This window comes from Aquimarina amphilecti (assembly GCF_900109375.1).
GTDB lineage: Bacteria > Bacteroidota > Bacteroidia > Flavobacteriales > Flavobacteriaceae > Aquimarina > Aquimarina amphilecti.
In genome coordinates this window covers 1-57,671 of record NZ_FOAB01000006.1, presented here as the reverse complement: position 1 = coordinate 57,671, position 57,671 = coordinate 1, and the positions used below count along the sequence as shown (strand labels likewise).

The window sequence follows — 57,671 nt, the reverse complement described above, 5'->3', positions numbered from 1 at the left end:
AATATACTCTTATATATATATTCTACATATTTTCTTCTTCCGAATAGATATGACCAAGCCTGATAACCGTAATATGACCATGAGATCATAGATGAAAAAGCAAATAACGTTACAGCAAAACTTAAAACATAAGGAAACCACGAAATACCGCTCTCTAAGGCGTTAGCAGTAAGTAAAACACCTTGCTCATCAGAAATTTCTGTTCCTACTTGAATTTGACCTGTAATAATTAGAACAATAGCTGTCATGGTACAAATTACTACAGTATCTATAAAAGGTTCTAATAAGGCTACTAAACCTTCGCTCGCTGCGTACTTTGTTTTAACTGCTGAATGTGCAATAGAAGCTGATCCTATTCCCGCTTCATTAGAAAAAGCAGCTCTCCTAAATCCTTGAATCATAACCCCTACCATTCCACCTGTAATGCCTTCTCGACTAAAAGCTCCATTTATAATAGCATAAATAGCTTCTGGTATCACTTTATAGTTAATAGATATAACCGTGACCACAGCTACTACATACAAAACTACCATAGATGGTACTATCTTATCAGTTACTTTAGCTATCTTCTTTATTCCCCCAATAATTACAATAGCCACTAGAATAGCCATCACCAATCCAAATAACCATCCTTTTCCGTAAATAAAACTATTCTCCGCACCAGTTACATGTTCAAATAACTTAAAAGCCTGATTAGCCTGAAACATATTTCCACCACCAAAAGACCCTCCTACACACATAATTGCAAAAATTACTGCTAAGACCTTTCCGAGATTGGTGAATCCCTTTTCTTTTAAACCTTTACTCAAATAATACATTGGCCCGCCATAAACAGTACCATTTTCATCAACTTCTCTATATGCAACCCCAAGTGTACATTCTACAAATTTGGATGCCATTCCTAAAAAACCAACTAAGATCATCCAAAATGTTGCTCCAGCTCCTCCAATAGATAATGCAATAGCAACACCTGCTACATTACCCAAACCAACCGTGGCAGATAAAGCGGCAGTTAAGGCTTGAAAATGACTTACCTCCCCTATTTCACCTTCTACCCTAATCGTATCAGGTTGATCTCCATCTTTTGTATGAACGGACTCCGAGACTTCTAATGTATCTGAGGATTCGAGATCATCATATTTGCCTCTAACAATATTTATCGAAGTCCAAAAATTTCTAAAATTAATGCCCTTAAAATAAATAGTAAAATAAGAAGCTCCTAACAACAGAACGACCAGAACCCATGGCACTCCAACTTGGGAAGTAATTGGAATTTCAGCAAAAATTGCATCCACAAACCAATCTGTGGCATTTTTAAAACCTTCATTAATGTTTTGATCAATAGTGCTCTCTAATTTTTCTTGCGCATTAGTGTATGCATATGATAAAAGAGAAATACATACTGCTATAATTTTCTTCATTTTCCGAATATTTTGATTCCGGACGAAGATTACACAAAACAGATTATCACAAAAGATTACGCAGTGATGAAATTAAAAACTTAGAATGCTTAAGCATGTACTTAATCAGTACTTTTATGCTGAATGCTAGCATATTTTAGTAGTTCATTAGTTTTGGCAAATGTTATTAATTGTTCTTTTCCATCTGCTCCACTAATTTTAAGCACTTTTTTAATCTGGTAAATATGAGTTTGGAAACCATCCAAACTTATGTTCATAGCCTCCGCAATTTCTGTATACGATTTACTACTTCCGCAAATACCAAGATTTCCCAATACTTCTTTTTGTCTATCGGATAATGCAATTCTTGTAGATTCTTCTAATGAGCTAATTTTAAGTTCATTTTCTTTCAAGCGTCTTTGTAATGTAGTTATTGTATCTAAGTGACTCTCGTTAGCTATTACCAGTTTTTGATTCTGATTTAATAGTTCTTCCTTTTTGGTTGTAAGGATTTCTAATTCTGTTTGTTTCAATTCTTTTTCTGAAAGAAATTTCCAACTATATAACAAAATAGAGAACAATAGAATAAATAAAAACTTAAATGATACTCCAGTAATTACTCCAAGTAAACTCCAAAATTCTTGATCGATATACCCTAACATTTTATCCTGTGGAATGATTCTATGGGTTACTGCGATTACTATAAGTACAAACAATAAAAAACAAGGTACTACCATAAATTTCATGGCCCGATTTGCAAAAGCTTTGCTCAATTCGTTTAACAATGCAAATGCAACGATTAGTGAAATCGGAATATCTATAAGCCATATAAAATTATTACTAATCTCTGTATTACTATAGGAAGCAACGATAAAGACAAAGGCAATCATTAGTAAGACTCCACTAAAAAGAGTTACAAACTCTTTCTCAGAAAAACGCTGCACTAATCTGACCATAATATTACGCTCTCTCTGATGCTCTATAGATGGCAAAGAAAGTAATATACTTAATGAGTTAGTTAAAGAAATAAATACTCCAAGGTAAATAACAATCTTATTAGTCTTTTCAATATCAACTAACTGAACCAGTATTATATTCATTAGAGCACCAAACCCCCACAAAAAAATCGCAAAACCAAACCATTTAATACCACTAATTGATATAGAAGTCTGGTTCTTTACTTTCTCTTTATAATAAATTCTATGAATTACAAAAGCAGTAATCAAGCAAACTATTGCCGTAACATAATATTCTAAAGTAACGTACATGATATTCTAAAGATAGTATATATTCTATTCATTCTTTCGATTCAGAATTGGGTTATTTTCGACTACATTAGATAAAATAATGTGAGTTTTTGCTTCGCCATATGTGATCAATCGATCTATAAAACCCTGAAGATGGACTTGATCCTCAAGAACTACTTCCATAATTATATTTTCATTACCCGTAATTCGATAACAATTAAGCACCTCTTTAAATTCAGATATTTTTGATAAAAACGGCTTTAAACGTCCCATAAAAGCTCTCAAAGTTATAATAGCTTTTAATTGGTAACCTGTTTTAGCATAAGATACTTTGGTTGTATAACCTTCTATTATACCATAGTCTTCCATTTTTTTTATTCGTTCTGCAACAGCAGGAGAACTCAATCCAACACTTCTTCCTATTTCTGCATTAGATAGTCTTGCATTTTCCTGTAATAATTGAAGAATTTTCCAATTTGTGATATCCATTATGATTTTAAGTAAAAAACAGAATTTACATTATTTTCTAAAGCAAATTAAGCAATATACCTTAAAGTAAAAAGCAATATCCTTATAAATACCCTTAATTTTGACTTAACCATGAATGCGAGCCCTAAAAATAAAATACTTTATAAAAAAGCTCTTGAAATACTCATATTATCTAAGAGTGTTTCTAAATATCTAGTTCATGATTTTTCTGCATTAGAAAAAAACGGAAACGAAAACCCATTTATTTATTTTACGGGAGATATCGTAAAAGATTCAGATTCTTTAGTTCCTGAAATTATTAAAGCGGAAAATCAAATTTTCCAAAATGATCGTTTAAAACATGCTTGTTTATTAGAGAATTTGACCAATAAACTTTATCGCAATTGTGAACGATTAGAACATTCCGAAAGTAATGGTAAAGATTTTGTTAAGTTACTACGCAAAGAAGTTAAAAAGTTTAAAAAGCTACAACGTAACTGGATGATGTCCTTATAACTAATCCTATTAAGGATAAATCAGCTTCCTAATTTTATCAGCAAGTTTTTTCTGTTTCTCATTAGATTCATATAAATTAGGATTGTTCATTGAATATGCAACGGCAAAAATCTGAAACCTTAACCTTTCTAACATTTTTTTAGTTTGTATATCTTCTTTTTTATCCAATTTTTCTAATTTACCTAGCTCTTGCTCCCACCAGGAAAGATCAATTTTATTAGGTTTTTTATAATCTTCAAAAAGACGTGTAGTAAACTTCTTTGTTAAAGCAACTTCTTTATCGAATGCCTTAGATACCGATTTCAATAAATTTTTATATGCTTTGCTCTTATGAATTATCTTTAATTTGTTTACTATACTATCCAAGTTATAAAACGAATTATAGGTAGTTAGAGCGCGTTCATAATTTTCTACTGCTATTATCAAATCACTTTCTTTTTCCGCTTCAAGTCCAGTGTTATAAACTTTTTTATAGCTTTTGTAAATTTCTGAAGCTTCCTTTTTCCTAACCTCTCGAAGATGCGCCTGAATTTCTAGCCAATCGAATGCTCTTAAAATTTGATCAGGAGGCGTCCAACTATGATTACCATCATACGTTATTAATGTGTTTGTAAAATTTAGTTTTTGTAAATATCCTTTTGCACGAATCATTTCTTGATAATTCATATCTCTATCGCCGCATACACCTACATATGCGAAGTTTTGAGTGCTTGGGATATGAGAAGATTCTTGTGAAAATCCAGCTCCACAGCCTACAACACCCGCTACTTGATTTGTTAATACTGCAATAGCAGAAGCTAAACGAGATCCACCAGAGAAACCAGATAAATATATCTGATCTTGCTTAATTCTAAAATTAGCAAACATAAATTCGAACAAACGATTGGTAATATCAAAATTGCGATCGTACGGTCCATTCTTAGTATGGTTAGAACACACTAGTATATATCCATAACTTTCTGAAGCCTTCACAAATTGCTGTATTCCTCTTTTACCCTCTGCTCCAGGATCAAAAACAAATACAATTGGCGACGCTACATTGGCATCAAATGCACTAGGAAGATACATTGCAAATGTCTCTTTATTTTTGTCAGAGACAAGAATAGAATCTATAATTTTTCCTGTTTCATAGGTTTGAGCAAAAGTATTTACACAAATACTTAACAATATGATATATCTTAACATCACTTATATCTTTTGACCCAATTACTTACTTTTTGTAGGCTACTTCATTCCCAATTGATTGAAAACAACGTAAATAATTTACTGGTTTGTATAGTTAGCTGAAGATAGAAAAATAAAATTTTATCCTTTAATAAAGTTTGATATTTTATTATTAATCAGTTTTATAAAAATACAACCACTAAAAAAACACAGTCAGATCAATCTTTAGATTCTAAAAACTCTCTTTCTTTTGTTGTTAATACAATAGCATTGGAATTAATCACATTAGACGGTAACATTTTGTAAATCGGTTGTTCTAAATCTACTATTCCATTATTTCCAAACCTCCTTTTTTTGGATTCTTTTAAAACAAAAAGATCGTTTTTAAATTTAGTATCATAGTTTTTGTTATCATAAGATAAAGTCACATTGCCTTCTATACTAAATTTACTTAGACTATATTTTTTATCCATTTTCTTAGTAAAATTATACGAGATAACTTGACTTTTGCTTTCATACTCATATTCTCTATTAGAAAAAGTAGAAGTCTTTTTCTTTATATCATTGCGCAATTCAACCTCTTTAACAAACTCGATAACTGCTTTTGTTTTTTTATCAAAAACAAACCTACCTTTTGTTCTATTTGCTATTTCATTAACATTCTTCCAATCAGTTGTAAAAGAAACTATAATAACATCTGATGAAGATACTTCTACTGTTTCCTCTATCATTCCCGAATATTTTAAAAAACCAACTATAGCAACATCTAAATATGTATTAAGTAATAGACTTTTAGTTACAATATGTCCGCTTGATTCTGGATTAGATTCACCTTTATCATTAATATCAAAATCCATAGGAACGTTCTTGTTTTGACTAACAGTACCTAATTTAAGCTTTATGTTTTTCTCTAGTTTTCTATTATTGAAACCTGCGTCTTTTGTCCAAATTTTAAGATCTGAAAGAATTAGACGATGTATTTTATCATCCACCAATAGGGTTTCCTTAAAAGAGCATTCTTTTTCTGTTGGATAATCTACGTATAGGTTATAGTAATTATCCAATACATATTGGAGTGCTTTTCTTAAATCAAAAGAATTAACAATTACCTCATCTAACTGCACATCATCAGGTTTTAAAGAAATAGTATTTAAGAGTGTTATTTCTTTAGGAGTTACAGTTACATCTTGGTAATTAAGATGAGAGATAGTTAATATCTCTTCTCTAACGATAATATTTGCAGCACCATCAGCATTCGTATAACTTCCTTCTTCTAAACTAGCATATAACAAATGAACTCCTTCTATGGGTTCCTTTGTAAGTTCATCAACAATAATGATTTGTTTCGTCTGAGATGATCCAAAAGAATAAACGAGAAGAGTACATAAGAGTATTACACGATATTTGTAAAAGTTCATAAGATGTTTTTTGATGCTATAGCGATGATCAAAAATCTTGCCGCAACCTATAGATTACTATATTCATTATTAATCTTATTTATACCTTTTACCATGTTTAATTACCATATCAACATCTTGCAACAAGTTTACATGTCTTAAAACATCTCCTTTTACCGCTATAATATCAGCAAATTTACCCTCTGTAATAGTTCCAACTTTATCAGAAACTCCCATCCAAACTGATGGCCAATACGTGGCTGCTTTTATTGCATACATAGGATCTATCCCAAATTCATTTACCCATACATCTAATTCATTCCAAGTAGATTGGCTATGGAATTTCATCGGAATCCCGCTATCAGTTCCAATCATCAACACTACTCCTGCCTCCATTAACTGCTTAATTTTAGTTTCTAAAGTTGGTTTTCGCAATGGTGTTAACTGAAAATATGGTAAACGATCTTTATGAGTAAAGCTGTTTTTTATGTCTGTTACTATGGTATCATGTAATCCTCTATGCCAAGAATCATTATCTAAATGCTCTCCGTTATCCCTTACATATTCATAATTATACAGACCTTCGACTGTAGGACACCAAAATAAAGGACCAAGATTCATTTGTGCCGTTCGTTCCTTGATCGCTTCCATTACATCATCTGGATATCTCGGAGCCGATGACAAACCAGTATGTTCAAAACAATCTACATTGGCGGTAAGTCCTGCTCTTATTTCCTGTGGCCGATGTCCGTGAGCAACTACTTTTAAATTGTACTTATGAGCTGTTTCTACTACAGCTTTTAATTCTGTGGCAGTCATTTGATCTTGATCAATGAGTTTTATACAATCGACACCTGCATCTGCTAATTTTTTGATTTTCTTTTTAGCATCCTCTACCCCATTAATCCCCCAACGAAATGCTTCTGTTCCCGGATATGGTTTCTTTTGGATAAATGGTCCAGAAACATACAAGGTAGCTCCTGGGATTTCTCCTTCATTAATACGATCTCTAACAGAGATACTTTCTTTAAGCGGACCTCCAAGATCTCTAGCACTGGTAACTCCTGCCATTAACAATTGTTCTGCCGAAGAAGGCATGATTACATTTTCTAATAATGGCGGATATGTTTTATCCCAATACTTATAATCTGCATGACCATTAATCATCGTATGTACATGCATATCCCAAAGCCCTGGCAATACCGACATTCCTTCTGTAGAAATCACCTGTGCATTTGTTGGCACTTCTAAAGTTTCTATCGTACCAATAGCTTTGATCTTATCATTCTCTATGATTATTACACTATTTTTTATGGGAGTAGCTCCAAATCCATCAATTAATGTTCCGCCGACTAACGCTTTCACTAATTTTTGTTGTCCAAAAGCGCTACAGTAAACAAGGGATAGTATTATGAATATTCTTTTCATGATGAGTTGTGTTTCTCTAAAGATAGAAAAACTAACAGAAAAGAAAAATCCCGCATCAGAGCGGGATTTTATAAGTTTCGACATTACTAAAATTTAAAAAATCTTCGATTACATATTTCTACGATATTGTCCACCAACTTCAAATAGTGAAGCCGTAATCTGTCCTAAAGAACATTTCTTACTAACTTCCATCAAAGCTTCAAAAATATTTTGGTTAGTAATTGCTCTTTCTTGTAAATCCTTTAGTAACTCAGAAGTTTCATCAGAATTTCCTTTTTGTAATTCATTTAACATTGTAATTTGATATTGCTTTTCTTCTTCTGTTGCACGAATTACTTCTCCTGGAGTCACAGTTGGAGATCCTTTAGAACTTAAGAAAGTATTTACCCCGATAATAGGAAACTCTCCCGTATGTTTTAATGTTTCATAATATAAACTTTCTTCTTGTATTTTACTACGTTGATACATTGTTTCCATAGCACCTAACACTCCTCCACGTTCCGTAATTCTATCAAACTCCGTAAGAACTGCTTCTTCAACTAAATCAGTTAACTCTTCAATAATAAAAGATCCTTGAATCGGATTCTCATTTTTAGCTAATCCCAATTCTTTATTGATTATCAATTGAATTGCCATTGCTCTTCTAACAGATTCTTCTGTAGGTGTAGTAATAGCTTCATCATACGCATTGGTATGTAATGAATTACAATTATCATAGATAGCATATAATGCTTGAAGCGTTGTACGAATATCATTAAAATCTATTTCCTGCGCATGTAATGAACGTCCAGAAGTTTGTATATGATACTTAAGCATCTGCGCTCTAGCGTTAGCTCCGTACTTATCTTTTAAAGCTTTTGCCCAAATTTTACGAGCTACTCTACCAATTACAGCGTATTCTGGATCAATACCATTGGAGAAAAAGAAAGATAAATTTGGTCCAAATTTATTTATATCCATCCCTCTACTTAAGTAATATTCTACATACGTGAATCCATTAGCTAAGGTGAGTGCTAATTGGGTTATTGGATTTGCTCCAGCTTCTGCAATATGATACCCTGAAATAGAAACAGAATAAAAGTTACGCACTTGTTTTTCTATAAAATACTCTTGTACATCTCCCATTAATCGCAATGCAAATTCTGTAGAAAAGATACAAGTATTCTGTGCTTGATCTTCTTTAAGAATATCTGCTTGCACCGTTCCTCTTACTGTATTCAGAGTTGTTGCTTTAATCTCTGCATATATATCTGCTGGTAATACTTGATCTCCCGTTACACCAAGCAACATTAATCCTAATCCATCATTTCCTTCTGGAAGATCTCCTTGATAAGAAGGACGTTCGACTCCCTTATCTTTATAAATCTTCTTTATTTTGGCATCAACCTCTGATTCTAGATTATTTTCTTTGATATACTTCTCGCAGTTTTGATCGATCGCGGCATTCATAAAAAAGCCCAATAACATTGGTGCAGGACCATTAATAGTCATACTAACAGATGTCATTGCATGAGTAAGATCAAAACCAGAGTATAGTTTTTTAGCATCATCTAAGCAGCAAATAGAAACTCCAGCGTTACCAATTTTACCATAAATATCAGGTCTATGATCTGGATCATTTCCATAAAGTGTTACTGAATCAAAAGCCGTAGACAAACGTTTTGCTGGCATCCCTAAACTTACATAATGAAAACGCCTATTAGTTCTTTCTGGACCACCTTCTCCAGCAAACATTCTCGTAGGATCTTCTCCAGTTCTCTTAAAAGGATACAAACCAGAAGCAAAAGGAAACTCTCCAGGCACATTCTCCTGTAAACACCATTTTAAGATATCTCCCCAAGCTTGATACTTAGGCAAAGCTACTTTTGGAATCTGACTATGAGATAAGGATTCTGTATGCGTCTCTATTTTTATTTCTTTGTCTCGAACCTTAAAAGAGTAAATTGGATCTTTATACTTCTGAACTTTTGCCGCCCAACCGGTTATCGTTTCCCAATTATGAGGATCTAGATTTAATTTCACTCGGTCAAATTCTGCTAATAAAAGTTTTAAGAAATCTTCATTTTCATCATTCTTTACTTTTCTAAGTTGTTCTTCCTCAACACCATTTTTAGATAAACCTAAAAAATCTAGATTAGCTACACTGCATATCGTTTTATAGATTCCATATAATTTCTGAGCTACTTCTACCTGGGTACTAGCCGTTTTATCATATGCCCTATTATTTTCAGAGATCTCAGATAAATATCTCGTTCTACTTGGAGGAATTACGAATATCTTTTCAGACATTTCCTTAGAAATATGAAAATCTGATTTTAAATCTGCACCTGTTTTCTCCACCACCTTATCCATAATCGCTTTATAAAGCGTATTCATTCCTGGATCATTAAACTGCGAAGCTATAGTTCCGTATACTGGTAAATCATCTTGAGGAATATCCCACAATTGATGATTACGCATATACTGTTTTTTTACATCTCTTAAAGCATCTAGAGAACCTCTTTTATCAAATTTATTAATAGCAACTAAATCCGCAAAATCTAGCATATCTATTTTCTCCAACTGAGTAGCTGCTCCAAACTCTGGAGTCATAACGTATAATGAAGTATCACTATGCTCTAGAATTTCTGTATCTGATTGTCCAATCCCTGAAGTCTCTAAGATGATAAGATCAAATTCTGCAGCTTTTAAAACTTCGATAGCCTCTGCCACATATTTGGATAATGCTAAATTAGATTGTCTTGTAGCTAATGAACGCATATATACTCTAGGCGAATTTATTGCATTCATCCGAATACGATCTCCTAATAAAGCTCCACCAGTTTTACGTTTAGATGGATCTACAGAAATTAATCCAATTGTTTTATTAGGAAAATCAATTAAGAAACGTCGAACTAATTCATCTACAAGAGAGGATTTTCCAGCTCCTCCAGTTCCTGTAATACCCAGAACAGGTGTTTTTGATGTTTTATTTTTTTCGTGTATTTGATCTAAGGTGTCCTTTGCAACTTCAGGAAAATTTTCTGCCGAAGAAATCACACGAGCAATCGCACCAATTTCTTTATCTGCTAAATGCGCTCCTTCTCCATTTAAATTATCTCCAATAGGATAATCAGATTGTTGCACTAGATCATTAATCATTCCTTGCAATCCTAGTTCTCTTCCATCATCAGGAGAATAAATCCTAGTAATTCCATACTCCATTAACTCACTAATCTCCTCGGGTAAGATTACTCCACCTCCACCTCCAAATATTTTAATGTGTGAAGCTCCTTTTTCTTTAAGTAAATCATACATATACTTAAAGTATTCATTATGTCCTCCTTGATAAGAGGTCATTGCAATAGCATTGGCATCTTCTTGAATTGCACAATTCACTACTTCCTCAACACTTCTATCATGTCCTAAATGTATGACTTCGACTCCGGTTGACTGAATAATACGACGCATAATATTTATCGCCGCGTCATGACCATCAAATAATGATGCTGCAGTTACAATTCTAACTTTATTCTTGGGCTTATAGGGTGCAATTTGTTCCATTGACAATAAAAAGTGTTTTAATAGGTGCTAATTTACGAAATACGCATCAAAAACCGATATTTTTTTAGAATTATATAATTTCAATAACTCTAACTATCGTTTTATTATTTATAGTTCAAATTTACGTTTATTATTTTTCAATTCCTGTAACAAAAGGACATTCCATTGGTCAATATAGAACTTAAGAAAGTGTTAACACTATTGTTAAAGATTTTCTAACTATATCTGGAAAATTATATCTTCCAAAATTATTGAAAACAAATACATTTTAAAATGAAAATTACATCATCAAAAAACAAATTATTACTCTTATCATTTGCATTTGTTTTGGGACTAGGGATCCAAAGCATGGAAGCACAACGTAAGAAAAAGAAAAAATCAAAAAAAGGGAAAACGGAGCAAGTAGATACTGCTAAGAAAGATTCCAAAGAAAAATCGATTGAAGAGCTCACCAAGAAAAGTGAAAAAATAGAAGGATTGTTTACCATCTATAGAGATACTATTGATGGAACTACCAAAATGGTGATTAAAAAAGACCAGATTGGCAAAGAATTTATTTATTTCAGTCAAATTTCTGATGGAGTACTAGAAGCTGGTGCTTTTAGAGGTTCATACATGGATAATAAAGTTTTTAAAATCGAAAAACATTATAATAAAATTGAGTTTATCACTCAAAATGCTTCTTATTATTTTGACGAAAACAGTGCTTTATCAAAATCCGCTAATGCCAATATTAGCGAAGGAATTATGGCAAGTTTAAAAATCGAAGCTTTGGACGAAGAAAAAGGATTGTATCTAATAAAATCAGATGATCTATTCCTTAAAGAGACTTTTGAACAAATAAAAATGCCGAATTTCCCTGGGCAATCACCTTTTGCTTTTAAGCTAGGTTCTCTTAGTAAAGAGAAAACTAAAATTAAGATGATCAAAAATTATCCAGAAAATCTGAACGTAAACAGTCATTATGTATATTCTAAATCAAACATACTTAATGGAGGCTCTAGAGCCGTTACGGATGGTAGAAATGTGACAATTAAGGTAGAGCACAGTCTTATTGCAATGCCAGAAAATGATTATAAGCCAAGATTTGATGATCCTAGAATTGGTTATTTCTTAACTCAGGTGACTGATATGACTTCTGCAAGTCCAACACCTTATAGAGATTTAGTACATCGTTGGAATTTAGTTAAAAAAGATCCAAGTTTAGCAATTTCCGAACCAGTACAGCCAATTGTTTGGTGGATGGAAAACTCTACACCAGTAGAATTTAGAGAAACCATTAAAGAAGCTGTTTTAGAATGGAACAAAGCTTTTGAAAAGGCAGGTTTTAAAAATGCAATGGTTGTAAAATTACAACCTGATGATGCAACATGGGATGCTGGAGATATTAGATATAATGTACTGAGATGGACATCTTCGCCGAGACCTCCTTTTGGTGGGTATGGTCCAAGTTTTGTAAACCCAAGAACAGGAGAGATTCTGGGAGCTGACATTATGTTAGAATATGTATATCATACGAATAGAGTAATGTATGACAAATTATTTAACCTTACTGCTAATAATGAGAACAAGGAAAATGATTTTCCGGTAATTATTAAAGACAAACACTTATACTGTTCATATGGCCATTTAATGCAAGAAAATTCTTTATTCGGGCAAGCAGCTCTTATCGCATATGGCGCAAATGATAATGAAATGAAAGGTATGAAGATGGAGGCTATGAAGGAACTAATTATGCATGAAGTTGGTCATACTTTAGGGTTAAATCATAACATGAAAGCAAGTCAGTTATTCTCTCCAGAAGAATTAAATAATCCAGAATTTATTAAAGACAAATGCCTTACGGGATCAGTTATGGATTATACTGCAATTAATGTCACAAATGATAAATCAAATCAAGGACAATATTTTTCTACGACAGTTGGACCTTATGATAAATGGGCTATACAATATGGATACACTCCAGTAAGCTCGGATAAAGAGCTGGAAAAAATCGCTAGTCAATCTACTAAACCTGAACTGATTTTCGGAAATGATGCTGATGATATGCGCTCTCCAGGAAAGGCTATAGATCCAAGAGTAATGATTGGTGATATGTCTAATGATCAAATAAAGTATTCTATCAACAGAATGGAATTAGTGAATAATATGATGGGCGAAATCAAACTGAAGTTTAGTAAAAAAGGAGAGTCTTATCAAGAGCTGAGACAAGCTTATTACATCCTGAGCGGTCAGTATGCTCAAGCAGGAAATGTTATTTCAAGATTCATTGGTGGCGTATATGTAGATAGAAGTATGGTAGGACAAGACACAAATGCCAAACCTTTTACACCCGTTAGTTATGAAGATCAAAAAAGAGCAATGAATGCTTTAAAAAAGTATGTGTTTGCACCAGATGCATATAAGACTCCAAATGATCTTTATAATTATATTGCTATGCAACGAAGAGGGTACAACTTCTTCGGAGGTCCAGAAGATCCTAAAATTCATGATCTTACACTTGGGTTTCAAAAAAGAGTACTAGATCATATTTTGCACCCTAATACTTTACAAAGAATTACCGATTCTGAATTATATGGTAATGAATATAAATTATCAGAATTTATGACAGATCTAAATAATGCTATTTTTCAGGCAGATGTTGCAGGCTCTATAAATACTTTTAGACAAAACTTACAATTAGAATATACTAAAAGACTAATCAATGTAGCTAAAAACTCCGGAGCTAAAGGACCGAAATACACCTATGCTTCTAAATCAATGGCTCTATACAATCTAAAAAGAATAAGATCTATGGTATCTAATGGTACCGGAAACAAATTATCAAAGGCCCATAAAGATCATTTAAGAACATTGATTAATAATACAATCGAAGACATTAAGTAATTCTGATCTAACTACAAATTCTAAAAGGCTGATTATTATTAAAATCAGCCTTTATTTTTTATATATAATTCAGAAAAAACAAGCATCTACTTTCAATTATTTAAAAACGATTCACATCCTTCATCTTTGTAAGAAATTGTTATACTCTTTACCTTCTTAAATAGTAAGTTTATATCTGGAAAGGAAAGAAACTGATCTATTGATACATGAAAAAAACAACCTTACTCATTAACTGTCCGGATAAAAAGGGAATCATAGCTACGGTAACAAATTTTATTTTAGCAAAAAAAGGAAACACAGTCTATATTGAACAACATATTGATAGGGAATTAGGCGAATTCTTTATGAGATTAGAATGTGAATTTGATCAAGATGAAGAAAAGCTAGCTTTATTTAAAGAGGCTTTTAATAAAGAAGTAGCCTATAATTACAATATGCACTGGGAAATGTATAATGCCGAGAAAAAACCTAAAATGGCACTTTTTGTTTCTAAGTATGATCATTGTTTATACGATATTCTAGGAAGGCACGCTTCTGGTGAGCTTCAGGTAAAAATTCCAATCATCATAAGTAATCATTTAGATCTAAAACCGATAGCGGATAATTTTAATATTTCTTTTAAGCACATACCTGTCAGCAAATCCAATAAAAAAGAAGCAGAAGAACAACAACTAGAATTACTAAAGGAACTAAAAGTTGATTTTATTGTTTTAGCCAGATACATGCAGATTTTATCTAAAAAATTTGTAAAACAATTTCCAAATAAAATCATCAATATTCATCATTCTTTTTTACCAGCTTTTCCTGGAGCAAAACCTTATCATTCTGCTTATGAACGTGGTGTGAAAATTATTGGAGCCACAAGCCATTACGTTACTTCTGATTTGGATGAAGGACCAATTATTGAACAAGAAGTGGTCCGAGTATCGCATATCCATAACGTGCAAGATTTTATTTTGAAAGGACGTGATTTAGAAAAGATAGTCTTATCTAGGGCTATAAAGCACCATATAGAAAGAAAAGTATTGGTTTATAACAACAAAACTGTTGTTTTTTCATAATTCAAACACATCCTTGGTATTTGCGAACCTGTACCCTTCTTCTTCTAATTGAATTCTTTCTTTGTTACTAGGATTGATTAGAGGATTTGAATGATTGAAATGAATAAATATAATTTTTGATTTAACCTCTTTAGATTCATTTTTAAATAAATTAATACTCTCCTGAATAAAAGGATGCGGAACCTCAGCCATAGGCCTAGGTATTTCTCCTTCTTTAAAAAAAGTAGCATCTATAAATGCATAATCCACTTTTTTCACCTCATCTACAATACTATTTTTCCATACAGACCATTTATTAATATCTGGAATAAATAATGCTGACTTAGAACTCCCATCTATCTTATACCCGACTGTTTCAGAAAATTCATCTCGATGCGGTACAAGAAATGGTGTGATTTTAATTTTTTCTGTTAAAGCAACTGAAGTTTCATTTTTTAATGGTTGAAGAACAATATTTTGTAAATCCACTAATTGTGACCAAGGCCCATTATTTTCTAAAAAAGATTTCATTTTAGGCATGGCAAACACATTAATCTTTTTAGATCCCATTGCCTCTCTACCAAAATACATGAGACCTGTATAATGACCAATATGCGCATGAGTTAAAAATACTCCATCTATAATAGGGCTCTTATTTAGATGTTTAGCATCCAACATAGACAATTGTTCAGGTAAATCTGGAGTAGCTTCGATTAAAAACTTTTTGTCCTCCTCTTTATCAATTATCCCCAAAGAAACTACAAGTTCTTTTGTAACCTTACCTTCAGCTACATCTATAAATTCACTAGTATTATTAATATGAGGGTACCCTCCATCTTGAGCAATTCCTAAAATAGTTATATATTGTTTTGGATCATTAACCCCAAAAGACCTTCCTTTCATCGAATCTTCACTATTTTTGCAAGAAAGAATTGAAATAGATAGTATGAAAAAAATTAACTTTGAATTCATATAAATCATTATAATCTCAAATCTAATAAGAAATTATGAAAAGAATTTTTTTACTGTTAGTTATATTTCAACTTTCAAGTTGTGCAGAACTACAACAAGTAATAGAAAGCCTCCCTCAAGAAACTACAGGAGCGATTGGACTTAGTAATATAGATATAGGAAACGGTTTAAGAGAAGCGTTAGACAAAGGAATCGATAAACAAGTAACTAAACTTACCCAAAAAGATGGTTTTTTCAGAAATGAATTGGTGAAAATCGTATTGCCTGAAGAATTAAAAAAAGTAGATAAAACCTTAAGAGATATTGGACTTGATAATCTTGCAGATGAAGGTCTAAAAGTTCTTAATCGAGCTGCAGAAGATGCTGTACAAGAAGCAACACCAATTTTTGTAAACGCAGTAAAACAGATAACATTTAACGATGCTAAGCAAATATTATTAGGTAATCAAGATGCTGCTACTCAATATCTAAAAGGTACAACTAAATCTGCATTGTACTCTAAATTCAATCCTGTTATTAAAAATTCTTTAGCCAAAGTAGGTGCTGATCAAGTTTGGTCAAATATTATTAATAAATATAATACGATTCCATTTACCAGCAATGTGAACCCAGACCTTACCGATTATGTTACGAGTGAGGCTTTAGAAGGAGTATATACTATGATTGCTGTTGAAGAAGGTGAAATCAGAAATAAACTTAGTTCTAGGACTACCGATTTATTACGTAAGGTATTTGCCCTACAAGACAGAAAATAACAAAGTACAGAAAGAATAGACTTACAACCTGTACACTTTATCTAATCTACTGTTGGTTTTAACGATTTTTTAATTTTTTACAAAAAATCAATTTTTTGTGCTTTTTTCGAGCATAATACCAAACAATATTTCTTTTCACTAAGAATAATAAAATTTCCCTCTTATTATAGATTAGATATTCTCAAAAAAAAACAGCTATTTTCATTAGTTCACATCATTGTAGGGGTGTTTTTATTACGGGATTAGCGTAATTTTGGGCCCGATTTTAAAAACGCCCTCAATGAAAAACTTAATCAAACTTAGCATAGCTATGGCTATGCTGATATGCTCTGGACTTATCCAAGCCCAAGAGAAAACAATAACTGGAACTGTTACAGATCCATCTGGAATCCCACTTCCAGGAACAAATATTCTGGTAAAGAATACCAATAACGGAGTTCAAACTGATTTTGATGGAAATTATGCTATAGAAGCCAATACCGGTGATATACTTATATTTTCCTATGTAGGTTTCGAAACTCAAGAAGTTACGGTTACGGGATCAGTAATCAACCTTATACTAAAAGACAATGTAGAGGGGTTAGACCAAGTGGTACTAATCGGATATGGTAGTTCCTCTAAAAAGGAAATTACAACAAGTGTCTCTAGTATTAGAGCCGGCGAAATTGCAGATATAAATACTCCAAGTGTTCAATCCTTAATGACTAGTAAAGTTACTGGAGTTCAAATAACTCAACTTTCTGGAAGAGTAGAATCTGGAATTAAAGTTAGAATCAGAGGTATCTCTACCGTTGGTGCATCTCAAGAGCCTTTGTATGTTTTGGATGGCGTACCCCTTATTAATGATGATGAATCTATAAATAATTCTCCGATTAACCCATTAATTGGACTTAACCCTAATGACATAGATTCGATCGATTTCCTAAAAGATGCATCTGCAGCTGCTATATATGGTGCTAGAGGGACGAATGGTGTTATTATTATTACCACAAAAAAAGGCAAAACAGAAAAAACCAAAGTTACCTTAAACACCGCATCAGGATGGAGTTTTGCTACGAATAAAAGAGAATATTTAGATGCAGAACAATATGTAGATTTCTATACTGAAGCTGCTCTTAACAGTGGACTTTCTTTAGGCGAAATTGAAAATCAATTTGATCAATTATCTTTAGGTCGAGATTGGAGAAACAATGAAGTCGATACAGATTGGCAAGATCTTGCTTTAGTAGAAGGTATTACTCAAGATATAGATCTATCAGCTTCTGGCGGAAGCGAGAAAATTACATATTTTGTTTCTACCTCTTACAATAAAACAGAGGGTATTATATTAGGAAACGAATTAGATCGATATACCCTAAGAGGTAAAGTAGATGCTGATATAACTGAGAAATCTAAAGTTGGAGTAAACATAAACATCTCTAAAGTTACCATTGATAGATTATCTAATGATAACGCCTTCATATCTCCACTACAATCTATAGGACAGTCTCCACTGACACCTGCATTACTAGAAGACGGAACAGCTAATGTAGATGGTAACTCTACTTTGTTTCAAAATTTTTTAGGACAAGAACAAACGGGAAGGTTTGTAACAGATATATGGAGAACAACTGCTAATATATACGGTGATTTTTATATCAATGATTACTTAAGACTTAAATCTGAAATTGGTTATGACTCTAATAATCAGAATGCAGAAAGATTCTCTGGAAGTTTAACTGAGTTTGCTTCTGCAGGAGGAGTTGGAACCGTTAGTAATGCAATTACAGAAAGGTATATATTAACAAATTACCTAACCTATAAACGTACCCTAGGTGATACAGTAGATTTTTCTGCAACATTAGGTGGAAGTTTTGAAGAAACTAATCGTAAAAGTCAATTTACTATAGGACAAGGATTTCCTTCAGATGACCTACAAACTTTAGACAATGCGGTATTAATTACAAATGGAGGATCCAACAAAACTAAATACAACTTCTTATCTTATTTCGCTAGATCTCGTTTTTCTATTGCCGAAAAATATCTTTTTAATCTAAGTATTCGTCGAGATGGTTCTTCTAGGTTTGGTCAGGATTCTCAATTTGGATGGTTCCCTGCCGCTTCTGCCGCTTGGATAGTTAGCAACGAAAGATTTTTAAATAACTCTTATTTTTTAAGCAATTTAAAATTAAGGGGAAGTTGGGGTATTACTGGAAATGCAGAAATTGGAGATTTTGCAAGTAAAGACCTTTATGGAGTTACTACTTATAATGAAAGATTAGGTGTATCACCAATCCAATTGGGAGATAATGAATTACGTTGGGAAAAGACTACTCAATATGACTTAGGAGCAAATTTCGGGTTATTTAATAATACAATTACTGGAGAGTTTGATTATTACAACAAAACTACCAATGATCTATTATTCAATCAACCATTACCAGGTACTTCTGGTTTTACTTCTATTGTTAGAAACATTGGAGAAATAGTTAATAAAGGGTTCGAAGTAAGTGTTAATGCACGAATTATTTCTAAGCCTTCATTAACCTGGAACGTAAGCACATTATTCACTAAGAATAAAAATGAGGTTACGGACTTGCCAAGTGGTGATATCATAGATGGTGTAAATATTATAAGAAAAGGTGAAACTATTTCATCTTTTTATCTATATGAATATGCAGGTGTTGATCCATCTAATGGAGATGCTTTATTCTACACTAACACAATAAACACAGACGGTTCACTAGATAAAACAACTACAAACAACGTATCTAAAGCAAGTAAAATAGTAACTGGGAATCCATTTCCTGAATATCAAATTGGATTTACAAACACTCTAAAAGTAAATGATTTCGATTTTCAATTCACTTTTCAGGGAGAATTTGGAGCTTCTATTTTTGATCAAGCCGGTAAGTTCACTTCTGGAAATGGTAAATTCTTTGATAACCAAACCATTGACCAATTAGATAGATGGCAAAATCCTGGCGATATTACTGATGTTCCTCAAGCGAGGCTAAATCAGGAGAACGGACAGGCTGACTCTACACGATATCTGGACGAAGCAGATTTTATTAGACTTAGAAATATTACTTTAGGATATACAATTAATCCAATCTTTTCTAAAAGGTTTTTCTTAGAAAAAGTAAGATTCTATTTCAGTGGTATCAATTTACTTACAATTACTGATTATGATGGATACGATCCAGAATCTACAGCTGACTTTAACGGAAATTCAGGGGTAAGAACTGGTACTTCCTTCTACTCAGCTCCACCAGCAAAAACATATACACTAGGAATAAATATTGAATTTTAAAATTTGATACCAAAACCTAAAAGTCAAAAAATATGAAAACATATATAAAAATTATACTATTCTTTACTCTTACGATAATAAACGTAAGTTGTGAAAACAGACTAGACATAGATCCAGATCAATCATTAACAACTGATGATGCGTTCGATACCCCAGAAAAAGTAGCCAACATTCTTATTGGAGCATATGCGCAAGCGGGACAAGCTGCAAGTTATGGTGGTCAATTATATACAATTGCCGAACTGTTAGCAAATGATCAAGAATTAAAATGGAATGGTACATTTTCTGATCCTGGGGAGTTTAACACCAAAGTGATAAACACTAATAATACGTTCGTTGCCAATCTATGGCTAAATGGATATGATATTAGCAATCAAGCTAACATTGTTCTCGACAATCTCGATGTTTTTGAAAATCTTGATAGTAAAAATTCTGTAGAAGGTCAAGCTAAGTTTTTAAGAGCAGTAACCTATTTTGATTTATTACGTTTTTTCTCTAAACATAATAACAACAGAATAAATGACGGCGAACTGGGTGTACCAATTATAAGAACACCAGTAATCCAATATGAGGATATTACTTATCCATCCAGAAATACAATTGGAGAGGTATACGATTTTATTATCAATGACCTAGAAGATGCAATTGTATTACTACCAGAAACCAATGGCGTTTTTGCATCTGTAAATGTTGCTAAATCTTTATTAGCTAGAATACACTTACAAATTGGAAATTATGAAGAAGCTAGAGATCTATCTAATGAAGTAATACAATCGGGACAATTTGCTTTAACAGAAGCTCTTGATGATGCTTACAACAATGATGACAACTCTACAGAAGATATCTTTGCTTGGCAAGTGACAGATTCTGATGGAGCTAATAGTATGAATACATTTTGGGCTACTGATAGGTTTGGAGGGAGACCAGGAAATCCAGATATTTCGATTGAAAATGCGTTTTTTGGAATATTTGATGACTTCAATGACTTAAGAGCAGGTTACTTTTATGTAGATTCAGAAACAGGATCAGGAATAGCATCTTATAAATGGATATTTGGAAATTCAAACATTCCATTTATTAGATTACCAGAAATGCACTTAATACGTGCTGAGTCTAACTTTGTACTAGGCACAATGGTTGGAGCAAATCCTACAAGCGATATAAATACAGTACGTACCAGATCCAATGCACTTGCATTGACAGATGTAACTTATGTAGATATCATCTTAGAAAGATTACGTGAGTTATCTTTTGAAGGACACAAACTACACGATTTTAAAAGATTAGAAGTTTCTGTAGGACCATTACCTTTTGATGACAATAGATTAGTGCTACCAATACCGCAAAGAGAAAGAAATGTAAATCCTAACTTGGAGCAAAACGACGGATATTAAACATAGTAAATTATTTGATTAGCCATAAAAAAAGGATAGTGTGAATACAATTGCACTGTCCTTTTTTAGTATAGTATTATATAAACTTAACTTAGCCTTAAGAATCATTTGAAACTCTAGCTAATACTTTTGTAAAAAAGAAAAAGAGAAAGAATATGTTCTATTGGCCAAGAGACAAATCTAATCTTGAAAAACTACAAAAACGATATTGTAGGTTAATGAAAACCGCATATAATTTAGCGATTAAGAATAAAGAAAAGAGTGATCTTATACACGATGAAGCAAATAAAATCTTAATCGAAATTAAAAAACTAAAGCATCAATCCTAGTATAAAATCTTATCGTATTATACGGTAAGTCGATGTAAAAAAGATAGTGATTCTTCGTTAAAAACCTCTGGCTGCTCCACGTTTACAACATGTCCAGAGTTCTTAACCACAAAGAGATTAGAAAACTCATGTAAAGACACTATTTTTTCTATAGATGGTAAAAACAGATAATCTTCTTCTCCCATTACATAAAGTGTAGGTATTTTTATATCCTTATCTCTAAAAAAACGTAGTAAAGGATTTATTTCAGAAGTCAGCCGAAACCAACGAATAAACTCTTTTTGATATAACTTTTTAGCTTCGTTTGCAAATAATAATCTCGATTGCTTATGATTCTTTTTAGGCATTATAATAAATGCAAAAAACTTATACAAAAACATATATGGAATTACAGATTTAAACACAACTCCTAACTTCATAAGGACCTGAGATCTAAAGTTTAATTTCATTATTGCACCTCCCATAATCATACTATCCACCCGATCTGGATATTTCTCAGCAAGATTTCTGATTAAAATGGTACCTAGCGAGATTCCTATAAAATGAGATGATCCTATCTGTTCATGGTCTATAACTTCAAGAATATCATCTGTTATAAAATCAAAAGTGTATTTAAAATTAAAAGCATCCTTAATTGCCGGTTTAGATTTACCATGACCTCTTAAGTCTAATAATAGCACATTATAATACTTTCTAAACTCTCTAACTTGCTTAAACCATATCGAAGAACTCCCACCTGCTCCATGAACAAAGGTTACCCAATTGGTATTATCTGGATGACGATATATGGAATAATTAAGCATATAGTGATTGAATGTGTAAATATAGCTACTTCTTATACAGCATAAGAAGGATTAACAGTATTTAATGTATTGTTCAATGTACAAGTTTTAATGAAGTGATCTAAAATAAGAAAAGGCTTTGGCAAGTCGGGATCCATACCAAGAAAAATATTCTCCATCTACTAAAACTATCTTGGTTCCAGATATTACTTTGTCCATTTCTTTCTGATGCTCCTCAGAAAAAGGAAAAGGTTCTGATGATAATAAGATTAGATCTAGATTAGATAATTTCATTAAACCTTCATCTAAAATGGTTGGATAACGTTCTTGATCACCAAACACATTTACAAAATTATTTATTTCTAATAAATGATGAATAAATGTTCCTTTTCCAGCCACCATCCAAGGTTTTCGCCAAATAAAATAAGCCACCGTCTTTTTTGGCTTATCCTTTGTAAATTCAGAAAAACCTTTAAATTCTATTTTGATTTTATCTATGAGATTTTTTGCATTATCCCTTCTGTTAAAAATCTCACCATATTGGCTTATTAATTCTAATGACTCTTCTATAGTAGCTATATCCGAAACGTGTACTGGATAATACTCTTGTAATGTTTCGACAATCTCTTTGGTATTTTCTTCTTTATTACATAAAACAATATCCGGTTTTAATTCTTTGATTCTATGTAAATGAATGTTTTTAGTTCCACCAACGATAGTTTTTTCCTTTCGGATAGTGTTAGGATGTACACAAAATTTGGTAACTCCAACGATAACATCAGACAAACCTAAATCAACCAAAAGCTCTGTTTGAGATGGCACCAATGATACAACTCTAACAGGAGTAGAATCTAACTCAATTTTTCTATCTAATTGATCTTTATAAATCATACTTTCATCAAGAATATATCAAAAATTAAAATTCTAACAAAAAAGTCGCAACTAATTAATAATTAAGGTTTTAAAATTAGGAATTCTTACATAAAACACTTACTTTCTTAGAAAGAATATTAATTTAAAAATTTTGGGGCTATGAATTCAATATTACTTAACATTACCATTTATGTTTGTTTAGCATTTTTCGTAACTTTTATCACATATGGACTAGTTGGATATGCAAAACAAGTATTTAAAGCCAATAGACGTTAGTTTTTACTTAAAAACTATAAAAAAGGAGATTAAACATGAAGTTTAATCTCCTTTTTTATTTTTTAGCATCTAATATTTCTGCCATTTGTAATTGAAGCTCTTTGGCTTTTTCACCAGCAACCATATCAAAATCTAATCCATCAGAAGCATATATAATCCCTCTTGATGAATTAATCAATAGACCAATCTGATCATTGATACCATATTTACATACATCTTGTAGATTTCCACCTTGTGCACCAACACCAGGAACTAATAAAAAACTATCTGGAATAATACTTCTTATATCCGCCAGGTATTCTGCTTTTGTAGCTCCTACCACATACATCAAATTATCTGCGTTTTTCCAATCTTTAGAAGTATCTAATACTTGCTTATACAATTCTGTCCCATCAACCATTTTAGTCTGAAAATCGAAAGCTCCCTGATTAGAAGTCAATGCAAGCATAATTGTATGCTTGTCTTCAAAAGCCAAAAAAGGTTCTATAGAATCCTTACCCATATAAGGAGCTACAGTTACAGAATCAAACTCTAAATCTTCAAAAAAAGCTTTGGCGTACATAGAACTTGTATTACCAATATCACCTCTTTTAGCATCCGCTATTGTAAACACCTCAGGATGATTCGTGTTTAAATATTGGATAGTTTTTTCTAAAGACTTCCAACCTTTTAAGCCATAGGCCTCATAAAACGCTATGTTCGGCTTATATGCAACTGCTAAATGATGTGTAGCATCAATGATTTTTTTATTGAATTCGAAAATAGGATCTTCTGTCTCTAGTATATGTTTTGGTACTTTGTTTAGATCCACATCTAGACCTACACATAGAAAGGATTTCTTTTTCCAAATTTGATCAACAAGTTGCTTAGTCGTCATTCTTCGTATAATTTGCGTTATATAAACTATTCTTTTCCATCAACATAATCCTGTAAGTAACTATACCGATCAGTAAGCTTACCAGATTGGGTCATTCTCGCTCTTTTTAATACTCCATCAATATCATTATTAAAAAAAGCAGGTATTACGTGCTCCATAAACATCGTTCCAAAACCTTCACTCGCATCTTTTGGTAACTCGCAAGGTAAATTATCCACTGCCATTACCACAATAGCTTCTGGATCTTTAAAATCTACTTCTTCTTCCTTATGAGGATGATATCCATAAATTGGATCTGCTATGGTAGATGATCTTATCGTTGTAGCAACAGGCCCATCGATATCACAAGAAATATCGGCAACAACCCTAATTTTAAAATCTTCGGATTTTGCATCCTCTCTAGTATAAATATAAGGTGCGCCATCACCAAAAAAATGACCTGCCATATACACATCACTTACTTTGGCAAATCTCATAAAGTCGCTATCATACTCCTCTGGATTATCATAAAAATCCTTTTTATCTAATAGCTGACCGTCTTTTCGTTTGTTATAATCTAATACATCAATCTGGGTGTATACAGCTTCATCAAATTCCGTATTTAGGTATTCATCTACAGAAACTTCTTTGATTCGCATTGCGTCTAAAATCTCTTTAGCTCCACTCCCAACTTTACCATTTCCGGTAAGAACAATTTTGATATTTGGTAGGTTAATTTTGGACAACTCAGCTTCTAGAGCTTTTTGATCTGGTAAAGTTTCTGCTTTAGGAAGCGTAAAACTTTCGTTTTTTAGTCCAAATGCTCTAAAACCACTATAAGCGCCTACAATACCTGCATATCTTCCAAAACCTATCAGTCTCCACCCTTTTTGATTTACGATAACCTCATGATCATATAATTCTATGTTCTTATCTAAAATCGCTTTTAGCAATTTTCTATTATAAGGTTGCTTTTTTATAGTATGTGAAAAGAAAAAGTATTTTTTATTCGGAATTAATGCTTCAATCGGAACTTCTTTTACACCTAATAATACCTCGCAATCAGATATGTCATTGGTTATTTCTACACCTACATTTCTATACGCAGTATCATTAAAAATTCTAATATCAGAGCTTTCAACCTTAACAGATGCTTCAGGAAATCTAGACATAACGTCATTAAGACCCTTTGGAGAGAATACTACCCGACGATCTGGCGGATTTTTACGCTCTTTAATTATTCCGAATGTAGTCATATAATTTTGGTATATATTTTGTTTGTTTAAAAGCGCGGCTAAGATATGACAAATATGATTATCTTTGCCAACCATTTTAGTATTCTAACTAAGGTAATTTATGTCAAATTAACTTTAAATGACTACTAATTAAATGAATATCGGGGTCGACTGGTTTTGACAGCGAGATTAATAGAGTGGTAAGCACGTCGAGCGCTGGGATATAGCTCGTAAATATCATATTTCACCTTTTTTAAACGGCGAGAATAACTACGCCCTAGCTGCATAATCCGAATTATAGTAGGATAATGCCTCGGCTCACTAGGTGAGCAAGCAGGATACTCTTCAAAAGCCTTGGTTTATGGCGTTTGGTTTTGAGTATCGTAAAAGTAAACCTAGAAACTATAGGATCTTGATATAGTTTTGAAATCAATTGAGAATAAGGGGTGCGTTGGCGGTTTTTGGCCGGCAATCCCACGAAAATCTAAACAAAGACTAAGCGTGTAGAAAGCTATTGTATTACTTGTTTGGACGAGGGTTCGAATCCCTCCGACTCCACTACAATCCTGCCATTAGGCAGGATTTTCTGTTTTCGGGGGATTCGGCCAGCGCGGCAAGCCCGCCTCTTCGCTAAAATCATCCACAGGATAATTTCTTAAAGCTCGATCGTCTCCGACTCCACTTTACTTAAATTCTTTTCACGATCCATTGCATAAGAATGTAGGAGTATCTGCAATCATTCCAAATTTATCAGCACATGATTTACAAAATAGAGCTATTAGTTATTGTTAATAATTTTATTTTTTTCCATTTAACTCATTTTTCTATAATCCTTTCAAACATCTTAATTTATACTTTCTTTTACTCTGTAGTAAACTGCTGGAAAACATTGTAATCAAAAGGTTCTTTGATGGTTTTCAAGTATATAGAATTCTCATTCCTAAAAACAATAAATAAAAGGTTTTACCGTATACATACATCATAGATATACTTTTATATTTGTACTTTTTTATACATAGGCATATATGAGTTTTACTGCAAAACTGCTCTTTGATGATAAAGAGATAAACATTCTTGATTTTTCTTATACTTTTAGTCAAGAGAGTGATTATAATGGAAACCCGTCTTCTAAACCTCAATTTTTAGGTTTATCACTAATTATAGAAGCTACAAAAGATGCTGATTTACTAGAATGGATGACGGATCCTTTTATGTCTAAGCAACTAAAAATCCGTTTAGAACCAAGAGCCTTAAATGGTAAAGGAAGAACCCTCAATTTTATTGATTCTTGTTGTGTAAATTATGTAGAGCAATTTACTAGTGATAGTGAGAATCCAATGACCATTAATCTAAATATTACCTCAGCAGGAATGAAAGAAGGTACTGCGGAGTTCTCAGAGTATTGGAGGGTTACATATCCTAATACTGCTCCAGTAGCTGATAGTGAAACATCTGACAATGAACCTAGAATTGTAGAATATTACATTACAGATACTAACAATAAGAGAATTGAGGAAACGATAGTAGGTGAAAACATTCTATTAAATATTGATTCCAGAAACTTAATCGGTGAGAAATTGACGATTAACCTGGATAACCAAACGGTAGATTTTAAATATAATGGAGATATATTAGTTAACGATACTTTAACTGACTATGAAATAGGCAGTAACCTTGAAAAAATAGAGTTAGAAGTAATTAAGCAGCAAAACTAATGGGTACAAATACTTTTAAATTACAAGTCGCAGGGATTACTAAAACCGCAAGTGTTGAAGTTGTAGAGGATATTTTATTCTCGGTTCAATTCGAACGCAAAAGAGATTATAAAGGTGAGTTTGGTTTTGATTGGATGCGAGATAATTATCAAACAGTATCGCAAAATTATGAGGAACTAAAAAAAGAATATAAAGATGCTCAAATTAATGGTTCAGAATATTTTGTTCCTTATTTGAGTATGCTCCCAAATCAAGATAATGTTATCCTAAACTTTAAACTAGATGTTTTAGAAGGAAAAGCGCATAAAGACGATATTATTAAACTCCCTGCTAAAGATGGTATAAAATTTAAACCAAATAAAATATCTCTTAAGGATTTGCAAAAAGAACAAGAAGCTATTAATAAAGAAAAAGCAAAAGGTTATGACGGAGATGTTTCAAAAGTTACTAGAGTTGAGGTAAAAGTTATTTGTGAAAATCCATTAAGTCAAGATACAAGTATTGAGCTATTGGATAAGAATGATAATCCTGTAGGTGAAATCATTGTTGTAAAAAATGATGAGGTTAACACAGTAAAGATTAAATTTATAAAAGTTATGAGCAATGAACCTGGTAACACTTACAATAAAAGAACATTTGGTCAAATGCCGAATGGATGGGTTAAGAGTACGATTCAGAAGTTCAATACTAAATATTTCAATCAATCATTAATAAAGGCTGAAAATGGTGGATTAGAAGAAATGATTATCGATGTAGAATCTTATGAAAATAAAGGAGTACTTGAGACATTGGTAATAAATGGAGTTAAAGGTATCCCTAGATATAACAATGGTTTTGATAGAGAGTTATACAAAGAATATGTGCAAAATAATGGAGAATACGGAGGTGTCATATTCTTTTTAAGTGCATTTCAGCAAAAGGATGGAAGAGAAGGACACGCAAAATTATACCCAACTGAATTAAATTATATTTTAATGACTCCCGGCTCTGTAGGAAGTGAAAATGTTAACTCATTTGCTCACGAATTAGGACATACATTAGGATTGGATCATACTTGGGCTACTAAAGAAGAAAATACAAAGCGATTGGAGACGATTGAGAAAACATTGTTAAAGCAAAAAACCTATCTTGAGAAATATAAAACTTATCCAGATAGCACGCCTGTTAAAGGAAGTACTAAAACATTAAAAGATGTGAGGGAAAGAAAAAACAATTATATCAAAGAGCTAGAAAGCGAAAAAGCTTCAAGATTAACGTTTATTCCTAAACACCCATTTAATAAAGCTACAACAGAAAATGTAATGGATTATAATGGTTATGATGTCCCAGGGGGAGAAACTATTCATAATCCTAATTCAGAGGGAATTAGTTTTTGGAAATGGCAATGGGATATTATGACTAATGAAGTAAAACAGTATCATGGAGGATAGATTTATAAAAAATATTGTCTTAGTAGTTTTTGTTTTAAATAACCTACTGGTCTTTTCTCAGAACTTTAAAGGTTATGAGTATACGGAACTAGCGGGTTATGAATATGAGGAGTTTACTAAGAATGGAAATACCAATAAGATGGATGGTAATTTTAGTATTACCACCAGAAGTAAAAAAGGAGACATCATTACAATTGAAATAAAACGCTTTGATAAGGGTGAAAAAACAGGAGAATGGATCACTTATCGTAATTTATTTGGAGGGCTAAAATTAAGTTTTGTAGCGAATTACAAGGATAATGTTTTGGAAGGTTACTATTTTGAATCCGACAACCATACTTTTTCAAAAAAAGGGTTTTATAAGAAAGGTAAAAAACATGGCTATTGGGAACATAGTGAAAATGACACACACGAAAATATCAACTATAAAAATGGGTTGAAATGTGGTTCTTATTCTAGTGAAGATAATATGTCAGGTATTCAGGTTAAAGGACAATATAAAAAGGATAAAAAAGACGGTACTTGGATCATAAAGGACACTACTATTGAAGAAGTAACTAAAGAAGTCTATAAAAATGGAAAACTAATCTCATCAGAGGACTAAAGATGAGGTATACAAGATCAATATCCGGTTATATGGTTGTAAATATTACATCATTAACCGAAACGTTATGAAAAATATTATTTATTAAAGAGAAAGCCGCTGCTTTACTTTATATCAACACCATCTTGTCCTTTATAGAATCTTTTTACAGCAGTATGATTTCCTACATAAATTCTAATCACATACGTCCCTTCTAACAAACCAGAAATATCAACTTCTCTATCTACATGAAGTTTTTTCTGGATTCTAATAAAACCAGAATCATCTATCACTTTGATTAACATAGGCTCTCTTACATCGGATATAATAGTGATGGACTGCTGGGCAGTCGTAGATTCGAGTTTAAAAGAAAATGTCTTATCATTAATAGTATCTAATCTATTGCTTAATACATAATCATCACTGGCATTACCAGAGATACAAGCAATTAAAAACAGTAGTGTAAGTAGTTTATTTCTCATATCTTATTTTCTTTTTAAGATACAGATTTTCAACAATTTAAACCGTTAACTATTTTATAAAAAATCTAAAAATCTGGTTTTTTAGAAAAGTTTATGTTTTGTTTAAAATATTTCGAATGACACAACGAATAATACTCTAAGGATTAAAGGTTAGTTGTAAGAAACATCGACAACAAAATAGAACTATTTTACACTATAAAGTTTGATTATAGATGTTTCCATGAATAAAATACAAGTAAAAAACAATAAAAACGATACATTCATTTATTTTTTAGTAAAGACAGACTGCTACAGCAGGTAAGTTAAAACTTACAAATCTAAGCTGCAATGATAAAAAATTTCCTTAACTAAAACCCACAGAATTACTAGGGTATTCGCTTTTGGAGATTGAATTAACACACTATCATTACATTAATTAGGTATGTTACACCAACTCTTGTCTTTAGCTAAAAAACATATCATTATATCGAAAAGAAAGCTATCTCTCCTAAATCAAGTAAAATATCAATTAACTTTATAAGGCTAACACAAACCCTCAAACTAATGAAAATAACGAACTACTTCGTAACTCACCTACACTATACTTACTTATTAGAAGATCATCAACCAAAGTAGCTTTTCTACTACTACCTATAATACATAATTTTCTCAGCAATATATTTCAGCTACCGAACCAAGATTATTGTTGATACTTCATAACAAATCCCTAAAACCATGAAAGAATATAGTGTTGTTGTGGCATATGATGACCCCTTAAAAAGGTTAGGAATAAAAGCCATGCTAGAAGCTCCAAAAGACATGAAATTTAATTTATATGAAGATATAAGCAATTTAGAAAACTTACGAAAAGTCATCGTTGATAGCCAACCAGATTTTATAGTAATTGACGCAACCTTAAACTCTAATGATTCTGGAATTGAATTAGCCAAATACACAAAACTGCACGCTTCTAGAACTAAGATTGTTATTATGGCATTTACTTTAGAAAAATGGTTAATAAAAGAATTAAAAGATCTGGAAGTTAAGTGGATCCTTTATAAAGCGGATACGGTAGAAAATCTCACAAAATGTGCAGGTAGAGCTATCCAAAACAAACCATATATAAGCAAGATTTTCAGAGAATCTTGGTGGAAAGAAAAATCAAATCCAATCCCTAAAGTTTCGGATAAATCATATCAACAATTATCTAAAACAGAAATCAAAATATTAAATCAAGTAGCCTTAGGAAAGACAAATAGGGAAATAGCTCTTGACCTTTTCAAAAGTGAAAAAACAATTAAAAATCACCGTCAAAACATTTGTAAAAAACTACAAATTGCTGGTAGCAACGCACTTTTCAAATATACAATGAAATTAAAAGATGTATATCATTAAGTATCTATACTGACAGTGATCATACACAAAAAATGAGTACTTGTACCCATGTTTTTCATTCATAGAGTTTTTAATTTTCCTACCGAAAACTAACGATACTGTTTATACCCAAAATAAACAAATCACACACAACTCATAATTATGAAAAACACTACAATAAAAACCTTATTACTACTACTATTCTATGTACAAATATCAGAAGCTCAAGAACTCATTATAGGACAAAACCAGCAACTATATTCTCAAAATACACATAATAAAACTACCGCACTATTAAGTCAAAGCAAAGCATCTCTACATATCACTTCTGAAATCGATCTGGTAGTACTACAGCTAAAGGATATCACTAAAGAAGTAAGTTTAACTACTAGCTTTGATTTTTTTCAAGGCTTACAAAGCCCATTTAATCCTGACGTATGGATCTACTTAGAAAGAGAACAAATAGGTGGCGCATTTAAGCTTCAAAAAATTAACCTAAAAAACGGAAAACAGACTACATTAATAAATAAAAAAAATAAGAATAGAAAAGATCTAGTCTTAAAACCAATTGCTTGGACTAAAGATCCAAATAAATTTTTTGCGGAAGCTATTTACCTAGATGCAGCCGAAGAACATGAAGGTATCTTTATTTATAATATTCAAACTAACGAAATAGAAAAACTTCCTATTTCTTTTCAATACACTAGAACACCTTTGCTATCACCACAAAGAGATCGTTTTATATTTTCTGGATCTACTAAACAAAAAATTGATCACTTACATGATATCTCTGATCATATTTATGAATATAATATCGAAAAAAAAACTACTAGGACTATAATTCAATCAAAAGGAAAAGACATAGATGTTCTTGGTTGGAATATTGATTCAGAAAAAAACAAACAGTATCGTATTAATCATAAATCTAACCTGTCCTATTATTTACCTTGGGATTTTGGCAAAGAAAATTGTGTATCCAGACACGGAACTCCTGGTCCCACCGGTTCTCATAGTCCCGTTGGCCAATGTGGTTTTTTTACACCTGGCGGACATCATGGCTATCACGCCATCGATTTTGCTACTTCTTTATCTGGAGATGATAATGTAAGAGCTTCTGCAGCAGGAACAGTTTCCTTTTCTGGAATAAGCGGAAGTTTGTCTAGCGGTTACGGAAGATTAGTTATCATACGACATAGTGATGGAACTCGTACATATTATGCGCATAATAAAACACTATTGGTAAATCAAGGACAATCTGTACAAAAAGGACAAGTAATTGCTTTAGAAGGAACTACAGGAGGATCTACTGGTGACCATATTCATTTTGAGTGGAGAGCCGCGGGAGGAAACTCTCCTACTTCTGGATCTTTTGTTGACGCAGGACAACCTAGACAAAATTATATTTATCGTTCACAGAATACCTTTGGTTCTCAATCAGATACTCAGGCACCAACAACTTCTATAACAGCAGTTGGAGGAAACACCCAATCCTCTGATTTCACTGTTAATTATTTGGATACTGATAATATTGGTGTAACTCGAAGGTTTTATCAAGTACTAGAAAAATATAACGACAACTGGTATGCTAACAGAGGTAATGGTTTTTTTAATGACAACTTTAATATTTTTTATTCTGGCTATACCAAAGGAGCAGGAAATTGGGCTATCAATAACGGTCATCTTAGTCAATCAAACATTACTTTGGATAACACCAAATTGAACACGTTCTTATCACAAAATTCTGGACTACCATATCTATATGAATTCTCTGCAAAAATAATATCTACTAGTGGCCCTAAAAAATTTGGCATACATATTATGGCTGACTCTCCTGATCAAAGTCAACGAGGAAATTCTTACCTAATATGGTTTAGCGGCGAGGATAATAAAGTAAGAATATATGAAACTATAAATAATCAATTAAACTTTAGAGCAATTGATGATGTAACATTAGATGATAAATGGGCTAATTACAAAATTACTTACAGTCCTGGATTTGGTGTGATTGAAGTGTTTAGAAATAACACCTCTATTTTAAAATGGACGGATACATCTCCAATCAAAAATGGAAGTTCTATTTCATTAAGGACGAATAAAACCAATATTGAACTTGATGATCTAAAAGTTTATAAGTTTAGAGCTGATAACACTACAGAAATTTTAGCTGGAACAGAAATTACTAAAGATATCAGAAGAAGAAATGGAAAGATAAAAAGCTTGGTTAGAGACGCTGCTGGAAATTGGTCCTCTCCTGGAAATCTAGATGTAACTATAAGTTCTATAACAAGACAAAATCAAGAGGTTATAAATGACACTTTTCTAAAAAATGATACTGAGGTTAAGATATACCCTAACCCTACAAATGGTACAAACCTAACCCTTACCTATAAATCGCTACAAAAGTCCTATACCTCTATATCAATAATTGACATTAAGGGTAGTGTTCTAAAATCTTTTAGAAAGTATACAGAAAAAGCAGGGAATACATCCTTAAATCTTAGCAGCTACTTTACTTCATTAAAAGATGGCACATATTTTATTAAAATAAATGATGATCGAGGTTCTCAGACGATCTCAATTATTAAACGATAGTTTTTTGTAAGTGTGTAAAAAGGGTTCTACTTATTTGGTTAACGACCTGTCAGAGCCCTTTTTCTTATAATATAACTCATAAAACATAAACTCAAAACACAAACATCATATGAAACCTAAAACATTAATAGCCTGCATAGTTTTCTGCTCTTGGCTAAGTCAACCTATTCAATCACAAAGTATATCTAACAGCAAACCAATAACTGAAGAAGGAGAATATAGCACTCCTGTATGGTCACCAGATGGTCAGAAAATCTTGTTTACAGATCATCATAATGATGAATTATTTGTAATAGATCTTATTCACGAAAATAAGATTACCAAAGTTAAAAACGGACAAGGAATTGGATATCTCGCTAACTGGTCCACAGATAGTAAAAGCATTATTTTTAGAGAAAAACCTAAAGACGGACTCTTTTCTGACATACTAGTAAAAAGTATAAACCTAAAAACAAAAGCTGAGAAAACTCTAAATAATGTGCATCCTGACAACACGGATCTATCACTTCAGAAAAAGTCTAATAAAAATCTCATAGTTTATATCAATTTACAAACACTTAAACTAGAAGCAAAAGAAGGTATCAATGGAAAACCTTGGGTAATAACCAAAGAAGAAGGACAATATTACCATCCTATTGTTTCTCCTGATCAAAAGCAAGTAGTGGTACACGAAGGGCCAAACATATATCTATACCCTATTTACAAAAAACAAGAACGTATATCCCTAGGATATGGATTAGCAAGTTCATGGTTACCCAATAATAATGGTGTCATTACTTTTGAAGACAAAAGTATTGATGGACACACTATCTCTGCATCGGACTTGTTCTATATCTCTGCTAAAACTGTTTCAAAGACCCAATTAACAAATTCTAATGATATTATTGAAACTTGGGGAGACGTATCTCCTGATGGAAAAAGAATTGCTTTTTCTGATGAAAAGAGCGGAAGAATTTTTATTGCTGATCTTAATTTTAAAAACTAGTCCCCATGAAAAATACACTAATAATTCTAATCATAAAGTTAGTCTTTATAAGTATCATTTTATTTCCTAAAACATCACTAGCACAAGTTGTTGTTATAGATCCAGGACATGGATATGCTAGTAATGGTAGTAATCCTGATGGGAGAACGGATACAGAACACGCTACCGCACTATCAGTTGGTATAAAGCTCAAAAACTTAATTGAAAATGACTGTAACGGTTGGTCGGTGCGATTAACTCGAAGTACCCGTAATGGATGGCTTACTCTTAGCCAACGAAGGACTATTTCTAATAACTGGAGAGCGGATCGCTTTATCAGTATACATTGTAATGCAGGAGGCGGAACAGGCACCGAAACATTTTGGTGCAATCGGAGTAATTCTCCTCAATCATCAAATAGTAGATTCTCGAGGCAAATTCAAGACAGAATGGTAGAAAAAGGGCAATGGCGAGACCGTAGATCTGTGGAAGATGCTTCCTTTATTTTTCATCTTGGCGTATTAACAGGCAATAATGCAGTAGGTGTACTTAGTGAAATAGGATTTGTTGATACGGGAGATGCGACAAAACTTTTAAGTGATACTTGGAGAAATAGATTTGCAGATGCATATTTAGTTGCTCTTCAGAATGATTTAAACAGAAGCTGCACCGCACCTCCAACAGGAGATACACAAGCACCAACTACAACCATAAGCATTACTGGAGGAAACTCACAATCTGGAGATTTTACAGCGAACTTTAATGATAACGATAATATAGGAGTAACTAGAAGGTTTTATCAAGCTTTAGAAAAATATGGCGATAATTGGTATGCTAATCGTGGAAACGGTTTTTTTAATGATAACTTCAATATTTTATATTCCGGATATACTACTGGAGCAGGGAGTTGGAGTGTTCAGAATGGTCATCTAAGCCAATCTAACATTTCTTCGGATAACACAAAACTAAATACTTTTTTATCTCAAAATTCTGGTTTACCATATTTATATGAATTCTCAGCTAAGACTATTTCTACTACAGGGCCAAGAAAGTTTGGCATTCATATTATGGCAGATGATGTAACTCAAAGTCAAAGAGGAAACTCTTATTTAATATGGTTTAGTGGAGAAGATGATAAAGTTAGAATATACGAAACAGTTAACAATCAATTAAATTTTAGAGCAATAGAAAATGTATCTCTCGATAACCAATGGGCTAATTATAAAATCACTTATAGCCCAGCTTTTGGGGTCATAGAGATTTTTAAAAATAATACTTCTTTACTACGATGGACAGATACAACTCCTATCAAAAATGGAAGTTCAATTTCTTTAAGAACAAACAAAACCAATATGGAATTTGATGATCTTAAAGTTTATAAGTTTAGAGCAAACCCAACGCAATTAATCACGGCTGGATCTTCTGTTACTAAAGATATAAGAAGACAAAACGGAAAAATAAAAAGTTTAGTAAGAGACGCTGCAGGAAATTGGTCTTCTCCTGGAAATCTAGATGTTACAATCAGCTCTCTTTCTCGCCAGAATCCTAATATTATTGATGATACAAAACTAAGCAATAGCATCCCTATCATTTATCCAAACCCAATAATAAACAACTCATTAACGATGACCTACAATTCTGTCTCAAATGAACGTATAGAAGTGTCAATTTGGGATATTACAGGTAAATTCTTAAATAAAATTAGTAAAACATCTAAAGAAAACAGCCTACAAAACCTGAATATTAGTTCTCTTCTAGAAGGCATTACAAATGGTAATTATATTATAAAAATTAAAAATGGAGATCATGTATCCTATAGTAGGATATTAAAACAATAAGTTTTAAAAAAATATCAAAAAATAAAACCGACCAAAATTTGGTCGGTTTTATTTTTTGATATTTTTTAAGGCAACTACTTTGTAATCTGTTTCCCTTTATATTTCCATTCAGTAATACCGCCATCTAGATCATAGATTTTTGTAAATCCTGCTTTCTTCATATAAGCAGAGCATTTACCACTTCTTCCTCCTCTTCCACAATACACAGCCACAGGTTTTGTTTTATCTACTTCAGATATAAGTGTTTCAAAATTTTCATCACTAAAATCGATATTAATCGCACCTTCTATATGTCCTTCTGCGTATTCTTTTGCAGTACGTACGTCTACGAGCTGTACCTTTTCCATTTCCAGCAAAGAATCCATTTCTTCTACCGTTATTAATTCTACAACAGCAGTATCGCTTGTACTGGTATTCTTACAATTAAATAATAAAACTGAAAGAACAACTACGGTTAATATTGTTTTAATCTTCATAAACACTATTGAATAATATTATTCGGCAACTTCGCCATCCCAACTCATAAAACCACCAATTAGGTTATAAGTAGTTTTGAAGCCCATTTGATTCATCAACGTACATGCTTGCGCACTTCTAGCTCCAGAACGACAGTATACATAATAATTTTTGGTTTTATCCAGCTTCTCTACTTCATCCAAAAAACCTTGTCCTTGGCGTATATCTAGATTTAACATGTTAGGGATAAAACCATCTTCTACCTCTTCTTCTGTTCTAACATCTAAAATTACTGCACTTGTATCTTTAGCAATTAGATCTTCCCATTGATCTTGAGTTATATCTTCGGCCATTTTATATTTCGATTTTTAATTGAACTTTTAAATCCGCAATTCCATACAAATATAAGAGTCCTAACTGAATTGTACGAAATCGTACATCCATTTATTTCAAAAGTAATATCATGAATTAAGCTTTTATACTACAACCTATAGCTTTAGTAGTTTCTACAGGAACTTTCTCTCCCTTCAATAAAGCATTAATAGCATCTTCAACATATTTTTCATCAGCTGATGATGCATCTTTATAATTATTATCGATTGCTCCAATATAACGGACTATATTACCATTTGCGGTCTTTTCTAGAATATAAACATGTGGAGTTTTTGTAGCTCCATATTGAGGATATATTTTTTGACCATCATCAAATAAATAAGGAAATGTAAATCCTTTCTCTTTTGCTCTTACCTTCATATTATCAAAACTATCCGTTGGATACGCTTTAGGGTTATTAGGATTAATAGCAACAACAGGATAGCCCTTAGTTTTAAACGCTTTATCTAACTCTATAATTCTATCTTCATAAGCTACAGAATAAGGACAATGGTTACAAGTAAAAATAACAATGAATCCTTTAGCATCTTTATAATCAGCTAACGAAACTGTAGTATCATCAATATTCTTAAGGCTAAAATCTGTTGCGGTATCTCCTATTATATATCCAGCATCACTATCGGACAAATTAACTTTATCAATTGCAAATGCACTTACTGCAATTACTAGAACAACCGCTACTAAAATTTTTAAAGTTTTCATCTGTTTATCTAATTAAGGTTTTAATAAATAAGATTAAGAGCTATTTATAATATTTTTTTTAATTCTCTTTCTAATTCATCATATGTAAAGGATCTCTCATAAAAATTAGATGTATTTCCTTTGTATATAATGGTAGCTGGTATAGAACCAGACCAATTTTCATTTACTTTTGGAATCCAAGTATTAGCATCAGGATCATCTAACAATACTATTTTACTTTGTATACGTTGCTTTCTCACAAATGGGATTAGCTTAGATTCCACTTGATTGGGAAGATCTAGACTTACTAATATTACTTCAACCTCTTTATTTGGATATCTACTATTAATTAATTCAAAATATGGCAATTCCGCAACACAAGGTTTACACCAGGTAGCCCAAAAATTAATCACCCGAGTTTTTCCATCATCAATACTCAATAAATGTTCAAAATTTTCAAAGTCATATACTGGTATCTCCACACCTCTGCTAGAAAAAACATTAGAAGCTTCGAAAGCAACTCTCTGTTCTCCTTTACAACTCACAACCAAAAAGGTCAATCCTATATATAAGATCAGTTTCTGCATTATACTAATGTATTAAAACACATTATTTCCTAAAAGGAAATTAACAAGGTTTAAATATTTCATAAAGAGAATTTTAGGATTTTCTCAATCCTTTAATCGAGCAATAATAATATTAATGAATAGCAATCATCAGAACTTTAACAAAGAATTAGTAACTAATTATAATTTTTAAAAGAGTAAACAACATACATTTGTATATACAATAATTGTATATACAAATGAAAATAGAAGACATCATACAAACGAAAAAAGAACTTCCACTTTCCAGAAAAGTGATTATCAACTTATTGTATACCGAAAACTGGATAAGTGATCAGATAAGTTCAGAATTAAAGGTTTATGATATCTCTATTCAACAATTTAATGTATTAAGAATATTAAAAGGGCAACAAGGAAAACCCGCTAACTTATCTACTATACAGGAAAGAATGGTCAGTAAAATGAGTAATACTACTAGATTAGTAGACAAACTCATTAAAAAAGACTTGGTAAGGCGAGTTACCTGTGAAACTAATAGAAGAAAAGTAGAAATTACTATTACAGAAGAAGGGAATACCTTTTTGGATAAAGTAAGCCCCGTAATGCATAGTTTCGAAAAAAAGATCACATCAGATCTCTCGGATCAAGAATTAAATACCCTAAATAATCTATTGAATAAACTTCGAAGTTAATTAAGTAAACACATTTATATAATCATTAAATTTTAAAAATTATGAAAACTAAACTTAAACCATTATTGCTAGCATTAACTTTAATTGCTACTACATCCTTTTATGCACAACAAAAACAAATAAATACTGCAGAAAGTACTATTAATTGGACAGGTAAAAAAGTTACAGGTCAACATACAGGAACGCTTAGTTTTTCTAGTGGATTCTTAACCTTTGATAATAAAAATCTAAGCGGAGGAGAGTTTATAGTAGACATGAGTTCACTTGCTGTTACAGATCTTGAAGCTGGAAAAGGGAAAGAAAAACTAGAAGGACATCTTAATTCTGATGATTTCTTTGGAGTGCAGAACTTTAAAAACGCGAAACTTATCATTAAAAAAGCTACAAAAATGGATGGTGGTTATAAAATTGCCGGAGACCTTACTATCAAGGGTAAAACGAACCCTATTGCTTTTGAACTTGCAGTAAATGGATCGACTGCTTCCGCAACATTGAATGTTGATAGAACTAAATATGATATCAAATATGGATCAGGAAGCTTCTTTGATAATCTAGGAGATAAAGCTATCAGCGATGAATTTGAATTAGCCGTAAATTTAAAAATGTAATTTTTTGTTTTTTGAATTATAATAAATTTATATATTTGACTCAAGAAATTTTAAAATGAATATAATCTTAACAAATACGTGGTGGTGGTCATCTTATAACGAAAACGTCGTGAGATAGCTCCTGTCATATAGTTAAGTAAACATATCAAAGGCTTGTCAAATCACGACAAGCCTTTTTTTTGTTCTAATAAATTAGGGGTTTTATAAATTATAAATATAAAAATGTAACATGAGTTATACATTAACCACACATTTCAAACAAATTCTTGCCGATACTATTACACCGGTTAGTGTCTATCTAAAAATTAGAGATAGATTTCCTAATAGTCTATTATTAGAAAGCAGTGATTATAGAGGGAACGAAAACAGTTTTTCGTATATCTGTTGCAATCCTATAGCTAATATTAAAATTGAAAATGAAACTATTTACGAATCATTTCCAGACAAAACAAGTAAAGAAACTCCAATAACTAACGATACTAATATCCCTCTTGTTATAGAGCAGTTTAGTCAAAAATTTAAAACCTCTAAAAGTGATTTTAAGTTTATAAACAATGGACTATTTGGCTATATTTCTTATGATTCTGTACGATATTTTGAAAACATAACCGTTACAAAAAAAGAAGGTGGCTTAGATATACCTGACATGCAATACAATGTATACCAAAATATTATTGCAATCAACCACTTTAACAATGAGGCTTATATTTTTGCCCATTGCTATGATTCTGAAAGTAATATTACAGAAATAGAATCCCTTCTCAATGTAAAAAACTTTGCTTCATATAGCTTCGCCACTGTGGATGAAACGGCCTCTAATTTAGATGATGAACAATACAAAGAACATGTCGCATTAGCTAAACAACACTGTCAACGGGGAGATGTTTTTCAGTTAGTTCTATCAAAACGTTTTTCTCAAAAGTTTAAAGGTGATGAGTTTAATGTATATAGAGCACTAAGAAGCATAAACCCATCTCCTTACCTATTCTATTTCGATTATGGTGATTTCAAAATATTCGGAAGCTCACCAGAAGCTCAATTAGTAGTTAAAGATGATATTGCAGAAATCCATCCTATAGCCGGAACTTTTAAACGAACTGGAAATGATGAACAAGATGCGGAGTTAGCAAAAAAACTGTCCGTGGACGAAAAAGAGAACGCAGAACATGTAATGCTTGTAGATCTAGCACGTAATGATTTAAGTCGCAACGGAAGTGATGTTACTGTAGACACTTATAGAGAAGTCCAGTTCTATTCACATGTAATTCATTTAGTAAGTAAAGTAACTGGAAAAAAACACAAGGACACAACAACAATGCAAGTAGTTGCTGATACATTTCCGGCAGGAACACTAAGTGGAGCTCCAAAACACATGGCTATGCAACTTATAGAAAAATATGAAACTGTAAATCGGGATTTTTATGGAGGAGCTATTGGCTTTATGGATTTCTCAGGAAATTTCAATCATGCCATTATGATTAGAACATTTTTAAGTAAAAATCATCAATTACATTGGCAAGCCGGAGCAGGATTAGTCAATGAATCTAACGAAGAAAACGAGCTACAAGAAGTATACAATAAACTAGGAGCATTAACTAAAGCGTTAAAACTAGCCGAAGAAATATAAGGAGCTAATAAACTCCTACTAAATAATATGAAAAAAGTATTAGTAATTGACAACTACGATTCATTTGTTTACAATCTGGTTCATTACCTAGAAGACTTAGGGTGTGAAGTAATTGTAAAACGAAATGATCAATTGAATATAGAAGAAGTAGCTTCTTTTAATAAAATATTACTTTCACCAGGACCAGGTATTCCTGATGAAGCTGGGCTTTTAAAAGAAATCATTAAGACATATGCAGACACCAAAAGTATATTTGGCGTATGTCTTGGTCAACAAGCTATCGGAGAAGTTTTTGGTGGAAATATTATCAACCTTGATGAAGTATATCACGGTGTTGCTACTGAGGTAAAACTTACCGTATCAGATGAGCCTCTCTTTAAAGGTCTCAACGATACTTTTGATGTAGGACGATATCACTCATGGGTCGTATCAGAGAAAGATTTACCTTCTTGTCTAGAGGCAACATCCTTTGATAAAAATGGGCAAATAATGTCTCTACGACATAAAGAATTAGATGTTAGAGGCGTACAGTTTCATCCAGAATCTGTACTTACTCCTGATGGAAAAACAATGTTAGAAAACTGGATTAATAATTAAACTCTTACGATGAAAAAATTACTCAATAGATTAATCAATCACGAGACTATTTCTAAGGAAGAAGCTAAGCAGGTTTTAGTCAACATTTCTAAAGGATCCTACAATCAAAGTCAGATTGCTTCTTTTCTAACTGTATATATGATGCGTAGTATTACTGTCGAAGAACTAGAAGGTTTTAGAGACGCTTTATTAGAACTATGTATTGCTGTAGACCTAAGCGAATATAATCCTATCGATCTTTGTGGAACTGGAGGAGACGGAAAAGATACTTTCAATATTTCTACATTATCATCTTTTGTTTCTGCAGGTGCAGGTATCAAAGTAACCAAACACGGAAATTATGGGGTTTCCTCTAAATGTGGTAGTTCTAACGTTATGGAACATTTAGGAATTAAATTTAGTAACGATAAAGATTTTCTAAAACGCAGTATTGATGAAGCAGGAATATGTGTTTTGCATGCACCTTTATTTCATCCAGCTATGAAAAATGTAGCTCCAATACGAAGAGAGTTAGGAGTAAAGACATTCTTTAATATGCTAGGACCAATGGTAAATCCAGCATTTCCAAAAAATCAAATCGTAGGTGTATTCAATCTTGAATTAGCAAGAATGTATGGGTATTTATATCAAAATACAGATAAAAATTTTACTATAATTCATGCACTAGACGGGTATGATGAGATATCCCTCACAGGCAGCACAAAAACAATATCTAATAAGACTGAAGGAATGTTAACACCTGAAGATTTTGGAGTAAAAACTCTAAAAATGGAAGAAATCGTAGGTGGAGATTCCATAGAAGAATCCGCAGCTATTTTCATGAATATTCTAAGTGGAAAAGGAACTGAGGCTCAAAACAACGTAGTTTCTGCCAATGCAGGAATGGCAATTGCAACAGTTCAAAATTTATCCCCAATTCAAGGATTCGAAAAAGCAAAAGAATCATTACTATCAGGTAAAGGATTAGAAGCATTAAAGAAAGTACAAGAATTGAGTAAAAATTAGTTGACAGTTATTAAAGAATGAACATACTAGATAGAATTATAGCAGATAAATATAAAGAAGTAGCATTAAGGAAAAGCATAATACCTGTTCGACAACTAGAAAACTCTGTACTATTTGACAGAGAAGGAAACTCATTAGCAGAGGCATTAAGAAATAGTACAACCGGTATTATTGCAGAACACAAACGTAGGTCTCCTTCTAAATCAGTGATTAATCAAAAAGTTAGCGTCCAAGATGTAGCCGTAGGATATGAAAATGCAGGAGTTTGTGGAATGTCAGTTCTAACGGATGGAAAATATTTTGGTGGATCTTTAGATGATCTATTGTTGGCTCGAGCTTCTGTAAAGATGCCGTTATTACGTAAAGAATTCATCATAGATGAATACCAACTATTAGAAGCCAAAGCATATGGTGCCGATGTAGTATTATTAATCGCCGCTGTATTATCTAGAGACGAAATAAAAACATTATCAGAATTTGCCAAAAAATTATCTCTTGATGTATTACTAGAAGTACACAACCTAGAAGAGCTAGAGAAATCAATAATGCCTTCTTTAGATATGTTAGGAGTGAATAATCGTAATCTTAAAACTTTTGATGTTAGTATTGATGTTAGCAAGAAATTAAGTCAACATATCCCTGATGATTTCGTAAAAGTTTCAGAAAGTGGAATTAGTAATATAGAAGCAATAAAAGAACTACAACCATATGGTTATAAAGGGTTTTTAATTGGTGAAAATTTTATGAAAACAGAAAACCCAGGTCCTAGTGCTGTAGAATTTATAAAAGCCTTGCAGAGATGAAATTAAAAGTATGCGGAATGAAATATCAAGAAAACATAGAAGCTGTTGCAGCATTGCAGCCAGATTATCTTGGGTTCATTTTCTATGAAAAATCTCCTCGAAATTTCGATGGAGAAATTTCAAAGTTACCTGCAACCATAAAAAAAACAGGAGTTTTTGTAGACGAGCCTTTAAATCAGGTTGTTTTAAAAATCGCAAAATATGGCTTAAAGGCCATACAACTTCATGGTAATGAAAGTCCGGAATACTGCAAAGCACTAAAAGAAGTGGAATTATCATTGCCAATTATCGAAAATGGAATCGAAGTTGGTTTTGAGTCTTATAACTTCGAAGTATGGAAGGTTTTTTCTATCAAAGACCAATTTGATTTTGAAATATTAAAACCTTATGAAGGAATTGTAGATTATTTTCTTTTTGACACAAAAGGAAAAGAAAAAGGAGGCAATGGATATACTTTCGACTGGGGTGTTTTAAACAATTATAACTCCACTACTCCATTTATTTTAAGTGGAGGAATAGGCTTAAATGAAATTGAAAAAATAAAAACAATCCTAGAAACAGATTTACCAATATATGGAATAGATATCAATAGTAAATTTGAAATTGAACCAGGATTAAAAAATATAAATGATTTAGAAAAATTTAAAAAACTATTGACCGTAGATTGTTAAAGGCGTTATCTATGTCTTACTACTATGCTATCAATAAAAAGATAAGAAAAATGAGCTATCAAGTAAACGAAAAAGGATATTATGGCGATTTTGGAGGAGCATACATTCCAGAAATGTTATATCCTAATGTAGAAGAGTTAAGATCTACGTATTTAGAGATTATGAATGAACCTTCTTTTAAAGAAGAGTTTGATCAACTATTAAGGGATTATGTAGGACGACCATCTCCTTTATATTATGCTAAACGTCTTTCTGAAAAACACAAAACCAAAGTATACTTAAAGCGTGAAGACTTAAATCATACTGGGGCACACAAAGTAAACAATACCATTGGGCAAATTTTAGTAGCAAAAAAATTAGGCAAAAATAGAATTATTGCAGAAACAGGTGCTGGACAACACGGTGTAGCTACTGCCACGGTTTGCGCATTAATGGGAATTGAGTGTATCGTATATATGGGAGAAATTGATATTAAACGTCAAGCTCCTAATGTAGCTCGTATGAAAATGCTTGGTGCAGAAGTAAGGCCTGCTAAATCCGGAAGTAAAACATTAAAGGACGCAACTAATGAAGCTATTAGAGATTGGATCAATAATCCTGTAGATACTCATTATATCATCGGTTCTGCTATTGGCCCACATCCATATCCTGATATGGTTACTAGATTTCAATCCATTATATCTGAAGAAATCAAATGGCAATTAAAAGAGAAAGAGGGAAGAGAAAATCCCGACTACGTTGTAGCTTGTATTGGAGGCGGAAGTAATGCAGCAGGAACGTACTATCATTTCTTAGACGAACCAAGCGTAGGAATCATTGCTGTAGAAGCAGCCGGTAAAGGCGTTAACAGTGGAGAAAGCGCAGCAACATCTCAATTAGGTAAAGAAGGGATTATACACGGATGCAAAACACTACTAATGCAGACAAGCGATGGACAAATCACTGAACCATATTCTATTTCGGCTGGATTAGATTATCCAGGTGTAGGTCCTTTACATTCTCACTTGTACAAAACAGGAAGAGGTGAGTTTTACTCTGTAACAGATGATGATGCCATGACTGCTGGATTAGAATTATCTCAATTAGAAGGTATCATACCTGCAATAGAAACATCACATGCTTTAGCAGTATTTAATGACAAAAAATTTAAACCTGATGACATTGTAGTTATTAGTCTTTCGGGACGTGGAGATAAAGACCTTAATACTTATATAGATTATTTCAAATTATAATAAATTAGTAGAAAGTAGTTGGTACTTAGTATTGACCTATTCTTTGTTAACACTAAGTACTAACTAAAAACTACTGTACTAATAAAAACATGAACAGAATTAATACAGCTCTTGAGCAAAATAAAAAACTATTATCAATATATTTTACCGCAGGCTATCCTTCATTACATGATACCAAAAAAATCATTCAGGATCTAGAGAAAAGCGGTGTTGATATGATAGAAATCGGATTACCTTTTAGCGATCCGTTGGCAGATGGACCAACAATACAAGAAAGCTCTACAATAGCGTTAAAAAATGGAATGACGACTAAACTATTGTTTGAACAACTTAAAGATATCCGTAAATCCGTAAGCATACCATTAATTATTATGGGATACTTTAACCCAATGATGCAGTATGGGATAGAAGCTTTTTGTGCCAAATGTCAGGAAATAGGAATTGATGGGTTAATAATACCAGATTTACCAGTTGCGGAATACCACGAACAATATCAAGAAACTTTTGAAAAATACGGATTAATCAATGTCTTTTTAATTACTCCACAAACTTCAGAAGAACGCATACGTTTTATTGATAGTGTTTCTAATGGATTTATTTATATGGTAAGTTCTGCAAGTGTTACAGGATCCACATCTGGATTTGGAAATACACAAGAAGCATATTTTGAGCGTATCGCTAATATGGATTTAAAGGCGCCACAGATTGTTGGATTTGGTATTAGTAATAATGAAACCTTTACTCAAGCGACTAAAACTACAAAAGGTGCAATTATTGGATCTGCTTTTATCAAACACTTAACTCAAAATGGTGTAGAAAGTATTGAAGATTTTACTCAAAAGATTAGATAATATTCATAAATTTAAAAAAAGAATATTTATAATATTCGTTCTGAATTAATTAGAATTTTTATGATATCTCCGATTTTATTGATAACCTTTATTTCTATTCCTTTAATAATTGCCGTTATTGTCATTTTTGTTTTCATCAAGTGGTTAAAACCTGATTTTTTGCAATTCAAAAAAAGTATTAAGGAAAAACCAGAAGGGCTATTAGATATAGACGATCGATACAACACAAATAAAATAGAAAAAGAAAAAGAATTAAATGATTTATTAGATAAAATAAACAAGCAAGGTATTGATAAACTCACTAAAATAGAAAAGGAAAGGTTAGAAGAATTATCTAAATAATTTACTATTCTTTAGTAAATAAATTATCCAAGAATTTTTCTAATTTTTCTCTTTTTAGTTGCTCCATATTTAGTTTTAATTTTGTCATAAAACCATAAGAATCTCCTTCAACACGCATTTCACCAGAAATATATAACTCACTTTTTTTATTCAATCGAATTTTATTTAATTCCAAAATTGGGTATTTAAGAAAAACTGAAGCCACCCCATTAGTACCATAATCTGTATCGACATCACCATTGTTCAATAACTTTTTGATCAATATTTCGAATTCATTATCTAAACTAGCAGAAATAACAAATACTTCCCCCTTATCATTCACCACAAAATCAGTGTTATAAATATCTGCACTATAACTCATTTCTCCAGTATCAAAAAAAGAAGCATCCAGATTTCCTTCTACATCATATTTACGAATATGATACAGACCTTCAGAATCACTTTTCAATTGAGAAGTATACATCTCTTCTTCGGATAACACAATACGATCAAATGATTGATAATCTTCATTAATCTGTATACAGTTTAATTTATTAGAAGACATTTTTCTACTATCTAATCCAGCCAGGTACGTAGCTTGTTCTTGCCCATTATCTATAGATTCAGAATACGCCAATAATAGATAATCATCTGCCATTGCAGAGCAATTTAATGTAAAGTAATGATCATCATATAAACCGGAGGATAATGTTTCACCAATATCAGAAAGCTTAAGAATAGCAATCTTTTCTTCACTTTCTGTTGTTCTAAAATCTTTTACTTTAGCGACAACTATTATCTCATCTTTTGATGAAGCATAAATATATTGTCCGTAATTATCATCTAAATTATCAAGAATATTCTTTTTGTATACTCCGCTACTACCAAATCCATGATTAATAGTTCCATCATCATAAAACTCATTAACAGAAATCATCCAACTATACCCATTCCAAAAATTTGATAGAACCAAGATACTCCCATCTGCTTTAGAATTAATCGCTACTGGTATGGTATATTCGTTATTTAGATTGCTTATTTCTGTATTAAAACGAATATCTTTTGCCCCGTTTTTAGCAAGACGCATCAGGTTTCTTTTTGCATCAGATTCGTATAAAACATTGATTTCTCCACCTTCTAGAACATCAAAATCAATAATATGAGAAGTTAAAACGCCTAATTCTTTAAAAACTAGTAATCCATCTCTAGAAAAATCAACATCCAATTGTTGCGCATAACTATATTGTAGTAAAGAGCAAAAAGCGGCTAGTAAACAGTAAATTCTCATAACGAAATATGGTAGTAACTTTAGTTAGTCACCTTCGCGAAAGTAGAATGAGTAAAAAATGAAGATTAGGGGTATAAAAAATTATATGCGTAATTAAAATAAACTATATTCTAATTAAGGTTCAAAAAAAAGAATTTATATACTATAATGCAAGAATTTTCTTAATAATAAAAAATTAATAACGTTAATAAATTAAAAACAAAACAAAATGCATAGACTAATCTTACTCATTTTAGTATCTATATTTTCTAATGCTATTATTGCCCAAGAAAATTTTTATGATAGATTATCCGACGCTACAATAACATTAACCACGCAAGATGTTACCTATGACCCTTCATATTTCTCCATGAAATATCCAAATGGTGATGTTCCTAATGACAAAGGAGTATGCACAGATGTAGTAATAAGAGCTTATAGAAAACTAGGAATTGATCTTCAAAAAGAAGTACACGAGGATATGGTCGCAAACTTTGGTCTATACCCAAAAAATTGGGGGTTATCAAAAACAGATAAAAATATTGACCATAGAAGAGTTCCAAATTTAATGAAGTTCTTTTCTCGATTTGGAAAAGTAAAATCTATTTCGAATAAAGCACAAGATTACATTCCGGGAGATATTGTGTGTTGGAGTTTAGGTGGTGGATTAACTCATATTGGACTAGTGGTTGATAAAAAATCTGAAGATCAACAACGATACTTAATAGTACATAATATCGGTGGCGGACAAGTATTATCTGATTGTTTGTTTGATTATAAAATTATAGGGCATTATCGCTACAACGGAAAAAGGAAATCTTAGTAAAATCTTTTTTATTCATAAGAAAACCTTAACGATTGTATAGTTTTAATCAATTTGTATAAACCTTCTATCTTTTATAAGTAAACAATTGTTAACCAGTATTAATACGGGGTATTTTCCCTGAATTCTTAATGTAATTTGGTATAATACAAGTATTAACTTAAAAAAAGAACTATGTCATTACAAGTAAGTTTTAGAGTTGTGGGGCTCTACTGTTATTTCGAAAACCTACAGGTACCTAATGTAACTGCTCAATCATCTGTAAAGGATGTGATGAATGGAATCAAAAGCGTTAAAACAGATTTTGATTATTCTTCGGTAAACATGGGTGGTAAAGAAATTGTAAATTCATTATCCTATAAATTCGGAACCAGCTCAACAGTGCCATATAATGTATCTGGACCACCAGCAGATGGTTTTAGAGATCTTACCAACAGTATTGGTAACACCTCTTTAGTTTGGCAATATTATCGCTCTGTTACAGGCTCAATTGATGGAAGTGTTTCAGAAATTAAACTGATCACCAAAGGGCAACCATCATTTGCAACGACTGCATTAGACACAAATGATCCTTTTTTTGGTTCTATTCCTGCCAATTTTAATATTAGTACTTACAATCTTACATGGAGATTAGTACAAATTCAAATGGCGCCAGAAAAGCAAGCGAAATTTCTATATGCACAAGCGCAAGCTTATCAAGAAGCATAATATAGTATTGTAATAAAGTTACTTTTGAAAAGAATCGACATCATTCATTGATGTCGATTTTTCTGTCTCATCAAAAATAATCCTGATACTGTAAGACTCTAAAATCAATTGTATTGAATTTTGGATTTTGGTTTTTCAAATCTTTATAGGTTTGCAAACTTCCAATAGATCTATTTGCTGCTCCTGATGGAGCAATCAATGAAACGGTTTTTATAATTCTTTCTCCTAATTTAAAACGATGTATTCTTGGAATCTCATTTGAAACTAATTCTAACTGTAATTGGTGTTCTCGAAGATGTTTTCTAAAGAAATATTCTGGTCCGTTTTTACTATTACCACCTGTAAATAAAAGCGTATCAATCTTAGGGTACTTATACAAATATGACACCACATCTCGTAGTTGTATATTCTGCATACCAAGATCAGAAGCGTCGATTTTATCTCTTTTACAGCAATGTACTATATCACATACTCCAATTCCTCTAGAACTTAAAAAATTTTTACGTTGATCTATTGCTTTTTGTGTGGTTTCAAAAACCAATTCTAAATTAAAAATACGATCTAAAACAGGCCATAATAATCCACTAATACTTCCATAACAGAAATTTACATCACCCACTTTTAATTCTCCAGAAGTAAAACGTGGAGGCGGTAATGTACCTACAATAAGTTTTGTTGCTCCTTCTGGAAAAAAAGGTGCATATGGATGTATATGATTAAACAATATTAATTGCGGTTTATGATTTACAAAGTTAAAAAGAATTTACCAAGGAAGAACAAATGTATTTACATTCTAAAATTGGAAATAAATGAAAGGTTGAAAATCGGCAGCATACGTTTGATAACATATAATAGCAACAATTACGGCTATTAACCCTTTGATAATGATATTACTTTTAATAAACTGATCTAACAGCCAATCTTTAGTCCTGTAAGGTAACCAATGCGTGATATACCCAAATAACATGACAACAAATACGATTCTATACTCCCAAAGAACTACTAAAGCATTCGTCCAATCCATATTAGTCATAATAGCCTGATAAAAGCGGTTAATATGATCCATACTATTACCTCTAAAATAGATTCTGGTAAATGTGATAAAAATAAAAGTAAATGCAATTTTCCAAGTAATTGCTAACCAACTATTAGAATTTTCATAAGGACTTATTTTACGCCAATATTTATAAGCAACAACTCCTAATCCATTTAACCCACCCCAGATCACAAATTTCCAAGATGCTCCATGCCATAATCCTCCGATCAACATCGTAATCATAATATTGACATTCCTATTAAAATGCCAAGCCAACTTAGAGGAAAACAATGTAACAATAAGCAATAGACCTATCCCAGCTGTTGCAATAATTGCTACCCCAAAATCTACATAAGCAAATACACCTAAAAAGGTAAAAACAGTAATAAAAACGTATGAAAATATACTTCCATTTCGGTTCCCTCCAATTGGTATATATAGGTAATCTTTTAACCAACTTGATAAAGATATATGCCATCGTTTCCAAAAGTCTCCACAATGTATGGCTTTATAGGGCGAATCAAAATTAACGGGTAATTTATATCCCATCAATAATGCTAAACCAATAGCTATATCAGTATATCCAGAAAAATCTCCATAAATCTGTAATGAGTACCCAATCATTGCCATAATGTTTGTAAATCCCGAAAACATTTCTGGGACGTCAAATACTCGATCCATAAAATTCATTGCAATAAAATCTGCAAAAAGCATCTTCTTTATCAATCCCTTAAGAATCATAAAAGTTGCACTCCCAAAATCTTCCTTTGTAACCCTAATCTCTTTTCTAATCTGCGGAACAAAGTCTGCTGCACGGACAATAGGACCTGCAACTAATTGAGGAAAGAAACTTACAAAAAAACCAAAATCAATAATAGATTTTAGCGGTTTTATCTGCTTTCTATAAATATCAACACTATAACTAATAGTTTGAAAAGTATAAAAAGAAATTCCTACCGGCAAAATGATCGCATCGACTGTAAAATAATCAACACTCGCCCAAGAATTAGCGAATTGAGCTAAATAATTAATTACCTGATAATCAGTATTAAAAAGATTGTTATAGGATTCTGTAAAAAAATAGGCATATTTAAAATAACAGAGTGTCCCTAGATTAATTATTACACTTACTGTTACCAATAACTTTTTTGTCAATATGGATGTACTATTATAAATAGCTTTACCTAAAAAGAAATCGTTTACTGTACTGAAAAGCAAAATTCCAATAAACAATCCACTTGTCTTATAATAGAACAATAAACTTATCGCAAACAGATATGCACTACGCAGATTCTTTTTACTATATAATATTGCATACAAAAAATAGATAACTGCAAAGAAAATCCAGAAATCTGCCTGTGTAAATATCAGAGGGTAATCCTCTGAAAAAGAAAAAATATCTTTTAGTCTATTCATTAATTATTTGATTCAAAACAGAGTTAGGCGCTAACTGTAATTCTTTTTCCCATGAATTTGTCAATGCTTGTAATAGTAAATCTGCTTTAATTCTATATCCCAATTGTGTAAAATGTATTCTATCTCTGGGCATTAACTTATTCTGATACCAATCTTTAGAACTGTTATAACCTCCCATTATTTCATAAAAATCCCAAACTGCCATTTTATGTTTTTTCGCTAACTCATAGATTATTTTTTGCATTAATCTAGTCCTAGGGTTTGGATACTTCTTTTTATAATAAGAATCATTTGGAACTGTAAGCAAAACTGCACAATCTGGATTGGCTTTTTGTATATTTAAAATAAGATTTTCATAATACACTCTATATTCTTCTGGGTCGAAATCCGGATGATAAGCGTCATTAGTACCAACCGAAACAATAAATAGATCTGGCTTGTACAACATCAACTGATCATTAAAATATTTACATCTATCATAATAACTAAAACTAGCGCCGTTTACGCCGATAGTAGTATATTCGACACCTCTATTATCATTCATTAACTCCATCCCCATCATTAAAAACTCAGGGGTTTCGGGATTACCAATTCTTTGAACACAAAATTCCAATTCTTCTAAAGTTCGCGTAAGTACAAATTCAATAAAATGAGCCTCTTTGTTTACCTTGGTATCAGCAATTAATCCAGACTCTTTAAAAAAGATTTCATAATCTTCACTCCAATTGTCATAAAAAATTCTAATTCTATTAAAGTTATATTGCTGCGCATCATACCCTCTATGATTTGCTTTTATCTTAATATTAGAAATTGAATCTTTAAAAACCGCAGTAACACCAGCCATTCCCCAAGCAACGCTGTCTTTTCTTATAGAACAACGATATCCCTTCCAATTCCCATCATATTCTACACTATAGTTACTAGGATTATTTGTACTAGCAATTTTATATGGGTAAATAAATCCTCTTTGTCCTTTTGCAGTAGGACTCATCTGTTGAAGATACGTTCTTAATCTATTAGAATAAATATCAGCCTGTATATGGGATCCTCCGATATGAAAAATATGAACATCTTCATCATTTCCTCGAGCTATAGTGTCCAATTTATGAAATAACTTAGTAAAAGAAGGAGAATTCTCCACGAATTTAATCCGATTCGCTTTCCAATTAATGAAGGTGTATTTATCTTGAATAGTATCCAAAACATAGTCCTGACCTACAACAGAAACACCTACTAGAAAAAAATATAAATAAAGTATACTATGTTTCATCGGCTATTTCTTTTTTGAGATCAAGGTATAGTGCAGTAAAAAACAATTCTGAAATAATTTTAGTTCCTTTCCAGGTAAAATGCATGTAATCGTTAGCTGTTAATTTTTCTTCAACCCAAAAAGGCATAGATCCTTTTCCTCCCATAGCATCATACATACTCCAATAAGCCACATTATTATCAGAACAAGTTTCTATTAATTTAGCATTTAGATAAGGTAGTAAAGGGTATGTTTCCATTTTCCCATTTACAGGAAGACACATATCAGTGGGGCCGATAAATATAAAACTTGCATTTTTTGTTCTGCGTCTTAACCAATTTATTTGATTAACGATAGATTTTGCATAATTATCGACTTTCGTTGAATCCTTTAAATAAGGCATAGTATTTCCACCATATTGCATAATGATGATTTTAGGTTTTAAATCCCTAACCATCTTACCATATTCAGAAGCATTTGTACTAGAAAAAATCGTTCCAGAAGAACCGCGCATAGCTACATTATCAATCTGTACTCTTGATCCTCCGTCTAATGTTAACCCATAAAAATCCGCACTTACTTTACCTTCAAGCTCAATTTTTAAATTACTTGGGGTTGTATTGGTTCTTATCTTATATTTATGATATTTACCATCCGCAATTAGGTCCTCTTGTTGAATCAGTTTTCCTTCATTATATACAGAAATCTTAATTGGGAAATTACAATTCCCGTAATGTAAACCGATATTAGTAAATCTTCTAAATTTAGCATATGCTTTCTTTGATTTACCAATAACTACTGATGCTTTTACTATTGGTAATGAATCTAAAGCTATACTATCTGGGAGTGTTTTTTTATGTTCTGTAAAACGAGATACTGACATATAAGCTCCATACCTTCTATGTTTAAATCTCTCTTGCGTTGGATCAAATCTAGCATATCTAAACCAATTCTCACTAGGTTTTACAATAGCTGCAATCTGATTATATACGGGTTTTACCGGTATAAAACCAGGTCCACTGCCTCCATACATAGTTTGTAATCTATTTCTAATATAGCCTGTAATTCTATCTCCTTCTATTTGGGAATCACCATAATGTAATATTCTACAAGATCTAGAGGACAATTTAGATTGTAGTTCTTTTACAAAATCTGGATTATCTAAAGGATATCGTATTCTTTCAATTCTAGTACTATCAATCTTTGAAAAATCCGGTCTCTGTAAACTATCCTTTTTTTCTTTATTAGCTAATAAAGACTCAGGTTCCATATCCGATTCATCCGCTACAGGGACAACCGTTTCGGTAACTTTTAGGATATCCTGCTTTTTAGTTAGCGACGAGTCTTTTTCTAAAGCTAGAAAAGTTTTGTAAGTAGGATATTTTAGAGAAATCCCTTCATAAGAGAAACCATCTTCTTCTACCTGAGCTTTTTGAACACCACCTTTTTCACTCAAAAACATAAGACCAAATAACCCTCCCAACACGAGTATTAGAAACAAGGATATTTGAATAGGTTTGATTTTCAAGGCTATCGGGGACTTTTGATTTTTGTAAAAATAGAAAGTTTTTACGAAACGCAAAGAGATTATCTACCGTTTAAATATAAATACCCTTTAATTTCTTAAAGTAATATATTTTTAGAGGACACACTACTAGGTTTATTAATACTAATTTTATCATCATTCTAAACAGATTCAATTAACTTCTTTACATCGTTCACTACTCTTCTATACTTATGTCGATTAGGTTTAGACATGTGTTGTGATTCTAATATTATTTCTGATAAAATTTCCTTACCATCCATAATCTTACCTTGATTAATAAGAAATTGAGCTAAAATATAACGTTCTTCATAATTAGAATATCGCTGATCAATAGGTTTTAAATTTTCTTTAGCTTCTTCATTCCTACCTTGTTTTCCTAATGCTAAACCATATAAAAACTGACTTCGGGAACCTTTAAAATCGATTTTTTCATTTATTTGCTCAGCACAAAAAATGACTTTATCAAATTGACTTGTTTGATAATAACCTTCCAGTAGTTTTTTGACAACTCCCGAATCAGACTTGTACTTACCATTTAAAGCTATTTCATATTCTCCAATTCCAGAATTATAATCCTTAATTTCATATAAGGCATCTCCAAGGAATACTCTATTCTGAAAAGTATCTGCGAATTCAACTTGTTTTTTAAGATCATTTACTTTTTTAGTTGGATTTACTACACTTACGATTTCCTTTTGAACAACATCTAAATCCCTTTTATTAAAGACTTGCGTAACTAAATAAATAATGCATCCTATTACTGGTAAAAGCACAATTAGAAAATACCAATAGTACTCACGGTTATTTTTAAAAGCGTGATATATGCAGAAGCCCTGTAAAGCGATAATTAAAAAATATGGCATCCGACGAAAATAATAAATCTCTATGATTATTTATAAACACAAAGCACAATCCTCTTCATAAAACTTTGCGCGATTAATAATAGTCATCTAAAAATCTGTGTTTTACATCATTTTCTATCTTGAAATTTCAGCTATTTGACAGGTCTTCTTAATGTTAAAGTTATTAACAAAAAATAATTATCTATCTTTACGCCATAAACATATAACAAACTTAAAGTCATAACAGTAGACACTCTTATACAAATAAGCCCCCAATCTACATTGTTAATAACTTTTAAATTCAGTGTTAACAACTCTGAAAAGGTGTATTTAAAATACTTATAAAGTGAAAAGAATTATACTTGTAATTGCAATCTTTTGTATTGCAAATGTTGGAAATAGTCAATGTTCTATTGAAAATGATGATGACCAATTGATAAATGGAACTTCTCTTCAATCTGGGCAGAGTTTCATAGCTTCTTGTAATGGCATTTTAAATTCTATTGGTATTCTAACTTTTACTAGTGATGTAGTAAATGTAACTCTTTATGATGGAGAAGGGTATGGTGGAACGGTATTAGGAACGCTAACGAATCAGACTACTAGTCCTTTTTCGACTCCTACTGATTATTCGGAATTTGATTTTTCAGCGTTAAATATTACTCTAATCTCTGGACAAACGTATACGCTTGATATTTCCAATATAGGTGGACTAATAGCGTATGATAATGAACCAACACCTAATTATGCAGATGGTCAACGTTATGAAAATGGAATCTCACAGGCAAACAGTGATTTATTATTTTTAGTAAACCTTACTGCGATTCCTTGTACTGATCCGGATATCCCTACCGTTACACATGCTCCAACTACTCTTTGCGAAGGTGACACTGCTACACTTTCTATTTCTGGAAACTTAAACGACGCAACAGAATGGCACATATACACAGGAGCTTGTGGAGGTACAGAAATCGGAACTACCAGCACATCATCCTTTGTAGTTACCCCTTCATCACCAAGCACCACTTATTTTGTAAGAGGTGAAGGAGGTTTATGTGTAGTTCCCGGTTCGTGTGCAAATCTTACGGTCAATGTCACTGCAAATGATGTTGCAAGTTATTCAGCACCCGCAGATTTATGTATTAATGCTGGAATACAAACTAATTTAGGAGGCGGAACTCCAACTGGAGGGGTTTATTCTGGTCCTGGTGTAACTGATGATGGTAATGGACTTACCTACAGCTTTAACCCAACTATTTCGGATGTCGGAACACATTCAATAACTTACACAAGTGCAGGCACTTGTAACGATAGTTCAAGTGATTCCATAGAAGTATTTGACTTACCTAATATAACTTTTAGTGCGCCATCAGATTTATGTATTGATCAAGGCACACAAACTGGATTAACTGGCGGAAGTCCTGCTGGAGGAACTTATTCAGGTTCTGGTGTAACGGATAGCGGAAACGGA

At 32.1% G+C, this 57,671-nt stretch carries 50 protein-coding genes and 1 other RNA gene (1 of these 51 running past the window's edge); 28 read left to right on the top strand and 23 right to left on the bottom strand.

All coding sequences use genetic code 11. The features are described 5' to 3' along the window. From BMY33_RS16020 to BMY33_RS16010, 3 genes are all read right to left on the bottom strand, one after another. A protein-coding gene (locus tag BMY33_RS16020; protein WP_091410453.1) for an alanine/glycine:cation symporter family protein crosses the window boundary here: on the bottom strand, positions 1-1,421 show its 5' portion. The gene continues 178 nt to the left of window position 1, outside the view; 1,421 of the gene's 1,599 nt are visible here — the first part of the coding sequence; its start codon is at positions 1,419-1,421; its stop codon lies off the left edge, out of view. A 101-nt stretch (positions 1,422-1,522) separates the two neighbouring features. Next, entirely contained in the window at positions 1,523-2,668 is a 1,146-nt protein-coding gene (locus BMY33_RS16015; protein WP_091410451.1) for a helix-turn-helix domain-containing protein, read from the bottom strand. Between the two features lie 24 nt (positions 2,669-2,692). Continuing rightward, on the bottom strand, positions 2,693-3,136 hold the full coding sequence (locus tag BMY33_RS16010; RefSeq protein ID WP_425284229.1) for an Lrp/AsnC family transcriptional regulator: 444 nt from the start codon (positions 3,134-3,136) through the stop codon (positions 2,693-2,695). A 111-nt stretch (positions 3,137-3,247) separates the two neighbouring features. On the opposite strand from BMY33_RS16010, the gene BMY33_RS16005 reads away from it, so the two are divergent. Next, on the top strand, positions 3,248-3,631 hold the full coding sequence (locus BMY33_RS16005; RefSeq protein WP_091410446.1) for a thioredoxin domain-containing protein: 384 nt from the start codon (positions 3,248-3,250) through the stop codon (positions 3,629-3,631). A gap of 9 nt (positions 3,632-3,640) precedes the next feature. On the opposite strand, the gene BMY33_RS16000 is transcribed toward BMY33_RS16005, so the two are convergent. The 4 genes from BMY33_RS16000 to BMY33_RS15985 all read right to left on the bottom strand — a co-directional run bounded on the left by BMY33_RS16000 (position 3,641) and on the right by BMY33_RS15985 (position 11,163). Further along, on the bottom strand, positions 3,641-4,816 hold the full coding sequence (locus tag BMY33_RS16000; RefSeq protein ID WP_091410444.1) for an alpha/beta hydrolase: 1,176 nt from the start codon (positions 4,814-4,816) through the stop codon (positions 3,641-3,643). A gap of 197 nt (positions 4,817-5,013) precedes the next feature. Beyond that, a complete protein-coding gene (locus BMY33_RS15995; RefSeq protein WP_091410442.1) occupies positions 5,014-6,213 on the bottom strand; it encodes a carboxypeptidase-like regulatory domain-containing protein in 1,200 nt (399 codons plus the stop codon). A 75-nt stretch (positions 6,214-6,288) separates the two neighbouring features. After that, positions 6,289-7,620 carry an amidohydrolase family protein gene (locus BMY33_RS15990; RefSeq protein ID WP_091410440.1) on the bottom strand — a complete coding sequence of 444 codons (1,332 nt, stop codon included), beginning with the start codon at positions 7,618-7,620 and terminating at the stop codon, positions 6,289-6,291. A gap of 108 nt (positions 7,621-7,728) precedes the next feature. After that, positions 7,729-11,163: a methylmalonyl-CoA mutase family protein gene (locus tag BMY33_RS15985; protein ID WP_091410438.1), complete on the bottom strand. Its 3,435-nt coding sequence runs from the start codon at positions 11,161-11,163 to the stop codon at positions 7,729-7,731. A gap of 273 nt (positions 11,164-11,436) precedes the next feature. On the opposite strand from BMY33_RS15985, the gene BMY33_RS15980 reads away from it, so the two are divergent. Then, a complete protein-coding gene (locus tag BMY33_RS15980; RefSeq protein WP_091410436.1) occupies positions 11,437-14,049 on the top strand; it encodes a zinc-dependent metalloprotease in 2,613 nt (870 codons plus the stop codon). Positions 14,050-14,255: 206 nt separating this feature from the next. Then, positions 14,256-15,110 (top strand): formyltetrahydrofolate deformylase, encoded by an 855-nt coding sequence (purU, locus tag BMY33_RS15975; protein ID WP_091410433.1) that lies wholly within the window; start codon positions 14,256-14,258, stop codon positions 15,108-15,110. Here purU and BMY33_RS15970 read toward each other — a convergent pair. Beyond that, on the bottom strand, positions 15,105-16,061 hold the full coding sequence (locus tag BMY33_RS15970; protein WP_091410430.1) for an MBL fold metallo-hydrolase: 957 nt from the start codon (positions 16,059-16,061) through the stop codon (positions 15,105-15,107). The genes purU and BMY33_RS15970 overlap by 6 nt on opposite strands. Before the next feature lie 35 nt (positions 16,062-16,096). Here BMY33_RS15970 and BMY33_RS15965 point away from each other — a divergent pair, with 35 nt between their 5' ends. From BMY33_RS15965 to BMY33_RS23295, 4 genes are all read left to right on the top strand, one after another. Then, the gene (locus BMY33_RS15965) at positions 16,097-16,816 is read left to right on the top strand and encodes a DUF4197 domain-containing protein (protein WP_091410428.1); all 720 of its coding nucleotides are present in this window, start codon (positions 16,097-16,099) and stop codon (positions 16,814-16,816) included. A gap of 280 nt (positions 16,817-17,096) precedes the next feature. Then, complete coding sequence (locus tag BMY33_RS15960; protein WP_091410425.1) at positions 17,097-20,108, top strand: SusC/RagA family TonB-linked outer membrane protein; 3,012 nt, start codon at positions 17,097-17,099, stop codon at positions 20,106-20,108. 32 nt (positions 20,109-20,140) lie between these two features. Beyond that, positions 20,141-21,502 (top strand): RagB/SusD family nutrient uptake outer membrane protein, encoded by a 1,362-nt coding sequence (locus tag BMY33_RS15955; RefSeq protein WP_091410422.1) that lies wholly within the window; start codon positions 20,141-20,143, stop codon positions 21,500-21,502. A 155-nt stretch (positions 21,503-21,657) separates the two neighbouring features. After that, positions 21,658-21,831 carry a Lacal_2735 family protein gene (locus BMY33_RS23295; RefSeq protein ID WP_139195681.1) on the top strand — a complete coding sequence of 58 codons (174 nt, stop codon included), beginning with the start codon at positions 21,658-21,660 and terminating at the stop codon, positions 21,829-21,831. Between the two features lie 17 nt (positions 21,832-21,848). Here BMY33_RS23295 and BMY33_RS15950 read toward each other — a convergent pair whose 3' ends face one another. The 4 genes from BMY33_RS15950 to BMY33_RS15935 all read right to left on the bottom strand — a co-directional run bounded on the left by BMY33_RS15950 (position 21,849) and on the right by BMY33_RS15935 (position 25,874). Next, a complete protein-coding gene (locus BMY33_RS15950; protein WP_091410420.1) occupies positions 21,849-22,634 on the bottom strand; it encodes an alpha/beta fold hydrolase in 786 nt (261 codons plus the stop codon). An 87-nt stretch (positions 22,635-22,721) separates the two neighbouring features. Further along, on the bottom strand, positions 22,722-23,504 hold the full coding sequence (locus tag BMY33_RS15945) for an ABC transporter substrate-binding protein (protein WP_091410418.1): 783 nt from the start codon (positions 23,502-23,504) through the stop codon (positions 22,722-22,724). Between the two features lie 313 nt (positions 23,505-23,817). Further along, positions 23,818-24,639 (bottom strand): orotidine-5'-phosphate decarboxylase, encoded by an 822-nt coding sequence (gene pyrF, locus BMY33_RS15940; protein WP_091410415.1) that lies wholly within the window; start codon positions 24,637-24,639, stop codon positions 23,818-23,820. A 26-nt stretch (positions 24,640-24,665) separates the two neighbouring features. Continuing rightward, the gene (locus BMY33_RS15935) at positions 24,666-25,874 is read right to left on the bottom strand and encodes an NAD(P)-dependent oxidoreductase (RefSeq protein ID WP_091410413.1); all 1,209 of its coding nucleotides are present in this window, start codon (positions 25,872-25,874) and stop codon (positions 24,666-24,668) included. Between the two features lie 142 nt (positions 25,875-26,016). Between BMY33_RS15935 and ssrA the strand changes: the two genes are divergently transcribed. From ssrA to BMY33_RS15915, 4 genes are all read left to right on the top strand, one after another. Next, positions 26,017-26,414: a transfer-messenger RNA gene (gene ssrA, locus BMY33_RS15930) on the top strand. Positions 26,415-26,878: 464 nt separating this feature from the next. Further along, positions 26,879-27,568: a type VI secretion system tube protein TssD gene (gene tssD, locus BMY33_RS15925; protein ID WP_051336347.1), complete on the top strand. Its 690-nt coding sequence runs from the start codon at positions 26,879-26,881 to the stop codon at positions 27,566-27,568. Further along, positions 27,568-28,998, top strand: coding sequence for a reprolysin-like metallopeptidase (locus tag BMY33_RS15920; RefSeq protein WP_091410412.1), 1,431 nt, complete (start codon positions 27,568-27,570; stop codon positions 28,996-28,998). The genes tssD and BMY33_RS15920 overlap by 1 nt, the downstream gene beginning before the upstream one ends. Continuing rightward, positions 28,988-29,602 (top strand): hypothetical protein, encoded by a 615-nt coding sequence (locus BMY33_RS15915; protein WP_091410409.1) that lies wholly within the window; start codon positions 28,988-28,990, stop codon positions 29,600-29,602. Before BMY33_RS15920 ends, BMY33_RS15915 begins: the two co-directional genes overlap by 11 nt. A gap of 104 nt (positions 29,603-29,706) precedes the next feature. On the opposite strand, the gene BMY33_RS15910 is transcribed toward BMY33_RS15915, so the two are convergent. Next, complete coding sequence (locus tag BMY33_RS15910; protein ID WP_091410408.1) at positions 29,707-30,063, bottom strand: T9SS type A sorting domain-containing protein; 357 nt, start codon at positions 30,061-30,063, stop codon at positions 29,707-29,709. Positions 30,064-30,777: 714 nt separating this feature from the next. On the opposite strand from BMY33_RS15910, the gene BMY33_RS15905 reads away from it, so the two are divergent. The 4 genes from BMY33_RS15905 to BMY33_RS15890 all read left to right on the top strand — a co-directional run bounded on the left by BMY33_RS15905 (position 30,778) and on the right by BMY33_RS15890 (position 36,810). Further along, entirely contained in the window at positions 30,778-31,437 is a 660-nt protein-coding gene (locus tag BMY33_RS15905) for a response regulator transcription factor (RefSeq protein ID WP_091410406.1), read from the top strand. 141 nt (positions 31,438-31,578) lie between these two features. After that, positions 31,579-34,008, top strand: a complete 2,430-nt coding sequence (locus BMY33_RS15900) for a peptidoglycan DD-metalloendopeptidase family protein (RefSeq protein WP_091410404.1) — start codon at positions 31,579-31,581, stop codon at positions 34,006-34,008. A 109-nt stretch (positions 34,009-34,117) separates the two neighbouring features. Beyond that, the gene (locus BMY33_RS15895) at positions 34,118-34,993 is read left to right on the top strand and encodes a TolB family protein (RefSeq protein ID WP_091410402.1); all 876 of its coding nucleotides are present in this window, start codon (positions 34,118-34,120) and stop codon (positions 34,991-34,993) included. A 5-nt stretch (positions 34,994-34,998) separates the two neighbouring features. Then, positions 34,999-36,810 carry an N-acetylmuramoyl-L-alanine amidase gene (locus BMY33_RS15890; RefSeq protein WP_091410400.1) on the top strand — a complete coding sequence of 604 codons (1,812 nt, stop codon included), beginning with the start codon at positions 34,999-35,001 and terminating at the stop codon, positions 36,808-36,810. A 74-nt stretch (positions 36,811-36,884) separates the two neighbouring features. Here BMY33_RS15890 and BMY33_RS15885 read toward each other — a convergent pair whose 3' ends face one another. The 4 genes from BMY33_RS15885 to BMY33_RS15870 all read right to left on the bottom strand — a co-directional run bounded on the left by BMY33_RS15885 (position 36,885) and on the right by BMY33_RS15870 (position 38,927). Next, the gene (locus BMY33_RS15885) at positions 36,885-37,286 is read right to left on the bottom strand and encodes a rhodanese-like domain-containing protein (protein WP_091410398.1); all 402 of its coding nucleotides are present in this window, start codon (positions 37,284-37,286) and stop codon (positions 36,885-36,887) included. An 18-nt stretch (positions 37,287-37,304) separates the two neighbouring features. Beyond that, positions 37,305-37,619: a rhodanese-like domain-containing protein gene (locus tag BMY33_RS15880; protein WP_091410396.1), complete on the bottom strand. Its 315-nt coding sequence runs from the start codon at positions 37,617-37,619 to the stop codon at positions 37,305-37,307. A 115-nt stretch (positions 37,620-37,734) separates the two neighbouring features. Further along, positions 37,735-38,361 carry a thioredoxin family protein gene (locus BMY33_RS15875; RefSeq protein WP_091410395.1) on the bottom strand — a complete coding sequence of 209 codons (627 nt, stop codon included), beginning with the start codon at positions 38,359-38,361 and terminating at the stop codon, positions 37,735-37,737. 44 nt (positions 38,362-38,405) lie between these two features. Beyond that, on the bottom strand, positions 38,406-38,927 hold the full coding sequence (locus BMY33_RS15870) for a TlpA family protein disulfide reductase (protein WP_091410392.1): 522 nt from the start codon (positions 38,925-38,927) through the stop codon (positions 38,406-38,408). Between the two features lie 218 nt (positions 38,928-39,145). On the opposite strand from BMY33_RS15870, the gene BMY33_RS15865 reads away from it, so the two are divergent. The 10 genes from BMY33_RS15865 to BMY33_RS15820 all read left to right on the top strand — a co-directional run bounded on the left by BMY33_RS15865 (position 39,146) and on the right by BMY33_RS15820 (position 47,334). Further along, a complete protein-coding gene (locus tag BMY33_RS15865; RefSeq protein ID WP_091410390.1) occupies positions 39,146-39,598 on the top strand; it encodes a MarR family winged helix-turn-helix transcriptional regulator in 453 nt (150 codons plus the stop codon). Between the two features lie 41 nt (positions 39,599-39,639). After that, on the top strand, positions 39,640-40,206 hold the full coding sequence (locus tag BMY33_RS15860) for a YceI family protein (protein ID WP_091410388.1): 567 nt from the start codon (positions 39,640-39,642) through the stop codon (positions 40,204-40,206). Positions 40,207-40,435: 229 nt separating this feature from the next. Then, a complete protein-coding gene (locus tag BMY33_RS15855; RefSeq protein ID WP_091410386.1) occupies positions 40,436-41,833 on the top strand; it encodes an anthranilate synthase component I family protein in 1,398 nt (465 codons plus the stop codon). Between the two features lie 27 nt (positions 41,834-41,860). Next, complete coding sequence (locus BMY33_RS15850; protein ID WP_091410384.1) at positions 41,861-42,430, top strand: anthranilate synthase component II; 570 nt, start codon at positions 41,861-41,863, stop codon at positions 42,428-42,430. A 9-nt stretch (positions 42,431-42,439) separates the two neighbouring features. Continuing rightward, the gene (gene trpD / locus BMY33_RS15845; RefSeq protein WP_091410382.1) at positions 42,440-43,435 is read left to right on the top strand and encodes an anthranilate phosphoribosyltransferase; all 996 of its coding nucleotides are present in this window, start codon (positions 42,440-42,442) and stop codon (positions 43,433-43,435) included. Positions 43,436-43,452: 17 nt separating this feature from the next. Next, the gene (gene trpC / locus BMY33_RS15840) at positions 43,453-44,238 is read left to right on the top strand and encodes an indole-3-glycerol phosphate synthase TrpC (RefSeq protein ID WP_091410380.1); all 786 of its coding nucleotides are present in this window, start codon (positions 43,453-43,455) and stop codon (positions 44,236-44,238) included. Continuing rightward, positions 44,235-44,909: a phosphoribosylanthranilate isomerase gene (locus BMY33_RS15835; RefSeq protein ID WP_091410377.1), complete on the top strand. Its 675-nt coding sequence runs from the start codon at positions 44,235-44,237 to the stop codon at positions 44,907-44,909. The genes trpC and BMY33_RS15835 overlap by 4 nt, the downstream gene beginning before the upstream one ends. Positions 44,910-44,959: 50 nt before the next feature. Then, entirely contained in the window at positions 44,960-46,141 is a 1,182-nt protein-coding gene (gene trpB / locus BMY33_RS15830; protein ID WP_091410962.1) for a tryptophan synthase subunit beta, read from the top strand. An 89-nt stretch (positions 46,142-46,230) separates the two neighbouring features. After that, positions 46,231-46,992, top strand: coding sequence for a tryptophan synthase subunit alpha (gene trpA / locus BMY33_RS15825; protein WP_091410375.1), 762 nt, complete (start codon positions 46,231-46,233; stop codon positions 46,990-46,992). 60 nt (positions 46,993-47,052) lie between these two features. After that, positions 47,053-47,334 (top strand): DUF6576 domain-containing protein, encoded by a 282-nt coding sequence (locus BMY33_RS15820; RefSeq protein ID WP_091410373.1) that lies wholly within the window; start codon positions 47,053-47,055, stop codon positions 47,332-47,334. Between the two features lie 4 nt (positions 47,335-47,338). Here BMY33_RS15820 and BMY33_RS15815 read toward each other — a convergent pair whose 3' ends face one another. Beyond that, positions 47,339-48,601, bottom strand: coding sequence for a hypothetical protein (locus BMY33_RS15815; protein ID WP_091410371.1), 1,263 nt, complete (start codon positions 48,599-48,601; stop codon positions 47,339-47,341). 208 nt (positions 48,602-48,809) lie between these two features. Here BMY33_RS15815 and BMY33_RS15810 point away from each other — a divergent pair, with 208 nt between their 5' ends. Both BMY33_RS15810 and BMY33_RS15805 read left to right on the top strand, forming a co-directional pair. Beyond that, on the top strand, positions 48,810-49,403 hold the full coding sequence (locus BMY33_RS15810) for a DUF1287 domain-containing protein (protein WP_091410369.1): 594 nt from the start codon (positions 48,810-48,812) through the stop codon (positions 49,401-49,403). Positions 49,404-49,577: 174 nt separating this feature from the next. Then, positions 49,578-50,111, top strand: coding sequence for a hypothetical protein (locus BMY33_RS15805; RefSeq protein WP_091410367.1), 534 nt, complete (start codon positions 49,578-49,580; stop codon positions 50,109-50,111). Between the two features lie 70 nt (positions 50,112-50,181). On the opposite strand, the gene BMY33_RS15800 is transcribed toward BMY33_RS15805, so the two are convergent. The 5 genes from BMY33_RS15800 to BMY33_RS15780 all read right to left on the bottom strand — a co-directional run bounded on the left by BMY33_RS15800 (position 50,182) and on the right by BMY33_RS15780 (position 56,221). After that, complete coding sequence (locus BMY33_RS15800; protein WP_091410365.1) at positions 50,182-50,835, bottom strand: uracil-DNA glycosylase family protein; 654 nt, start codon at positions 50,833-50,835, stop codon at positions 50,182-50,184. A gap of 69 nt (positions 50,836-50,904) precedes the next feature. After that, the gene (locus BMY33_RS15795; protein WP_091410362.1) at positions 50,905-52,563 is read right to left on the bottom strand and encodes an MBOAT family O-acyltransferase; all 1,659 of its coding nucleotides are present in this window, start codon (positions 52,561-52,563) and stop codon (positions 50,905-50,907) included. Next, positions 52,556-53,833 carry a GDSL-type esterase/lipase family protein gene (locus BMY33_RS15790; RefSeq protein WP_091410359.1) on the bottom strand — a complete coding sequence of 426 codons (1,278 nt, stop codon included), beginning with the start codon at positions 53,831-53,833 and terminating at the stop codon, positions 52,556-52,558. Before BMY33_RS15790 ends, BMY33_RS15795 begins: the two co-directional genes overlap by 8 nt. After that, the gene (locus BMY33_RS15785; RefSeq protein ID WP_170837097.1) at positions 53,823-55,313 is read right to left on the bottom strand and encodes an SGNH/GDSL hydrolase family protein; all 1,491 of its coding nucleotides are present in this window, start codon (positions 55,311-55,313) and stop codon (positions 53,823-53,825) included. The genes BMY33_RS15790 and BMY33_RS15785 overlap by 11 nt, the downstream gene beginning before the upstream one ends. A 185-nt stretch (positions 55,314-55,498) precedes the next feature. Beyond that, positions 55,499-56,221, bottom strand: coding sequence for a hypothetical protein (locus BMY33_RS15780; protein WP_139195679.1), 723 nt, complete (start codon positions 56,219-56,221; stop codon positions 55,499-55,501). A gap of 325 nt (positions 56,222-56,546) precedes the next feature. Here BMY33_RS15780 and BMY33_RS15775 point away from each other — a divergent pair. Then, on the top strand, positions 56,547-57,671 hold a 1,125-nt coding region (locus BMY33_RS15775; RefSeq protein WP_425284228.1), incomplete at its 3' end, for an immunoglobulin domain-containing protein.

Bases quoted from the DNA above. Each gene is read 5' to 3' on its own strand.
- BMY33_RS15910 (WP_091410408.1), bottom strand. From the start codon at position 30,063: ATGAGAAATAAACTACTTACACTACTGTTTTTAATTGCTTGTATCTCT.
- BMY33_RS16000 (WP_091410444.1), bottom strand. From the start codon at position 4,816: ATGTTAAGATATATCATATTGTTAAGTATTTGTGTAAATACTTTTGCT.
- BMY33_RS15990 (WP_091410440.1), bottom strand. From the start codon at position 7,620: ATGAAAAGAATATTCATAATACTATCCCTTGTTTACTGTAGCGCTTTT.
- purU (WP_091410433.1), top strand. From the start codon at position 14,256: ATGAAAAAAACAACCTTACTCATTAACTGTCCGGATAAAAAGGGAATC.
- BMY33_RS15995 (WP_091410442.1), bottom strand. From the start codon at position 6,213: ATGAACTTTTACAAATATCGTGTAATACTCTTATGTACTCTTCTCGTT.
- BMY33_RS15815 (WP_091410371.1), bottom strand. From the start codon at position 48,601: ATGAGAATTTACTGTTTACTAGCCGCTTTTTGCTCTTTACTACAATAT.
- BMY33_RS15855 (WP_091410386.1), top strand. From the start codon at position 40,436: ATGAGTTATACATTAACCACACATTTCAAACAAATTCTTGCCGATACT.
- BMY33_RS15805 (WP_091410367.1), top strand. From the start codon at position 49,578: ATGTCATTACAAGTAAGTTTTAGAGTTGTGGGGCTCTACTGTTATTTC.
- BMY33_RS15960 (WP_091410425.1), top strand. From the start codon at position 17,097: ATGAAAAACTTAATCAAACTTAGCATAGCTATGGCTATGCTGATATGC.
- BMY33_RS23295 (WP_139195681.1), top strand. From the start codon at position 21,658: ATGTTCTATTGGCCAAGAGACAAATCTAATCTTGAAAAACTACAAAAA.
- trpA (WP_091410375.1), top strand. From the start codon at position 46,231: ATGAACAGAATTAATACAGCTCTTGAGCAAAATAAAAAACTATTATCA.
- trpC (WP_091410380.1), top strand. From the start codon at position 43,453: ATGAACATACTAGATAGAATTATAGCAGATAAATATAAAGAAGTAGCA.
- BMY33_RS15860 (WP_091410388.1), top strand. From the start codon at position 39,640: ATGAAAACTAAACTTAAACCATTATTGCTAGCATTAACTTTAATTGCT.
- BMY33_RS15915 (WP_091410409.1), top strand. From the start codon at position 28,988: ATGGAGGATAGATTTATAAAAAATATTGTCTTAGTAGTTTTTGTTTTA.
- BMY33_RS15865 (WP_091410390.1), top strand. From the start codon at position 39,146: ATGAAAATAGAAGACATCATACAAACGAAAAAAGAACTTCCACTTTCC.
- BMY33_RS15885 (WP_091410398.1), bottom strand. From the start codon at position 37,286: ATGAAGATTAAAACAATATTAACCGTAGTTGTTCTTTCAGTTTTATTA.
- BMY33_RS15970 (WP_091410430.1), bottom strand. From the start codon at position 16,061: ATGAATTCAAAGTTAATTTTTTTCATACTATCTATTTCAATTCTTTCT.
- BMY33_RS15810 (WP_091410369.1), top strand. From the start codon at position 48,810: ATGCATAGACTAATCTTACTCATTTTAGTATCTATATTTTCTAATGCT.
- BMY33_RS15900 (WP_091410404.1), top strand. From the start codon at position 31,579: ATGAAAAACACTACAATAAAAACCTTATTACTACTACTATTCTATGTA.
- tssD (WP_051336347.1), top strand. From the start codon at position 26,879: ATGAGTTTTACTGCAAAACTGCTCTTTGATGATAAAGAGATAAACATT.
- trpD (WP_091410382.1), top strand. From the start codon at position 42,440: ATGAAAAAATTACTCAATAGATTAATCAATCACGAGACTATTTCTAAG.
- BMY33_RS15870 (WP_091410392.1), bottom strand. From the start codon at position 38,927: ATGCAGAAACTGATCTTATATATAGGATTGACCTTTTTGGTTGTGAGT.
- BMY33_RS15790 (WP_091410359.1), bottom strand. From the start codon at position 53,833: ATGAAACATAGTATACTTTATTTATATTTTTTTCTAGTAGGTGTTTCT.
- BMY33_RS15880 (WP_091410396.1), bottom strand. From the start codon at position 37,619: ATGGCCGAAGATATAACTCAAGATCAATGGGAAGATCTAATTGCTAAA.
- BMY33_RS15820 (WP_091410373.1), top strand. From the start codon at position 47,053: ATGATATCTCCGATTTTATTGATAACCTTTATTTCTATTCCTTTAATA.
- BMY33_RS15875 (WP_091410395.1), bottom strand. From the start codon at position 38,361: ATGAAAACTTTAAAAATTTTAGTAGCGGTTGTTCTAGTAATTGCAGTA.
- BMY33_RS15955 (WP_091410422.1), top strand. From the start codon at position 20,141: ATGAAAACATATATAAAAATTATACTATTCTTTACTCTTACGATAATA.
- BMY33_RS16010 (WP_425284229.1), bottom strand. From the start codon at position 3,136: ATGGATATCACAAATTGGAAAATTCTTCAATTATTACAGGAAAATGCA.
- BMY33_RS16015 (WP_091410451.1), bottom strand. From the start codon at position 2,668: ATGTACGTTACTTTAGAATATTATGTTACGGCAATAGTTTGCTTGATT.
- pyrF (WP_091410415.1), bottom strand. From the start codon at position 24,639: ATGACGACTAAGCAACTTGTTGATCAAATTTGGAAAAAGAAATCCTTT.
- BMY33_RS15945 (WP_091410418.1), bottom strand. From the start codon at position 23,504: ATGATTTATAAAGATCAATTAGATAGAAAAATTGAGTTAGATTCTACT.
- BMY33_RS15980 (WP_091410436.1), top strand. From the start codon at position 11,437: ATGAAAATTACATCATCAAAAAACAAATTATTACTCTTATCATTTGCA.
- BMY33_RS15985 (WP_091410438.1), bottom strand. From the start codon at position 11,163: ATGGAACAAATTGCACCCTATAAGCCCAAGAATAAAGTTAGAATTGTA.
- BMY33_RS15895 (WP_091410402.1), top strand. From the start codon at position 34,118: ATGAAACCTAAAACATTAATAGCCTGCATAGTTTTCTGCTCTTGGCTA.
- BMY33_RS15780 (WP_139195679.1), bottom strand. From the start codon at position 56,221: ATGCCATATTTTTTAATTATCGCTTTACAGGGCTTCTGCATATATCAC.
- BMY33_RS15850 (WP_091410384.1), top strand. From the start codon at position 41,861: ATGAAAAAAGTATTAGTAATTGACAACTACGATTCATTTGTTTACAAT.
- BMY33_RS15795 (WP_091410362.1), bottom strand. From the start codon at position 52,563: ATGAATAGACTAAAAGATATTTTTTCTTTTTCAGAGGATTACCCTCTG.
- BMY33_RS15965 (WP_091410428.1), top strand. From the start codon at position 16,097: ATGAAAAGAATTTTTTTACTGTTAGTTATATTTCAACTTTCAAGTTGT.
- BMY33_RS15905 (WP_091410406.1), top strand. From the start codon at position 30,778: ATGAAAGAATATAGTGTTGTTGTGGCATATGATGACCCCTTAAAAAGG.
- BMY33_RS15890 (WP_091410400.1), top strand. From the start codon at position 34,999: ATGAAAAATACACTAATAATTCTAATCATAAAGTTAGTCTTTATAAGT.
- trpB (WP_091410962.1), top strand. From the start codon at position 44,960: ATGAGCTATCAAGTAAACGAAAAAGGATATTATGGCGATTTTGGAGGA.
- BMY33_RS15835 (WP_091410377.1), top strand. From the start codon at position 44,235: ATGAAATTAAAAGTATGCGGAATGAAATATCAAGAAAACATAGAAGCT.
- BMY33_RS16005 (WP_091410446.1), top strand. From the start codon at position 3,248: ATGAATGCGAGCCCTAAAAATAAAATACTTTATAAAAAAGCTCTTGAA.
- BMY33_RS15920 (WP_091410412.1), top strand. From the start codon at position 27,568: ATGGGTACAAATACTTTTAAATTACAAGTCGCAGGGATTACTAAAACC.
- BMY33_RS15950 (WP_091410420.1), bottom strand. From the start codon at position 22,634: ATGCTTAATTATTCCATATATCGTCATCCAGATAATACCAATTGGGTA.
- BMY33_RS15935 (WP_091410413.1), bottom strand. From the start codon at position 25,874: ATGACTACATTCGGAATAATTAAAGAGCGTAAAAATCCGCCAGATCGT.